At 60.7% G+C, this 57,671-nt stretch carries 51 protein-coding genes and 1 tRNA gene (2 of these 52 only partly in view); 30 read left to right on the top strand and 22 right to left on the bottom strand.

Translation table 11 applies throughout. The annotated features are described in order from the left end of the window. Positions 1–417: the 5' portion of a lipocalin family protein gene (locus ACXX9E_RS07445; RefSeq protein ID WP_123470680.1), read on the bottom strand. 153 nt of this gene lie to the left of the window's left edge; the window shows 417 of its 570 coding nt (coding positions 1–417); its start codon is at positions 415–417; the stop codon falls past the left edge of the window. 31 nt (positions 418–448) lie between these two features. Then, positions 449–703, bottom strand: coding sequence for a hypothetical protein (locus tag ACXX9E_RS07440; RefSeq protein WP_007952486.1), 255 nt, complete (start codon positions 701–703; stop codon positions 449–451). A 281-nt stretch (positions 704–984) separates the two neighbouring features. Between ACXX9E_RS07440 and ACXX9E_RS07435 the strand changes: the two genes are divergently transcribed. Continuing rightward, a complete protein-coding gene (locus tag ACXX9E_RS07435) occupies positions 985–2,877 on the top strand; it encodes a methyl-accepting chemotaxis protein (RefSeq protein ID WP_202894581.1) in 1,893 nt (630 codons plus the stop codon). 183 nt (positions 2,878–3,060) lie between these two features. On the opposite strand, the gene ACXX9E_RS07430 is transcribed toward ACXX9E_RS07435, so the two are convergent. From ACXX9E_RS07430 to ACXX9E_RS07410, 5 genes are all read right to left on the bottom strand, one after another. Next, positions 3,061–3,663, bottom strand: coding sequence for a DUF924 family protein (locus tag ACXX9E_RS07430; RefSeq protein ID WP_128616436.1), 603 nt, complete (start codon positions 3,661–3,663; stop codon positions 3,061–3,063). 3 nt (positions 3,664–3,666) lie between these two features. Beyond that, the gene (locus tag ACXX9E_RS07425; RefSeq protein ID WP_007909265.1) at positions 3,667–4,677 is read right to left on the bottom strand and encodes a class 1 fructose-bisphosphatase; all 1,011 of its coding nucleotides are present in this window, start codon (positions 4,675–4,677) and stop codon (positions 3,667–3,669) included. 339 nt (positions 4,678–5,016) lie between these two features. Then, positions 5,017–6,381 carry a DUF3999 domain-containing protein gene (locus ACXX9E_RS07420; RefSeq protein WP_186748501.1) on the bottom strand — a complete coding sequence of 455 codons (1,365 nt, stop codon included), beginning with the start codon at positions 6,379–6,381 and terminating at the stop codon, positions 5,017–5,019. Then, positions 6,378–9,971 (bottom strand): DUF2339 domain-containing protein, encoded by a 3,594-nt coding sequence (locus tag ACXX9E_RS07415; RefSeq protein ID WP_458555238.1) that lies wholly within the window; start codon positions 9,969–9,971, stop codon positions 6,378–6,380. The genes ACXX9E_RS07420 and ACXX9E_RS07415 overlap by 4 nt, the downstream gene beginning before the upstream one ends. A 168-nt stretch (positions 9,972–10,139) precedes the next feature. Further along, entirely contained in the window at positions 10,140–12,590 is a 2,451-nt protein-coding gene (locus ACXX9E_RS07410; RefSeq protein ID WP_123470669.1) for a glycogen/starch/alpha-glucan phosphorylase, read from the bottom strand. Between the two features lie 260 nt (positions 12,591–12,850). On the opposite strand from ACXX9E_RS07410, the gene ACXX9E_RS07405 reads away from it, so the two are divergent. Further along, complete coding sequence (locus ACXX9E_RS07405; RefSeq protein ID WP_007961740.1) at positions 12,851–13,288, top strand: YkgJ family cysteine cluster protein; 438 nt, start codon at positions 12,851–12,853, stop codon at positions 13,286–13,288. 440 nt (positions 13,289–13,728) lie between these two features. On the opposite strand, the gene typA is transcribed toward ACXX9E_RS07405, so the two are convergent. Continuing rightward, entirely contained in the window at positions 13,729–15,549 is a 1,821-nt protein-coding gene (typA, locus tag ACXX9E_RS07400; RefSeq protein ID WP_003220792.1) for a translational GTPase TypA, read from the bottom strand. A gap of 139 nt (positions 15,550–15,688) precedes the next feature. Further along, entirely contained in the window at positions 15,689–17,143 is a 1,455-nt protein-coding gene (gene thiI / locus ACXX9E_RS07395) for a tRNA uracil 4-sulfurtransferase ThiI (protein WP_128616286.1), read from the bottom strand. A gap of 328 nt (positions 17,144–17,471) precedes the next feature. Between thiI and glnA the strand changes: the two genes are divergently transcribed. From glnA to ntrC, 5 genes are all read left to right on the top strand, one after another. Next, the gene (gene glnA, locus ACXX9E_RS07390; RefSeq protein ID WP_007961736.1) at positions 17,472–18,878 is read left to right on the top strand and encodes a glutamate--ammonia ligase; all 1,407 of its coding nucleotides are present in this window, start codon (positions 17,472–17,474) and stop codon (positions 18,876–18,878) included. A gap of 284 nt (positions 18,879–19,162) precedes the next feature. After that, positions 19,163–19,675 carry a DUF4124 domain-containing protein gene (locus ACXX9E_RS07385; RefSeq protein WP_429541520.1) on the top strand — a complete coding sequence of 171 codons (513 nt, stop codon included), beginning with the start codon at positions 19,163–19,165 and terminating at the stop codon, positions 19,673–19,675. Then, entirely contained in the window at positions 19,672–20,289 is a 618-nt protein-coding gene (locus tag ACXX9E_RS07380) for a DUF4124 domain-containing protein (RefSeq protein ID WP_322375419.1), read from the top strand. Before ACXX9E_RS07385 ends, ACXX9E_RS07380 begins: the two co-directional genes overlap by 4 nt. Before the next feature lie 231 nt (positions 20,290–20,520). Beyond that, complete coding sequence (gene glnL / locus ACXX9E_RS07375) at positions 20,521–21,606, top strand: nitrogen regulation protein NR(II) (RefSeq protein WP_007909240.1); 1,086 nt, start codon at positions 20,521–20,523, stop codon at positions 21,604–21,606. Continuing rightward, a complete protein-coding gene (ntrC, locus tag ACXX9E_RS07370; protein ID WP_123470660.1) occupies positions 21,603–23,039 on the top strand; it encodes a nitrogen regulation protein NR(I) in 1,437 nt (478 codons plus the stop codon). Before glnL ends, ntrC begins: the two co-directional genes overlap by 4 nt. A gap of 762 nt (positions 23,040–23,801) precedes the next feature. Here ntrC and ACXX9E_RS07365 read toward each other — a convergent pair. Further along, positions 23,802–24,242 (bottom strand): hypothetical protein, encoded by a 441-nt coding sequence (locus ACXX9E_RS07365; protein ID WP_123470658.1) that lies wholly within the window; start codon positions 24,240–24,242, stop codon positions 23,802–23,804. On the opposite strand from ACXX9E_RS07365, the gene ACXX9E_RS07360 reads away from it, so the two are divergent. Then, positions 24,241–24,696 carry a tRNA (cytidine(34)-2'-O)-methyltransferase gene (locus ACXX9E_RS07360; protein WP_003220777.1) on the top strand — a complete coding sequence of 152 codons (456 nt, stop codon included), beginning with the start codon at positions 24,241–24,243 and terminating at the stop codon, positions 24,694–24,696. The two genes, ACXX9E_RS07365 and ACXX9E_RS07360, sit on opposite strands and share 2 nt — an antisense overlap. A 120-nt stretch (positions 24,697–24,816) precedes the next feature. Here the strand turns inward: ACXX9E_RS07360 and secB are convergent, their stop codons facing one another. Genes secB through ACXX9E_RS07345 form a run of 3 tightly spaced genes read right to left on the bottom strand, consistent with a single transcriptional unit; the run spans position 24,817 to position 26,029 of the window. Further along, on the bottom strand, positions 24,817–25,302 hold the full coding sequence (gene secB, locus ACXX9E_RS07355; protein WP_123470657.1) for a protein-export chaperone SecB: 486 nt from the start codon (positions 25,300–25,302) through the stop codon (positions 24,817–24,819). A 57-nt stretch (positions 25,303–25,359) separates the two neighbouring features. Next, positions 25,360–25,614 carry a glutaredoxin 3 gene (grxC, locus tag ACXX9E_RS07350; protein ID WP_123470655.1) on the bottom strand — a complete coding sequence of 85 codons (255 nt, stop codon included), beginning with the start codon at positions 25,612–25,614 and terminating at the stop codon, positions 25,360–25,362. Between the two features lies 1 nt (position 25,615). After that, positions 25,616–26,029, bottom strand: a complete 414-nt coding sequence (locus ACXX9E_RS07345) for a rhodanese-like domain-containing protein (protein WP_064585542.1) — start codon at positions 26,027–26,029, stop codon at positions 25,616–25,618. A gap of 154 nt (positions 26,030–26,183) precedes the next feature. Between ACXX9E_RS07345 and gpmI the strand changes: the two genes are divergently transcribed. The 5 genes from gpmI to ACXX9E_RS07320 all read left to right on the top strand — a co-directional run bounded on the left by gpmI (position 26,184) and on the right by ACXX9E_RS07320 (position 32,880). Continuing rightward, positions 26,184–27,713: a 2,3-bisphosphoglycerate-independent phosphoglycerate mutase gene (gene gpmI, locus ACXX9E_RS07340; protein WP_458555237.1), complete on the top strand. Its 1,530-nt coding sequence runs from the start codon at positions 26,184–26,186 to the stop codon at positions 27,711–27,713. A 253-nt stretch (positions 27,714–27,966) separates the two neighbouring features. After that, positions 27,967–29,253: a murein hydrolase activator EnvC family protein gene (locus tag ACXX9E_RS07335; protein WP_123470651.1), complete on the top strand. Its 1,287-nt coding sequence runs from the start codon at positions 27,967–27,969 to the stop codon at positions 29,251–29,253. Between the two features lie 31 nt (positions 29,254–29,284). After that, positions 29,285–30,604 (top strand): S41 family peptidase, encoded by a 1,320-nt coding sequence (locus ACXX9E_RS07330; RefSeq protein WP_123470649.1) that lies wholly within the window; start codon positions 29,285–29,287, stop codon positions 30,602–30,604. A gap of 2 nt (positions 30,605–30,606) precedes the next feature. Then, complete coding sequence (locus ACXX9E_RS07325) at positions 30,607–31,383, top strand: divergent polysaccharide deacetylase family protein (protein ID WP_128616281.1); 777 nt, start codon at positions 30,607–30,609, stop codon at positions 31,381–31,383. Positions 31,384–31,497: 114 nt separating this feature from the next. After that, entirely contained in the window at positions 31,498–32,880 is a 1,383-nt protein-coding gene (locus ACXX9E_RS07320) for a Vps62-related protein (RefSeq protein WP_458555236.1), read from the top strand. On the opposite strand, the gene ACXX9E_RS07315 is transcribed toward ACXX9E_RS07320, so the two are convergent. From ACXX9E_RS07315 to ACXX9E_RS07285, 7 genes are all read right to left on the bottom strand, one after another. After that, positions 32,861–33,616, bottom strand: a complete 756-nt coding sequence (locus ACXX9E_RS07315) for a substrate-binding periplasmic protein (protein ID WP_128616279.1) — start codon at positions 33,614–33,616, stop codon at positions 32,861–32,863. The genes ACXX9E_RS07320 and ACXX9E_RS07315 overlap by 20 nt on opposite strands. Before the next feature lie 73 nt (positions 33,617–33,689). Next, positions 33,690–34,460 (bottom strand): imidazole glycerol phosphate synthase subunit HisF, encoded by a 771-nt coding sequence (hisF, locus tag ACXX9E_RS07310; RefSeq protein WP_090452593.1) that lies wholly within the window; start codon positions 34,458–34,460, stop codon positions 33,690–33,692. Between the two features lie 93 nt (positions 34,461–34,553). After that, entirely contained in the window at positions 34,554–35,303 is a 750-nt protein-coding gene (gene hisA / locus ACXX9E_RS07305) for a 1-(5-phosphoribosyl)-5-[(5-phosphoribosylamino)methylideneamino]imidazole-4-carboxamide isomerase (protein ID WP_128616278.1), read from the bottom strand. 102 nt (positions 35,304–35,405) lie between these two features. Beyond that, positions 35,406–35,666, bottom strand: coding sequence for a DUF2164 domain-containing protein (locus ACXX9E_RS07300; RefSeq protein ID WP_003220751.1), 261 nt, complete (start codon positions 35,664–35,666; stop codon positions 35,406–35,408). Beyond that, entirely contained in the window at positions 35,667–36,305 is a 639-nt protein-coding gene (gene hisH / locus ACXX9E_RS07295; RefSeq protein ID WP_123470642.1) for an imidazole glycerol phosphate synthase subunit HisH, read from the bottom strand. After that, the gene (gene hisB / locus ACXX9E_RS07290; RefSeq protein WP_007909204.1) at positions 36,305–36,898 is read right to left on the bottom strand and encodes an imidazoleglycerol-phosphate dehydratase HisB; all 594 of its coding nucleotides are present in this window, start codon (positions 36,896–36,898) and stop codon (positions 36,305–36,307) included. The genes hisH and hisB overlap by 1 nt, the downstream gene beginning before the upstream one ends. Before the next feature lie 265 nt (positions 36,899–37,163). Continuing rightward, positions 37,164–38,828, bottom strand: a complete 1,665-nt coding sequence (locus tag ACXX9E_RS07285; RefSeq protein ID WP_123470640.1) for an OFA family MFS transporter — start codon at positions 38,826–38,828, stop codon at positions 37,164–37,166. A 320-nt stretch (positions 38,829–39,148) separates the two neighbouring features. On the opposite strand from ACXX9E_RS07285, the gene ACXX9E_RS07280 reads away from it, so the two are divergent. The 12 genes from ACXX9E_RS07280 to ACXX9E_RS07225 all read left to right on the top strand — a co-directional run bounded on the left by ACXX9E_RS07280 (position 39,149) and on the right by ACXX9E_RS07225 (position 51,594). Continuing rightward, positions 39,149–39,553: an acetyl-CoA sensor PanZ family protein gene (locus tag ACXX9E_RS07280; RefSeq protein ID WP_458555235.1), complete on the top strand. Its 405-nt coding sequence runs from the start codon at positions 39,149–39,151 to the stop codon at positions 39,551–39,553. Positions 39,554–39,631: 78 nt separating this feature from the next. Continuing rightward, positions 39,632–41,857: an AsmA family protein gene (locus ACXX9E_RS07275; RefSeq protein ID WP_458555234.1), complete on the top strand. Its 2,226-nt coding sequence runs from the start codon at positions 39,632–39,634 to the stop codon at positions 41,855–41,857. Next, positions 41,854–42,921 carry an A/G-specific adenine glycosylase gene (mutY, locus tag ACXX9E_RS07270; RefSeq protein WP_458555233.1) on the top strand — a complete coding sequence of 356 codons (1,068 nt, stop codon included), beginning with the start codon at positions 41,854–41,856 and terminating at the stop codon, positions 42,919–42,921. The genes ACXX9E_RS07275 and mutY overlap by 4 nt, the downstream gene beginning before the upstream one ends. After that, the gene (locus tag ACXX9E_RS07265; protein WP_008024947.1) at positions 42,918–43,190 is read left to right on the top strand and encodes an oxidative damage protection protein; all 273 of its coding nucleotides are present in this window, start codon (positions 42,918–42,920) and stop codon (positions 43,188–43,190) included. The genes mutY and ACXX9E_RS07265 overlap by 4 nt, the downstream gene beginning before the upstream one ends. Before the next feature lie 103 nt (positions 43,191–43,293). After that, positions 43,294–43,369: transfer RNA gene (locus ACXX9E_RS07260), tRNA-Phe, on the top strand. Between the two features lie 417 nt (positions 43,370–43,786). Further along, complete coding sequence (gene sbnA, locus ACXX9E_RS07255) at positions 43,787–44,761, top strand: 2,3-diaminopropionate biosynthesis protein SbnA (protein ID WP_409202046.1); 975 nt, start codon at positions 43,787–43,789, stop codon at positions 44,759–44,761. 6 nt (positions 44,762–44,767) lie between these two features. Continuing rightward, positions 44,768–45,799 (top strand): 2,3-diaminopropionate biosynthesis protein SbnB, encoded by a 1,032-nt coding sequence (gene sbnB, locus ACXX9E_RS07250; RefSeq protein WP_410055911.1) that lies wholly within the window; start codon positions 44,768–44,770, stop codon positions 45,797–45,799. Beyond that, entirely contained in the window at positions 45,793–47,583 is a 1,791-nt protein-coding gene (locus tag ACXX9E_RS07245) for an FAD/NAD(P)-binding protein (RefSeq protein ID WP_458555232.1), read from the top strand. The genes sbnB and ACXX9E_RS07245 overlap by 7 nt, the downstream gene beginning before the upstream one ends. After that, positions 47,580–48,194, top strand: coding sequence for a glutathione S-transferase family protein (locus tag ACXX9E_RS07240; protein ID WP_458555231.1), 615 nt, complete (start codon positions 47,580–47,582; stop codon positions 48,192–48,194). Before ACXX9E_RS07245 ends, ACXX9E_RS07240 begins: the two co-directional genes overlap by 4 nt. Positions 48,195–48,211: 17 nt before the next feature. Next, positions 48,212–49,636, top strand: a complete 1,425-nt coding sequence (locus ACXX9E_RS07235) for an L-lactate permease (protein ID WP_123470631.1) — start codon at positions 48,212–48,214, stop codon at positions 49,634–49,636. A 29-nt stretch (positions 49,637–49,665) separates the two neighbouring features. Further along, positions 49,666–51,144 (top strand): aminotransferase-like domain-containing protein, encoded by a 1,479-nt coding sequence (locus ACXX9E_RS07230; RefSeq protein ID WP_128614602.1) that lies wholly within the window; start codon positions 49,666–49,668, stop codon positions 51,142–51,144. Positions 51,145–51,246: 102 nt separating this feature from the next. After that, positions 51,247–51,594 carry a hypothetical protein gene (locus ACXX9E_RS07225; RefSeq protein ID WP_128614603.1) on the top strand — a complete coding sequence of 116 codons (348 nt, stop codon included), beginning with the start codon at positions 51,247–51,249 and terminating at the stop codon, positions 51,592–51,594. Here the strand turns inward: ACXX9E_RS07225 and ACXX9E_RS07220 are convergent. Continuing rightward, positions 51,591–52,040, bottom strand: coding sequence for a carboxypeptidase regulatory-like domain-containing protein (locus ACXX9E_RS07220; RefSeq protein ID WP_458555230.1), 450 nt, complete (start codon positions 52,038–52,040; stop codon positions 51,591–51,593). The genes ACXX9E_RS07225 and ACXX9E_RS07220 overlap by 4 nt on opposite strands. 260 nt (positions 52,041–52,300) lie before the next feature. Here ACXX9E_RS07220 and ACXX9E_RS07215 point away from each other — a divergent pair, with 260 nt between their 5' ends. From ACXX9E_RS07215 to ACXX9E_RS07200, 4 genes are read left to right on the top strand one after another with little or no spacing between them, the layout of a single operon-like run. Next, a complete protein-coding gene (locus ACXX9E_RS07215) occupies positions 52,301–53,359 on the top strand; it encodes a PDDEXK nuclease domain-containing protein (RefSeq protein ID WP_457236991.1) in 1,059 nt (352 codons plus the stop codon). 60 nt (positions 53,360–53,419) lie between these two features. Further along, complete coding sequence (locus ACXX9E_RS07210) at positions 53,420–54,394, top strand: alpha/beta hydrolase family protein (protein WP_458555229.1); 975 nt, start codon at positions 53,420–53,422, stop codon at positions 54,392–54,394. Between the two features lie 28 nt (positions 54,395–54,422). Further along, positions 54,423–54,836, top strand: a complete 414-nt coding sequence (locus ACXX9E_RS07205) for a hypothetical protein (protein WP_123470626.1) — start codon at positions 54,423–54,425, stop codon at positions 54,834–54,836. Positions 54,837–54,842: 6 nt separating this feature from the next. After that, the gene (locus ACXX9E_RS07200) at positions 54,843–55,295 is read left to right on the top strand and encodes a hypothetical protein (protein ID WP_186748398.1); all 453 of its coding nucleotides are present in this window, start codon (positions 54,843–54,845) and stop codon (positions 55,293–55,295) included. Positions 55,296–55,365: 70 nt separating this feature from the next. On the opposite strand, the gene gabP is transcribed toward ACXX9E_RS07200, so the two are convergent. After that, a complete protein-coding gene (gene gabP / locus ACXX9E_RS07195) occupies positions 55,366–56,757 on the bottom strand; it encodes a GABA permease (protein ID WP_458555228.1) in 1,392 nt (463 codons plus the stop codon). A 554-nt stretch (positions 56,758–57,311) separates the two neighbouring features. On the opposite strand from gabP, the gene ACXX9E_RS07190 reads away from it, so the two are divergent. Further along, positions 57,312–57,671, top strand: partial view of an ABC transporter ATP-binding protein gene (locus ACXX9E_RS07190; protein WP_128614608.1) — the 5' portion only. Its footprint extends 414 nt past the window's final position; the window shows 360 of its 774 coding nt (coding positions 1–360); the start codon lies at positions 57,312–57,314; its stop codon lies beyond the right edge, outside the window.

Genomic DNA, 57,671 nt, shown 5'->3' with positions numbered 1-57,671 from the left:
CGGATCGCCGACGATGGCAGTCTTGTAGTCATCGCTGACGTACAACACCCAGTATTCGCCTTTCGCCACACCCGGAATCAGCCGCGAGAACCAGGTATCGAACTCGACCCACAGCTTGTCGGTCTTGCCCGGCACCTGTGGATAAGCCTTGCCCTTGGCCTCTTCCCACTGCCACTGCGACGTCAGGCAGCGATTGAGCACCGCGACGTTACCGTCAGGCTGGAGGGTGTAATGGGCTTCGGATTGCGCGCAATTGCGCTGGAAGTACATTGGCAAGCGCGCCAGTTCGTACCAGGTGCCCTGGTAACGCTTGAGATTGACACTGTTGGCCGTCTTCGGCGCCAACGGGTCGACGCCTGAAGTGGCGCAGCCGGCCAACACCAGGCCGGCAAAAAGGATCAACAATAACCGCTTCATTTTTTCTTCTCCGTGGGCGCGAAGCCCCGGTTTACTTCAGGCCTTGGCCGGAAAACATCAGCACTTTGTCACCGGCGTACTGCACGCTGATAAAGCTGTTCTTGTCGCCCCAGGTGCAACTGGACATGCCGAGCGCGCCCGAGCAGTCGGTGGGTTTGCCGAGCAAGGTCTCAACCTCGGCCTTGGCCATGCCGGCCGAGAGCTTCGAGTAGTTTTCCTGGTTGACCTTGCTGCATGCGGCCAACAGCACGCAAAACGACAACAGGGCGATAGATCGCAGCGACATGGTGTAACTCCTGGAACGAGGGGGGATGGCAGGGTGCCAACCAGAAGCTTAGAAGAGAAAACCTTCTTCTGGTTCCCTGTACGGACGGCTATTTATTAGCCCGCCCGTCTGGCTTTTGCCGATAAATCAGACACCTTGTGGGCCTGGTGCGCATTTCGTCGCATTTCACGAAAACCGCCTAATCTTTGGCGCGCCGCGGTCGAAATAAGAGCAGCGCAAAGCCCCCGAGTGTGGCAAATTGCCGCCCTTTCTTGACCAGTCCCCTCGCGGTAGTTCATTCGATGACCAGAAACATGAAATTCAGCCACAAGATCTTGTTGGCTGCCGCCCTCGTGGTGGCCATTGCGTTCGCCTGTTTCATTTTGTTCAACGATTACCGACAACGCGAAGCCCTGAGCAGCAGCACCGAAGCGTCGATGCAGGAACTGGGCAGCTTGACCACCAGCAACATCCAGACCTGGCTGGAAAGCCGGATTCAGTTGCTGCAATCGCTGTCGCAGCAAGTGGCGGTTGACGGTAATGCACCCGCCAGCCTGAAACGCATCATCGACCTGCCCGCCTACACCGGCAATTTCCAGCTCAGCTACTTCGGTGGTGTCGACGGCGTGATGTTCTCGGTGCCCGCCGGCAACCGCGCGCCGGACTACGACCCGCGCGCCCGTGGCTGGTACAAGGCGGCCAACAGCGCGCAGCAGACCATCGTCACCGAACCGTACATCGCCGCTTCGTCGGGCAAACTGGTGATCACCGTCGCCACCCCGGTGCAGCGCCAGGGCCAGATGCTCGGCGTGGCCGGTGCAGACATCGACCTGAGCAGCGTCAGCGCGATCATCAACTCGCTGAACTTCGGCGGCCACGGCCACGCCTTCATCGTCAGCAGCGAGGGCAAGATCCTCATCCACCCGGACAGCAAACTGGTGCTCAAGACCCTCGCCGAGGCGTATCCGAACGGCGCGCCGAAGGTCAGCCCGGGCCTGAAAGAAGTCGAGTTCGACGGCAAGACTCAACTGATCTCCTTCACCCACGTCAACGGCGTGCCATCGGCCGACTGGTACGTGGCGCTGGTGCTGGACAAAGACACCGCGTTCTCGATGCTCAGTGAATTCCGCACTTCGGCGCTGATCGCCATGGTCATTGCCGTGGTGATCATCATCGCCTTGCTCGGCATGCTGATCCGCGTGCTGATGCAACCGCTGCTGACCATGGGCCGCGCCATGCACGATATCGCTGAAGGCGAGGGCGACCTGACCAAGCGTCTGGTGATCCACGGCCACGACGAGTTCGGCGCACTGGGCACCTCGTTCAACCGCTTCGTCGAGCGCATTCACACCTCGATCCGCGAAGTGTCCTCGGCCACCGGCCAGGTCAACGAAGTCGCCCTGCGCGTGGTCGCCGCATCGAACTCGTCGATGTACAACTCTGACCAGCAGGCCAGCCGCACCAACAGCGTGGCCGCCGCGATCAACCAGCTCGGTGCCGCCGCCCAGGAAATCGCGCAAAACGCCGCCCTCGCCTCGCAGCACTCCAGCGATGCGCGCAGCCTGGCGGTCGACGGCCAGCAGGTGGTAGATAAAACCATCCACGCCATGCAGCAACTGTCGGCAAAAATCAGCGACTCCTGCGGCAACATCGAAACTCTCAACAGCAACACGGTAAACATCGGCCAGATTCTGGAAGTGATCACCAGCATCTCGCAGCAGACCAACCTGCTGGCGCTCAACGCCGCGATCGAAGCGGCCCGTGCCGGTGAAGCCGGGCGTGGTTTCGCCGTGGTCGCGGACGAAGTGCGCAACCTCGCGCACCGTACCCAGGATTCGGCGCAACAAGTGCAGAAGATGATCGAAGAGCTGCAGGTCGGCGCACGCCAGGCGGTGAACATCATGACCGAGAGCCAGCGCGAGAGCGAAAGCAGCGTCGGCATCGCCAACCAGGCCGGCGAGCGGTTGGGCAGCGTGACCCAGCGCATCGGCGAGATCGACGGCATGAACCAGTCGGTGGCCACCGCGACCGAAGAGCAGACCGCAGTGGTCGAGTCGATCAATGTCGATATCAACGAGATCAACACGCTGAACCAGGAAGGTGTGGAGAACCTGCAGGCAACGCTGCGGGCGTGCTCGGATCTGGAGCAGCAGGCGGCGCGGTTGAAGCAGTTGGTGGGCAGTTTCAGGATCTGAAGGTCAAGGACTTTACCCCCTCACCCCAACCCTCTCCCCCAGGGGGGCGAGGGGGAAAGGGAGCCGATCTTCACACTGTTCAAAACCTGAGTTCGACTCGATATCTCAGGTCGATGTATCAAGCCCAGACACCTCGATCAGTCCCCTCTCCCTCCGGGAGAGGGCTAGGGTGAGGGAAAGCTCTTAAAATCTAGACCCAGGCTCAGAAAGAAACACCAACTCCTCAGCCGTAGACTCCCGCCCCAACACCGCATTGCGATGCGGAAACCGGCCAAACCGCGCAATCACTTTGCGGTGCCGCTCGGCGTAATCCAGATTATCGGCAAACACCGCCCGCTCGGCTTCCGGCTGTTCAGCCACCAGATCCATAAACCGTGAAACGGCTTCGTTCTGCACCGCGAGGTTTTCGCAGTGTTCGAACACCAGATAAATGAATACCCGCTGGATCGGCTTCAACTGCCGGTCAAAGTCCGCCGCAATGCCTTGGGCGACGAGTTTCTGCGCGCGCAGATCACCGGAAAACGCTTTGGGAGAGTCGCGAAAGATCATTCGCGGCAATTGATCGAGCAGCAGCACCACCGCCAGCCAACCTTCGGGACGTTGCGTCCACTCGGTCAATTCGCCGGCGAGGGCCTGATCGACAAAGACCCCGAAACGCGTCTGCGCTTCGAGGTCTTGGCTATCTTTCTTGCCGAACCACAACTTGCCTTTGTCAGCCGCAATCTCGTCAGGTGATTCGGCGTGTCCGAACCACCACTCGAGCAACGGCTGCCAAGGCGCGTGCATGGTTTATTCCTTGTGGTAGGCCGTGGCGCGGGCGACTTCTTCTTTCGAGCCAAGGAACACCGCTACGCGCTGGTGCAGGCCTTCGGGCTGAATGTCGAGGATGCGCTGGTGGCCGTCGGTGGACGCGCCGCCGGCCTGTTCCACCAGGAACGACATCGGGTTGGCTTCGTACATCAGACGCAGTTTGCCCGGCTTGGATGGCTCACGGCTGTCGCGTGGGTACATGAACAGACCGCCACGGGTCAGGATGCGGTGCACGTCGGCAACCATCGCGGCCACCCAACGCATGTTGTAGTTCTTCTTCAGCGGACCTTCTTCGCCGGCCAGCAGTTCGCCAACGTAGCGCTGTACCGGGGCTTCCCAGTGGCGCTGGTTGGACATGTTGATGGCGAATTCCTGGGTCGATTCAGGAATGGTGATGTCTTCGTGGGTCAGGACGAAGCTGCCCATTTCGCGGTCCAGGGTGAAGCCCTTGACGCCGTCGCCCAGGGTCAGCACCAGCATGGTCTGCGGGCCGTAGATGGCGTAACCGGCGGCAACCTGTTGGGTGCCTGGCTGCAGGAACGCTTTCTCGTTCAGTGGCTCGTTCTGGCTCAGGTATTCGTTCGGGCAACGCAGTACCGAGAAGATGGTGCCGACCGGGGCGTTGATGTCGATGTTCGACGAACCGTCCAGTGGGTCGAATACCAGCAGGTAGGCGCCTTTCGGGTATTTGCCCGGGATCTGGTAGGCATTGTCCATTTCTTCGGACGCCATGCCGGCCAGGTGACCGCCCCATTCGTTGGCTTCGAGCAGGATCTCGTTGGAGATCACGTCGAGCTTCTTCTGCACTTCGCCTTGGACGTTTTCAGTGCCCATGCTGCCCAGAACACCGCCCAGGGCGCCTTTGGACACGGCGTGGCTGATCTCCTTGCAGGCACGCGCCACCACTTCGATCAGGAAGCGCAGATCGGCAGGAGTGTTGTTGCTGCGGGTCTGCTCAATCAAATAGCGACTCAGGGTAACGCGGGACATGGACGGCTCCGGTGGAATGGGGGGCTAAAAACCCGCGCAGTTTACAGGGAGTCTGAAAACGTAGCGAGCGAAGACGCCCGGTAACGTGCGTTGGGGCGTAATTGCCTCTATGAGACGTGATTGTCAGTGGAGAGTTCAGGTAGCGGGTTTAGCGTAGACCGGTTCGGGACGGGTGGTGGTTGAGTGATAGCGGCAGTTTGAAGATTTTTGTTGATTGATCGGCCGTCATCGCTGGCAAGCCAGCTCCCACAAGGACTTCGGTCGTTCACCTGTTTTGTCTACACCCAATAACCTGTGGGAGCTGGCTTGCCAGCGAATGGCGCGTAGCGCCGGCCATTCTCAGGTGTTGGTCGGTGGCTTGCGCAACAAGCTGAACGCCATCGCGCCAAGAAAAACCACACTGAGCAACAACACCGCCCATAACCCGATTTTCTTCCAGTTGGTCTCGGCAGCGGCCGTCGTGGTTGCAGGCGAAGCCTGAGTGGTGAGCACTTCACCCGCCACCGTCGCCTTGCCCAGGGCTGCGAGTTTCTCCGGCTTGAAATCCGGAATCAGCGTGGCCAGCGGCAGGTTCGCCGGTTTCACACTCGGGTTACCCAATGCCAGGCTATACGGCCCCTCCCCACGTGCGAGGAAAATCACCTGCGTCGCCCGCACCGCATATTTCAGACTCGGTGCCTGCTCGCCCAAACCACCGCCGCGCTCGTCCACATTCAATTTCAACTGCTGCACGGTCTGCCCGTACAGCGGCAATTCGTTCTGCACCACGTCCTGACCGTTCTGCGTCAGGCGATACAGCAAACCGCTGCTCAATGTCTGCCACGGCAAACTGCTTTCGCGACGGCCGGCCAGCGTCACGGGCGCCAGGCTGTTCGGCTGTTTCAGTTCAACCTGCACCCGCTCGACATTCAGCCCCATCGGCAACTGCCAACTGTATTCACCGGCCTTGGTGCTATTGCCGGCCAATGACTGCGACCAGACCAACGGCAGCGGAACGTTGCGCGGATCACTGTTTTTCAGTTGTGCCGCCGTGAGGATCGGCGCCGAACTCGGCGACTCCCACAACAGCCGCAGGTAACGCGCCGATTGCCCCGGTAGCGTCACCTCATGCTGTTCGATACGCTCATCGGCAAAGGTCAGCCGCGCGACCTGACCTTCGCCCCAGGCTTGCCAGTGCTGCAAATCGTCGCTGGCCTCGATGCTGAAGCGCTGAAAGCCGTCGCGCTCACTGGTCCAGTCAAGGATCAATTGCTGCAACGGCGCTTTGATCGCGCTCGCATCCAACAGCCAGCCACGCAGCACTTCTTCGCCGGCCTCCAACTGGCTGGAGGGCTGCACTTCGACCAGCGTGCCGCTGGTGGTCGATTGCACCCGCACATTCGGTGCACGTTCGCTGGCATCGGCGGCGTTGTACAGGGGGAACCACTTCACTTCGTGCAACTGGCCGTTGTCGCGGGTCTGCGCCGATTCACGGGCCAAGGCGTAAGCCTGTGGCTCACCGGCAGCGTTGAACACCCGCAGGTCACTCAGGTCGGTCTGGCGTGCCTGCAACTGCGCGCTCAGGGGCAATTCGAGGCGGTACCACGGGCCGTTGCCACTGACGGTCAGCGGCACCTGCGTGGCGAAGTCCGCCGGTTTTTCCTGGGCGCCGGCAGCCATCACCACGCCCAGCGCCAACCACCCCAGATTCAGCATGCGACTCAAGATGAAACTCCTTCGGTTTCCGGGGCCGGTTTGTCCGCCGCCGGTTCAGCCTCGACGCGTTTGGGCGGCAGCGGCGCAAAGTAGCCCACCACCAGTAACAACACGCCGACACCGATAAACGAGACGATCCGGGCGAGGCCGCCACGGTTGCTCAATTCGACAAAAACCAGTTTGGCCACCACCAGCGCAATCAGCGCGGCGCCGACGAGCCAGACCTCGCGGCGATGACGCAGATGTCCGCCGATCATCAGTCCCAGCGCCATCAGTGTCCAGACGATGGACAAGCCGGCCTGCACCAGCATCGAGGCAAGCAGTTGATCGAGTTCGAACGGGATCCCCGCCCAATGGTGAGCGGCGCGGGTGACCAGCGCGGTGCAAAAGGCGAACAAGGAAATACCGGCGACCAGTTGCGTGGCGTACTCGGCGTAATCCTTGCGAATCGACAGTTGTGTCACGGCGCTGCGCGACCAGACGTACACCCCGAACAGTGCGAACAGCAACCCCAACTCCAGCGGGTTGAGCAGCGGCACATACGGCAGCGGTTCGGCGTTACCGTCACTGACACCATTGGCCAGCCAGAACCAGCCCAACATCAGCACCGCCAGCGGCGCGGCCGCGTACAAGCGGTATTCGCGGGGGAACGCCGCCACCGGCCACGGCCAGTTGCGCGGCGCGGCCATCAACAGCAGATACAGGCTCGGCAGAATCGCCCAGCCCAGCCAGCGCCAGGCGTTGTATTGCTCGGACAACAGCAGCAGGCCGTAGCGCAACTCCAGCGCCAGCACGCCGATCAGCAACCAGCAGCCGAGCACATGCGCAGTGCTCAAGGCCCGCGCCGGCAGCATCGGCGCCAACCGCCGCAAACTGAAGACATGCACGGCGAACACCAGCGCCCACGCCAGCCAGCCAAAGGTTGCCGCCGGGTGATAACGCGAATGCCAGGCGGCCAGCAGCACCAGTCCTGCCGCCGGAATCAGCAAGGTGCAGAGCAGGCCCAGTGCCGACCATTTCAGGCGCAGCGACAACCATGCCCACAACGCTACGCTGAGCGCCGCGATCAGCAGCAACAGCGTGGCTTGCAGATGCAGCGGCGCAAACCGCAGCACTTCACTGATCCACGCCAGCGCCCACCAACCGGCGCCCCACACCAGCAACACTTCAGACAAGCGCTGCAAACTCAGCCCATCGAAGGCCGAGGCGTGATTGCCCAGTTGCAGGCGCCACGCACCGATCATCGCGGCCAGCCCCAGCACCAGCGGTGTCCAGAAGCCGCCATGGGCCAGCGGCCGCAAGCCTTCGCTGGACAGCGGCCCGAGCAATTGCGGGCCGGCCAGCAAAAACGCCGCGCCACCGATCACCTGCAACAACAGCCCGAAGACAAAACTCACCCGCTGCTTGAGGTACAGGCTCAGCCAGATGATCAGCAAACCGCTGGCGGCCCACACCGCACTCGCGGTCTGCCACGGCAGCACGAACAGCACCGCCAGATTGATCAGCACCAGCCCCGCCAGCAGCACCACCGACAAACCGCGCAGCAGACGCACGTCACCGCGCACCATGTCATCGCGAGCCGCCAACAGCATGCCGGCGATCAACGCCAGACCGATCAGCGATGCACTGAGCAAGCCGCTCCAGCCAGCGCTGAACACGGCCGCCGAATCCTCGCCCGCGCCTTGCAGGCGCAACAGGAACAACGCGCCACCGAGCAACTGCACGGCAAACGCGGTGAACAGGAACGTGCGCGACTGCAGGCGCAGACCGACAAACAACGTCACCAACCCGGCCAGCGCCCAACTGATCGCCGTGGCCTGAACGAAGAAAAACAGCGGCGCCAGCAGATAAAGGAAGGTCAGCCCCAGGCACGCCAATACCGGCAAGCCTTGGCGCTCCCAAGGCGATGCCTGTTCCGGTGAAGCCTTGCGCAGTTGGTAGAAACTGAACAGCAACGCAATACCGAGCATCAATGCGCCCAACGGTGCACCGTCAAGCAGACTGCTTTCGCCGAGACGCAATTGACTGAGGAACGCCAGTGCCGAACCCAGTTGCAACAGCAGCGCAAAGGCCCGGGCGAACGGTCGATGTTGACGCAGGCCCAGCCAGAAAATCCCTGCACCTTCGACCGCCCACGCCGCCGAGGTCCAGCGCGCATCGAGTCCCAGCGGGATCGCCAGACTGGCAAAAATCACCCCGAGCGCCAGACAGGTTTCACCCAGCAACACCGCGCGACCGCCCATCAACACTCTGGCCAGCGCCATGTAGATCATGCCCAGCGCCAGCGCACTGAAAGCGGCCGCGAACTCCAGATGCTGGACCAGCGCGAACTGCAAACCGAAGCCAATGATCGGCGGGCCGAACAGCATCGTCCCGTCGACATAATCGCCTTTACGCGCTGACCAGTGCAGCAATGCCTCGCGGTCGCCATCTGCCGGCGCATCGGGCATGTCGCGCAACTTGCGACGGGCGAACAACAGGCCGATGGCCAGGTACATCAGGAAGAACAGAATCAGGAACGGCTCGGTACTCCACAACAACTCGGGCGCATACGAGCGCAGGCCCCAGGCGAAACCGATGCCGAAGGTGCCGACGAAACCGATCAGGTTGAGCAGCCGCCAGGCCTTGAACCAGGCAATGGCAAGGATGCCGGCGTTGAGCAACGCGAAATAGCTGAACAGCGCGACATGGTTGCCAGCCCCGGTCGAGGTCAGGATCGGCGCGGCGAAACCGCCGAGCGCTGCGGCGGCGGCCAGGCCCAGTGCATCTTGAGTAATCGCCAGAATCGCCGAAAACACCGTCACCGCGACCAGCAACCCCAACGCAGCCGACGGATCAAGCAGCGGGTGCAAACGCATCGCCGCAAACACCGTCAGATACAGCACCGCAATCCCGGTGCCCTGCAGCATCAACGCGTAATTGCTGTTGCGCCGGCGCAACCACCAACCCAGCGCGAGCAGTCCCAATGCCGCAGCCGCGACCCCGGCGTAGCGCAACTCGATCGGCACGACCATGCCTTCGGTGGCGTAACGCAACAGGAACGCCAGACCGAAAAACAGCAACACCACGCCGACTCGCAGCACCGTGTTGCCGCCAAACAGCCAGTTGCGCGCGGCACTGATGCCGCGCTCGATCAGGTTCGGGCCACGGGGTTCAGCAGGTTGTGCAGGGGCTGTTGGCTCGTCGGTGATGGCGTCCAGACGCCAGACATCGGCCGGTAGCGGCTGGCTGGTTTCACTGGCGACGGCGGAAAGCGGCTCAAGCTCGGGCGGTAACTCCCAGACCAGTTCCGGTGCGGCAGCGGGTGCCTGTTCGGCGACGAACACCGGTTCGACGGCTTCCGGAGCCGGCGCAACCCTCGGTGGTGCAGTGCTTACGCCGGCACCTTCGAGCAGAAACAGACGTTGCTCGACAGCCTGCAAGGCGACTTTTGCCTGTTCAAGTTGACGTTTGTGCTCGGCAGTCTGCGAGCCGAGTCGGGTAATACGGATCGTCTGACCGATGACCAGCCCCAGCAATGCACCCAACAGCGCATCACTGAACGACTCGTCGAGCAGCCAGCCGAGCAGCAGCCCGATCAACATGAACATCCATTGCATGGTCGATATCCCTAAGCGCAAAGGCCAATCCGGGAAGATTAGCGCAGCCTGATCCAAAAAGATCGCAGCCTTCGGCAGCGCCTGCAGGGTTATGTGAACACCTGTGCAGGAGCTGCCGAAGGCTGCGATCTTTTCCGGCGCGCCGATTATATCGAGCCGGGTGAAAAGTTACTCCAGCGCTTTCCAGATATCCGTGGCGTACTCGCGAATCGTCCGATCGGAAGAGAACCAGCCCATCCGCGCGGTGTTGAGCACCGCCGAACGCCACCAGTTGTTGCTGTCATGCCAGTGCGCTTCAACGCGTTTCTGCGCTTCCCAGTAGGAATCGAAGTCGGCACAGACCAGGAAGCGGTCGTAGTCCACCAGCGAGTCGATCAGCCCGGTGTAGCGTGAGGTGTCATCCGGCGAGAACACGCCGCTGCGGATCGCTTGCAGCACGTCGCTCAAACGATGCGACGCGGCAATGTCCGGCGCCGCACTGAACTCGTGGTTCTGTTTGCGCGCTTCAACCTGCTGCGCACTGAGGCCGAAGATGAACATGTGCTCGGCACCGATGCGTTCGCACATTTCCACGTTGGCGCCGTCGAGGGTGCCGATGGTCAGCGCGCCGTTGAGGCCGAACTTCATGTTGCTGGTGCCCGACGCTTCGAAACCGGCCGTGGAAATCTGCTCGGACAAGTCCGCCGCCGGAATGATGCTCTCGGCCAGGCTGACGTTGTAGTTGGGCAAAAACACCACTTTCAGCAAGCCGCGCACCGTCGGGTCATTGTTGACGACACGGGCGATGTCGTTGGTCAGCTTGATGATCAATTTGGCCTGGTGATAACTCGCGGCCGCCTTGCCGGCGAAGATCTTCACCCGCGGCACCCAATCGACTTCGGGCTCGGCACGAATCGCCTGATACAGCGCCACGGTGTGCATCAGGTTGAGCAACTGGCGCTTGTATTCGTGGATCCGTTTGACCTGCACGTCGAACATCGCTGCCGGATTGACCGCGATGCCCAACCGCTCGTGAATCAGATAGGCCAAGGCTTTCTTGCTGTGCAGGCGTTGCTCGGCGAAGGCTTTGCGGAACGCGGTTTTCTCGGCGAACGGTTCGAGGTCGAGCAGGCGCTCTTCGGGATTATCGAGAACCTCCGGACCGAGTGCGTCGACCAGCATCGAGGTCAGCTCGGAGTTGGCCTGGAACAACCAGCGGCGGAAGGTGATGCCGTTGGTTTTGTTGTTGATCCGCTCGGGATAAAGCTTGTGCAGTTCGGCGAATACGGTCTTGCGCATCAACTGCGTGTGCAGCCCGGACACGCCGTTGACGCTGTGCGAACCGAGAAACGCGAGGTTGCCCATGCGCACCCGGCGACCGTTGTCCTCTTCGATCAGCGATACTGCGCGCAGCACGTCGAAATCGTGAATGCCCTTGGCTCGCAGTGAGTCGATGTGCTGGGCATTGATCAGGTAGATGATCTGCATGTGCCGCGGCAGCATGCGCTCCATCAGGCCGACCGGCCAGGTTTCCAGCGCTTCCGGCAGCAGTGTGTGGTTGGTGTACGACAGCGTGTCGACGGTGACTTGCCATGCTGCATCCCAGGCCACGTCGTAGACATCGACCAGTTGGCGCATCAGTTCGGCGACAGCAATCGAGGGGTGCGTGTCGTTGAGCTGAATCGCCGCGTGATCGCCCAGGGTCAGCACCGAGGTGTGCATGTTGCGATGACGACGCAGCAAGTCCTGCAGGGAGGCGGCGACAAAGAAGTATTCCTGACGCAGGCGCAGTTCCTGCCCGGCTTCGGTGCTGTCCGCCGGGTAGAGCACGCGGGAGATACTTTCCGCCCGGGCCACTTCGGCCACCGCGCCCAAATGGTCACCGGCGTTGAAGCGCTCCAGGTGCAGGTCTTCCATGGCGCGTGCGCGCCACAGGCGCAGGGTATTGACGCTCGCCCCGCGCCAGCCGACCACCGGTGTGTCGTAGGCAATCGCGCGTACCGTTTCCGCTGGTGACCAGACCTGCCTGGTCTTGCCGCTGGCATCGGTGACGGTTTCGACGCTGCCGCCGAAGCCGATGCTGTACACCACTTCCGGACGCTCGAACTCCCACGGGTTGCCGAAATCCAGCCAGTGTTCGGTCTGCTCCTGCTGCCAGCCATCGACGATGGCCTGACGGAACAAACCGTGTTCATAGCGAATCCCGTAACCATGCCCGGCGATGCCGAGGGTCGACATGCTTTCCATGAAGCACGCCGCCAGCCGGCCGAGGCCGCCGTTGCCGAGTGCCGCATCCGGCTCAAGCAGGCGAATCCGCTCCAGATCGACACCGAGCTCAGTCAGCGCTTCACGGGCGACATCGAGCAGGCCAAGGTTGCTCAGGCTGTCGTAGAGCAAACGGCCGATGAGAAATTCCAGCGAGAGGTAATACACCCGCTTCTGGCCTTTGCGGTAAATCTGCCGGGTGTGGTCCATCCAGTGTTCGACCATGTGGTCGCGGGCCGCCAGGGCAATGGCCTCGAACCAGTCATGGTCAAAGGCGTGATCCGGGTCTTTGCCCACTGCATAGGTGAGCTTGGTCAGGACGGCGTCGCGGAATGCGGCCACCTCTGCTTCGCGAACTAGTGGTTCTTGAGTCATCGATAGGACCTCGAGCGAGCGGGGAATTGTCTGAGCCTAGACGGTCTGACCGACGGTAGAGGCGCAGGTTCTGCAGTATTTCCGAAGACGGTGAGATAGCCCGACATAACCTTGGCGAGTGGGCTAATGAATGCAGGGGTTGTGCCGAATTGTCCGGCCGCCGGCCTGTCTGTAGAAAAAATCTGGCGAAAGGTTGTTCAAAAATCCACCAGTCCCGGTATGATCGCGCGCCCTGATGCATACACGCCTGGTAACTCCCGATGATGAAGCCCAACCTGATTGCCGCCGCCGAGATCGACCGTCTCGATACGTGGGCCAAATATTCGGCCCCGATGTGCGGCTCTTGTGTCTCCAGCTGCTGCACGCTGCCGGTCGAGGTCAAGATCAAGGACCTGGTGCGCATCGGCGTGGTCGACGAGTTCGAGCTGGGCGATCCACCGAAGAACATCGCCAAGCGCCTGCAAAAGGAAGGGCTGGTCGAGCGCTTCAACCAGAAGTCGGGGATCTTCACCCTGCAGCGCATGAGCAACAACGATTGCTACTACCTGGATCGTAAGAGCCGCCTGTGCACCATTTATGACAAGCGCCCGGACACCTGCCGCAACCACCCGAAAATCGGCCCGCGTCCGGGGTATTGCGCGTACAAGCCGAAAGAAGTCGAGCGGGTGCAGAATTCGCGGTCGATCGAGAAGTTCTAAAAGCCAACCCTCACCCCAGCCCTCTCCCGGAGGGAGAGGGGGCCAACCGAGGTGTCTGGCGCTATACGTCGACCTGAAAAATCCAGTCGATTATGGATTCATCGCAGCATTTTCAGGTCGGCGGACTTCTCAAGCATCCCAAATTCAGTCCCCTCTCCCGGAGGGAGAGGGGGCCGACCGAGGTGTCTGGCGCAATACATCGACCTGAAACACCCAGTCGATTGTCGACTCGATAAAGCCCGACCACATCGTTTATGGATTCAGCAGAATTCTTCCAAGTCGATGCATCTCATGAATATCCCCCATTTAGTCCCCTCTCCCTCCGGGAGAGGGCTAGGGTGAGGGGCTTTTGATCTTCAAGGCCCAATCTGCACTTCCCCCAGACAAACAAAAACGCCCCCGGTCTCGCGACCGGGGGCGTTTTTTATTCCAGGGCTAAATTACGCCTTGGCTTTCTTGGCAGCGCGGGTACGCTCGCTTTCGTCCAGGATCTTCTTGCGAAGACGGATGGACTTAGGCGTGACTTCGCACAGCTCGTCTTCCTGGATGTATTCCAGAGCCTGTTCCAAGGTGAAGCGAACAGGTGGTACCAGAGCGATGGTTTCGTCTTTACCCGAAGCACGCATGTTGTCGAGCTTCTTGCCTTTGGTAGGGTTTACACCCAGGTCGTTGTCGCGGCTGTTCTGACCAACGATTTGACCGTTGTAGATCTCCTGGCCGTGTTCTACGAACAGCTTGCCACGAGCCTGCAGGGTTTCCAGCGAGTAGGTCAGTGCCTTGCCGGTTTCAACCGAAACCAGAACGCCGTTCTGACGGCCGGACATGTGGCCCGACTTCACTGGAGCGTAACGGTCGAAGATCGAGGTCAGGATGCCAGCACCGTTGGTCAGGGTCAGGAACTGGTTACGGAAACCGATCAGACCGCGAGCAGGGATGTTGTATTCCAGACGAACACGGCCCTTGCCATCCGGCACCATGTTGCTCAGGTCGCCCTTACGCAGACCCATCTCTTCCATGACCTTGCCCTGCGACTCTTCAGGGATGTCGATGGTTACGTTTTCGAACGGTTCCTGCTTCACGCCGTCAACTTCACGGATGATCACTTCAGGACGGCCCAGGGCCAGCTCGAAGCCTTCGCGACGCATGGTTTCGATCAGTACCGAGAGGTGCAGCTCACCACGGCCGGAAACCTTGAACTTGTCAGCCGAGTCGCCTTCTTCAACGCGCAGTGCAACGTTGTACAGCAGCTCTTTGTCCAGACGATCCTTGATGTTACGGGAGGTCACGAACTTGCCTTCTTTACCGCAGAATGGCGAGTCGTTTACCTGGAAGGTCATGGAAACGGTTGGCTCGTCAACGGTCAGTGGCTTCATCGCCTCGACGGTGTTGATATCGCACAGAGTGTCGGAGATGAACAGCTCGTCGAAGCCGCTGATGCAGACGATGTCGCCGGCCGCTGCTTCTTCAACGTCAATGCGGTGCAGACCGTGGTGACCCATCAGCTTCAGGATACGACCGTTGCGGCGCTTGCCGTCGGCGCTGATAGCGACAACCGGGGTGTTCGGCTTGACGCGACCACGAGCGATACGGCCAACACCGATAACACCCAGGAAGCTGTTGTAGTCCAGTGCGGAGATCTGCATCTGGAACGGACCGTCACGGTCAACGGCCGGAGGCGGAACGTGATCGACGACCGCTTGGTACAGCGGAGTCATGTCTTCAGCCATGGCGGTGTGATCCAGACCGGCAATGCCGTTCAGGGCCGAGGCGTAAACCACCTGGAAGTCCAGTTGTTCTTCGGTCGCACCGAGGTTGTCGAACAGGTCGAAGATCTGGTCCAGAACCCAGTCCGGACGCGCGCCTGGACGGTCAACCTTGTTGATTACCACGATTGGACGCAGGCCGGCTTCGAACGCCTTCTTGGTCACGAAACGGGTTTGCGGCATAGGGCCGTCTTGAGCGTCAACCAGCAGCAGAACGGAGTCAACCATCGACATTACGCGTTCAACTTCGCCGCCGAAGTCGGCGTGGCCCGGGGTGTCCACGATGTTGATGTGGTAGCCGTTCCAGTTGATGGCGGTGTTTTTCGCCAGAATGGTAATACCGCGCTCTTTTTCCTGGTCGTTGGAGTCCATCACGCGCTCGTCGTTGAGCTCGTTGCGCTCCAGGGTGCCGGATTGACGCAGGAGTTTGTCTACCAGGGTGGTCTTACCATGGTCAACGTGGGCAATGATGGCGATGTTACGTAGATTTTCGATCACTTGTGTATCTCGATCAGAGGATTCGGTTTGCTGACAAGTCTTGGCAGCGATTAACAGTAGTGTCCGGCATGGCCGTTACAGCTTGACGGCGGTGTCGGGGGGCCGGTGACGCAGGCCACAGGCAAACAGCCCCGGGCACTTAGCTCGGTCGATAAACGCGCACATTGGCATGCCCCTCACTGAGCAAATGGTGAGCATGCAGGCGACTCATCACGCCTTTGTCGCAATACAGCAGGTACTGGCGAGTCGGATCCAGCTCCTTGAAACGAGCGTTCACTGCGTAGAACGGCATCGTCTGTACTTCTACGCCAGCGATTTCCAGCGGCTCATCCTCGGCGGCATCCGGGTGACGGATGTCGATGACGATCTGACCGGCCAGTGCTTCGCTGACTTCTTCAATCTGTACGTCCTGGCCCAATTCGTCGATCACCCGATCGATCGGCACCAGTTTGGCGTTTTCGAGCGCACGCTCGAGCACCGCCATGTCGAATTCTTTCTCTTCGTGCTCAACACGACCGCGTTTGGCGGCTGTCTTCGGATTGACCGAAATGACCCCGCAGTACTCCGGCATGTGCCGGGCGAAATCGGCGGTGCCGATCTCGTTGGCCGTGTCGATGATGTCCTGCTTGTGCGCCACGATCAGCGGACGCAGGACCAGCTTGTCGGTCACGCAGTCGATCACCGACAGATTCGGCAGCGTCTGGCTCGACACCTGGGAGATCGCTTCGCCGGTCACCAGGGCATCAATGTGCAGGCGGTCGGCAATGGCGGAGGACGCGCGCAACATCATACGCTTCAATACGACGCCCATATGACTGTTATCGACTTTGCCGAGAATTTCGCCCAACACTTCTTCGAACGGAACACTGACAAATAGCACGCGTTGCGAGCTGCCGTACTTCTTCCAGATGAAATGCGCGACTTCCATCACGCCCAATTCGTGGGCACGACCGCCCAGATTAAAGAAGCAGAAGTGCGCCATCAGGCCACGGCGCATGATCTGGTAGGCGGCAACGGTCGAGTCAAAGCCGCCGGACATCAATACCAGCGTCTGCTCCAACGCGCCGAGCGGGTAACCGCCGATGCCGTTGTGCTGACTGTGGATGACGAACAACCGTTTGTCGCGAACTTCGATGCGCACTTCGATTTGTGGCGCTTTCAGGTCGATACCGGCAGCACCGCACTCACGGCGCAGCTTGCTGCCGACGTATTTTTCGACGTCCATCGAGCTGAACGTGTGCTTGCCCGCGCGCTTGCAGCGCACCGAAAAAATCTTCCCGGCCAGTGCATCACCGTAGTGCTGTTTGCACTTTTCGGTGATGTCGTCGAAGTCGCCCAGCGGGTACTCGTCGATCTGCAACAGGTGGGCAATGCCCGGCATGCAGCTCAGACGCTCGACCATCTCTTTCTGGGCTTTGGCGTCGGCTACGCGGGTTTCCAGCTCGAGGTTGTCCCACACACCGTTCACCACCACAGCCGGGTCCAGATCGCGGAGCACGGCGCGGATGTTTTTGGCCAACTGGCGGATAAATTTCGTCCGGACAGGTCGACTCTTGATGGTGATCTCGGGGAAGACTTTTACGATTAGTTTCATGAAAACAGCGCGCGCAGGGCCAGCCGAAAAAGGGGGGCGCGGATTATAGCGGAAATTGCTCAAGGTTTAACCAGTTAATGTGCATAAGGTTTTGCGTGCACCAAAACAGGTCATTTTCAGAATCGAGCGCTACATTAAAGGGCGAGATTTTCGCCTTTCTGGCGATTTGCTCCATTAGAAGCGTGAATTTGGGGCAAAAAACCCATGCTGGGGCACTGGCATGCAATTTGCTCCCTTGTGAGGCAGGTTGCCTTGGCAGAGTATCTGCGCCGGCATCACCCATATTAAGGGCATCCACTACCAAGCCCTAAGCCACCCGGAGGACACTATGTCGAAGTCGGTTCAACTCATCAAAGATCATGACGTCAAGTGGATTGATCTGCGCTTCACGGACACCAAAGGCACTCAGCACCACGTGACCATGCCGGCTCGCGATGCGCTGGAAGACGACTTCTTCGAAGTCGGCAAGATGTTCGACGGTTCCTCCATCGCTGGCTGGAAAGGCATCGAAGCCTCCGACATGATCCTGCTGCCGGACGACGACACTGCCGTTCTCGACCCGTTCACCGAAGACGCCACCCTGATCCTGGTGTGCGACATCATCGAACCGTCGACCATGCAAGGTTACGATCGTGACCCGCGCGCCATTGCTCACCGCGCCGAGGAATACCTGAAGACCACCGGTATCGGTGACACCGTCTTCGCCGGTCCAGAACCGGAATTCTTCATCTTCGACGAAGTGAAGTTCAAGTCGGACATCTCCGGCTCGATGTTCAAGATCTACTCCGAACAAGGTTCGTGGATGTCCGACCAGGACATCGAAGGCGGCAACAAAGGTCACCGTCCTGGCGTCAAAGGTGGCTACTTCCCGGTTCCGCCGTTCGACCACGACCACGAAATCCGTACTGCCATGTGCAACGCACTGGAAGAGATGGGCCAGACCGTTGAAGTTCACCACCACGAAGTGGCGACTGCCGGCCAGAACGAAATTGGTGTCAAGTTCAACACCCTGGTGAAGAAAGCTGACGAAGTTCAGACTCTGAAATACGTTGTACACAACGTTGCCGACGCTTACGGCCGCACCGCGACCTTCATGCCGAAGCCACTGTACGGCGACAACGGCTCGGGCATGCACGTCCACATGTCCATCGCCAAAGACGGCAAGAACACCTTCGCTGGCGAAGGCTATGCCGGCCTGTCCGAAACCGCCCTGTACTTCATCGGCGGTATCATCAAGCACGGTAAAGCGCTGAACGGCTTCACCAACCCGGCCACCAACTCCTACAAGCGTCTGGTGCCAGGTTTCGAAGCCCCGGTAATGCTGGCCTACTCGGCGCGCAACCGTTCCGCCTCGATCCGTATTCCTTACGTCAACAGCCCACGCGGCCGTCGTATCGAAGCACGCTTCCCGGATCCGGCTGCCAACCCGTACCTGGCATTCGCAGCTCTGCTGATGGCCGGCCTGGACGGTATCCAGAACAAGATCCACCCAGGCGATGCCGCTGACAAAAACCTGTACGACCTGCCGCCTGAAGAGGCGAAAGAGATCCCACAAGTTTGCGGCAGCCTGAAAGAAGCCCTGGAAGAGCTGGACAAGGGCCGTGCGTTCCTGACCAAGGGCGGCGTGTTCTCCGACGACTTCATCGACGCTTACATCGCGCTGAAATCCGAAGAAGAAATCAAGGTTCGCACCTTCGTACACCCACTGGAATATGAGCTGTACTACAGCTGCTGATCCGGTAGCGCCGCGCTAAACGGCGTGACAAAAAGAGGCCTCCTTCGGGAGGCCTTTTTTATCGCCCGGATTTTATGGCCGCCCCATATTCCTGCAGGAGTGAGCCTGCGCGCGATAGCGGTGGGTCATTGCAAGTGAGAGTGACGGATACAACGTCATCGCGAGCAGGCTCACTCCTACAGGAAATTTTGGCGTCCGAATGATTTCCGGATCTGTCTCGGGTTGGGCCAACCGCCGCACCTCGCCTATGCTGCACCCCATCGCTTTCTTTCCCGGTCGATTTCATGGGTCGCACCTTTCTCTACATCCTGCTGCTGATCGCCCTGCCCGCCGCCGCGCAGATCTACAAGTACACCGACGCCAACGGCCACACGGTGTACAGCGATCACTCGCCGGACGGCGTACAGGCGCAGCCAGTGGAGCTGCCACCGCTCAACAGCGTCGAACCACAGGCACCGCGCGCCCCGGCGCCCGCCAGCACGGACAATCGCCCAGCGGCCCGCAACGCTTATGCAGTGCTGGAGCTGACCGGCCTGCCTACCGAAGAAGCCCTGCGCGCCAACAACGGCACCTTCACCGTCAACGTGCTGATCAAGCCGCGCCTGCAGTCGCCGCACCAACTCAGGCTGGTATTGGACGACGCGCCTTACGGCCAGTCGAGCAACGTGCCGATCCTGCAACTGGTGAATATTGATCGCGGGGAGCATCGTCTCGCGGTGCAGGTGATCGACGGCGAAACGATCATCCAGCAGAGCCCGGCGGTGACGTTCACCGTGCAGCGGGTGCACACGCCATGAGGATTTTCTGGCTGATCCTGTGCCTGTTCGCTCTGCCCGTTCACGCCGAGGTCTTCACCTATGTCGATGCCCAGGGCAATCGCGTCTACACCGACCAGCCGCGTGGCAACGCCAAGCGTGTGCCTATCGCGACCAGCAACCGCATGTCGGCCAATCCCACGGCGGCTGCGCCGCTGCGCGCGACACAAAAATCCCCGGAACCACCGCTGTTCCACTACGACATGCTGCGCATCCTGATCCCCGAGCCGGATGCGACCATTCGCAGCAGCGCGGGCGAGGTGATCGTCAGCGTCACCAGCGAACCGGGGCTGCAGCAAGGCCATCGCTACCGCCTGCTGCTCGACGGCCAGGCCACTGGCGAGCCAGGCCTGAGCCCGGTGTTCCCGTTGAGTAACATCGACCGTGGCAGCCACCACTTGTCGGTGGAAATCCTTGATGAACAGGGCCGCATCGTCGAACGCACCGCCAACCAGCCGTTCCACATGCTGCGCATCTCGCTGGCGCAGAAACGTCAAGTCAAACCCTGCGTCAGCGAAGACTACGGCGTACGCCCGGAATGTCCGCTGAAAGACAAACCGCCCGAGCCGAAAAACCCCTTCCTGCGTTTCTTCTAACGCCGTTCAGCTTTGCGCACTATATTGGTGCAATAGACTGCACCGTACCCACATTCCAACCCATTTTGGTTCGAAACTTCCCGTTCCAGCCGCAATGGCGCCACGCAAACGAGCGTCAAACGCCCGTTTCAGGGGTTGAACGCTTCTTTTCGGAGCCTTGGTTTGGTTTTTGCATTTTCCGTTTAACGACGCCTGCTTCTTGCGCACGCTCCGCCCCCAAAAGAGGCTCCGATGACTATTAGCGACGCAATCCACCGTTTGCTGCTCGACAACCTGACCACCGCCACCATTCTGCTCGACGCCGAATTGCGCCTCGAATATATGAACCCGGCGGCGGAAATGCTGCTGGCCATCAGCGGCCAGCGCAGCCATGGGCAGTTCATCAGCGAGCTGTTCACCGAGTCCACCGAAGCGCTCAACTCGCTGCGCCAGGCGGTTGAGCAGGCGCACCCGTTCACCAAACGCGAAGCCATGCTCACCGCCCTCACCGGCCAGACCCTGACCGTGGACTACGCGGTGACGCCAATCCTCAGCAACGGCGCAACCATGCTTCTGCTGGAAGTGCACCCGCGTGACCGGCTGCTGCGGATCACCAAGGAAGAGGCGCAACTGTCCAAACAGGAGACCAGCAAGATGCTGGTGCGCGGCCTCGCCCATGAGATCAAGAATCCCCTCGGCGGCATCCGCGGCGCGGCGCAGTTGCTGGCCCGCGAACTGCCGGAAGACAGTCTGCGCGACTACACCAACGTGATCATTGAAGAGGCCGACCGCCTGCGCAATCTGGTTGATCGCATGCTCGGCTCGAACAAGCTGCCGTCGCTGGCCATGTGCAACGTCCACGAAGTGCTGGAGCGTGTCTGCCAATTGGTCGAGGCGGAGAGTCAGGGCTGCATCACGCTGGTGCGCGATTACGACCCGAGCATTCCCGACGTGTTGATCGACCGCGAGCAAATGATTCAGGCCGTGCTGAACATCGTGCGCAACGCCATGCAAGCGATCAGCAGCCAGAACGAGCTGCGCCTGGGTCGCATCAGCCTGCGCACGCGAACGATGCGCCAGTTCACCATCGGCCACGTCCGCCATCGTCTGGTGACCAAGATCGAGATCATCGACAACGGCCCGGGGATCCCGGCGGAACTTCAGGAAACCATTTTCTTTCCCATGGTCAGTGGTCGTCCGGACGGTACCGGACTGGGCCTGGCCATTACCCAGAACATCATCAGCCAGCACCAGGGCCTGATCGAGTGTGACAGCCATCCAGGCCACACCACGTTCTCGATCTTTCTGCCACTGGAACAAGGAGCCACATCGACATGAGCCGTAGTGAAACTGTGTGGATCGTCGATGACGACCGTTCTATCCGTTGGGTTCTGGAAAAGGCCTTGCAGCAGGAAGGCATGACCACCCAGAGCTTCGACAGCGCCGATGGCGTGATGAGTCGCCTGGCCCGCCAGCAGCCTGACGTGATCATTTCCGACATCCGCATGCCCGGCGCCAGCGGCCTCGACCTGCTCGCACGGATTCGCGAACAACATCCACGGTTGCCGGTCATCATCATGACCGCTCACTCCGACCTGGACAGCGCCGTCGCCTCCTATCAGGGCGGCGCATTCGAATACCTGCCCAAGCCGTTCGACGTGGATGAAGCGGTATCGCTGGTCAAACGCGCCAACCAGCACGCGCAGGAACAACAAGGCCTGGAAGTCGTGCCCGCGCTGACCCGCACCCCGGAAATCATCGGCGAAGCGCCGGCGATGCAGGAAGTGTTTCGCGCCATCGGCCGCTTGAGCCACTCCAACATCACCGTGCTGATCAACGGCGAATCCGGCACCGGTAAAGAACTGGTGGCCCACGCCCTGCACCGCCACAGCCCGCGCGCGGCCTCGCCGTTCATCGCACTGAACATGGCGGCGATCCCCAAGGACCTGATGGAGTCAGAGCTGTTCGGCCACGAAAAAGGCGCGTTCACCGGCGCGGCCAACCTGCGTCGCGGCCGCTTCGAACAGGCTGACGGCGGGACGCTGTTCCTCGATGAAATCGGCGACATGCCCGCCGATACCCAGACGCGTCTGTTGCGGGTTCTCGCGGACGGCGAGTTCTATCGCGTTGGCGGGCATGTGCCGGTCAAAGTCGATGTGCGGATCATCGCCGCGACGCACCAGAATCTGGAAACCCTGGTACACGCCGGGAAATTCCGTGAGGACTTGTTCCACCGCCTCAACGTGATCCGCATCCACATCCCGCGTCTGTCGGATCGCCGTGAAGACATTCCGACCCTGGCCAAGCATTTCCTCAGCCGCGCCGCGCAAGAATTGGCGGTCGAGCCGAAGCTGCTGAAAAGCGAGACCGAGGAATACCTGAAAAACCTGCCGTGGCCGGGCAACGTGCGGCAGCTGGAGAACACGTGCCGCTGGATCACCGTAATGGCCTCCGGGCGCGAAGTGCATATCAGCGATCTGCCGCCAGAGTTGCTGAGCCTGCCGCAGGATTCGGCACCGGTGACCAACTGGGAGCAGGCGCTGCGCCAGTGGGCCGATCAGGCCTTGGCCCGTGGCCAGTCGAGTTTGCTCGACAGCGCGGTGCCGGCGTTTGAGCGGATCATGATCGAGACTGCACTCAAGCACACAGCCGGTCGGCGTCGTGATGCGGCGGTATTGCTCGGTTGGGGTCGCAACACCCTGACGCGCAAGATCAAGGAATTGGGGATGAAGGTTGATGGTGGCGATGATGAGGAGGGGGATGAGGGTTAAGGCGCCGTTCGCTAAAACCTTCTTCGCATTCGCCATCCAGCCCCTCACCCCAGCCCTCTCCCAATGGGAGAGGGGGCCGACCGAGTCGGTCATGCACTGTCCATCGACCTGACGCGTTGGGTCGACTTTGGATTCGGCAAAGCAATTTCACCTCGGCGTATCTCTTCGACATCCCTCGGTCAGTCCCCTCTCCCTCTGGGAGAGGGCGCCGACCGAGTCGGTCATGCACTGTCCATCGACCTGACGCGTTGGGTCGACTTTGGATTCGGCAAAGCAATTTCACCTCGGCGTATCACTTCGACATCCCCCGGTCAGTCCCCTCTCCCTCTGGGAGAGGGTTAGGGTGAGGGGCTTTCGTGCACCACCACAATGCACGTTGACCCGCGATTGCGCACAGCCCTCAGTAAAAAACCGCCCCTGGAATCACCGCAAAACTTAAATTTTAAAATCACGAAAGCCCCGGATTACGGGGCTTTCGGGTTTCTGAAAACTGCTTTAGTTTGAAAAACTGAAAACCTGGCACGCGCCCTGCAATAACCCTCACAGGTGATTCGATTCACCACCCGTTTCGGGGACCTTGGTACAGGCAGGCCGGGGAATCCCCTCTTTACACCGGGCGCACACCGCAACGCGATGCGCCCACCCTTTTGGGATCCTTGGTACAGGCAGGCCGGGGGTTCCCTCTTTACATCGGACCGACGCTTTCAGCGAAGTCCAACCATTTTGGGAACCCTGGTACAGGCAGGCCGGGGATTCCCGCTTTTATTGCTCCCGGAGATGGATCTCCAGCCGCCAGCGGTCATCGACCTGACTGCCGGCCCAGTCCCCCTGTAGCGGCCGTGCCGCCAGCACCGTCAGCAACAAACCACCATCACTCACACGCGTACGCCAGTTGACGTCCTTGCCGTTGAGCTTGAGCTGGCCCTTCTGCGCCTTGCCCTCAGCCTGGAACAGCAACGCCACCGCGCCGTCGACGATCTCGCCGTGCAGTTTGGGTTCATTGTTGAACCACACCACCAGGCCGCCGTCAGTCACCTCGACCTGCTGCAACACACTCGGATCCGGCGTGGTCAGGCGGCCGATCATCAGCCCGACCATCAGCCCGAAAATCGCCAGCGAACCGATCACCCGCGGGAATAGTTTCGAACGCGGGTCCGCTTGCGGCGTAGAATGCGCGTCATCTTTACCTTCGGAGCCGTGCATGTTTCACGTCATCCTTTTCCAACCAGAAATTCCGCCGAATACCGGCAACGTTATCAGGCTGTGCGCCAACAGCGGCTGCCACCTGCATTTGATCGAACCCTTGGGTTTCGAGATGGACGACAAGCGCCTGCGCCGCGCCGGTCTCGACTACCACGAATATGCCACCCTGCAGCGCCACGCCGATCTGGCCAGTTGCCTGGAAAGCCTGGGCAACCCGCGCTTGTTCGCGTTTACCACCAAGGGCTCGCGACCGTTTCATGATGCCGCGTTTGTCCCGGGCGATGCATTCATCTTCGGCCCGGAAAGCCGTGGCCTGCCGCCTGAGGTGCTGGACGCCCTACCGGCAGAACAGCGCCTGCGCCTGCCGATGCGCGAAGGCTGCCGCAGCCTGAACCTGTCCAACACCGTGGCGGTGGCCGTGTACGAAGCGTGGCGGCAGAACGACTTCAAATAAACACCCAAAACAACTGTGGGAGCGAGCCTGCTCGCGATTACGGCCTGTCAGCGACATTGACGTCTCTGACAAACCGCTTTCGCGAGCAGGCTCGCTCCCACAGGGGTAGAGCTGAACCGCTTATTGTACGGTTGGCGTCTCGCCGCTTTCCTGCATGCGCTGCAGCTCTTGCGCGTAGAGGGCGTCGAAGTTCACCGGGGCCAGCATCAGGGCCGGGAACGAACCACGGGTCACCAGGCTGTCCAGGGTTTCGCGCGCGTACGGGAACAGGATGTTCGGGCAGAACGCACCGAGGGTGTGGCTCATCGAAGCCGCGTCCAGGTTTTTGATCAGGAAGATACCGGCCTGTTGCACTTCAGCGATGAACGCCACTTCGTCACCGTTTTTCACGGTCACAGACAGGGTCAGCACGACTTCGTAGAAATCACCTTCCAGTTCTTTCTGGCGAGTGTTCAGATCCAGACCGACGCTCGGATCCCACTGCTGGCGGAAGATCGCCGGGCTTTTCGGGGCTTCGAACGACAGGTCGCGTACATAGATGCGCTGCAAGGAGAATTGCGGTGCGGTTTCTTCTTCGCTGGCTGCAGTGTTCTGTTGGTCAGTCATCTCAGATCCTTTCTGATCTTGGGTCTTTTAGGGATTGCTGTACGTGGGTGCAGCCGTTCAAGCCTTGAGCAGCGCGTCGAGCTTGCCGGCGCGCTCCAGGGCATACAAATCATCACAACCGCCGATGTGCTTGTCGCCGATCCAGATCTGCGGCACGGACGTGCGTCCGGCCTTCTGGGTCATGGCAGCACGAATCTGCGGCTTGCCATCGACCTTGATCTCTTCGAAGGCCACACCTTTGTTCGCGAGCAATTGCTTGGCTCGCATGCAATAAGGGCAGTAATCGCTGGAATAGACGATGACTTCGCTCATATCACTTCACCAGCGGCAGGTTGTCGCCTTTCCAGCTGGAGATCCCGCCGGACAGCTTGGCGGCGGTGAAGCCGGATTTCATCAGTTCGCGGGCATGGGTGCCGGCGGTCTGGCCCAGGGCGTCAACCAGAATGATGGTCTTGGCCTTGTGTTTTTCCAGCTCGCCGATGCGCGCAGCCAGTTTGTCCTGAGGAATGTTCACCGCGCCAACGATGTGGCCGGCAGCAAAATCCTTGGTTGGACGGATGTCCACCACCACGCCCGCATCTTTATTGACCAGCGCGGTCAGCTCACCGGTGCTCAGGCTTTTACCGCCGCCCTGCATCGTGTGCGCCAGCAGCAGAGCCAGCAGTACGACGAAGATACCGACAAGAATGTAGTGGTTAGTGGCAAATTCAATCAGGTGAGCAACCATCGAAGGAGGTTCCAGGGCGTTAAAATGTCGGCCAGTATACACAGCCCCCAAGGTGGGCCAAACCCCGTCCGGCGGTGACGTGGTCGGAACTAAGCATTAAACTCGCCACTCCCTTTTCCATCGCCCTCTTCTTTATTAGCCACGAGTGGATTCCATGACTACCACGCCTAAACCTTTGGTCCTGATGATTCTCGACGGCTTCGGTCACAGTGACAGCCACGAATCCAATGCCGTGTACGCGGCGAAGAAGCCGGTCCTTGATCGCCTCTGGGCCAGCGTGCCGAACGGCTTGATCTCGGGCAGCGGCATGGACGTCGGCCTGCCGGACGGCCAGATGGGCAACTCCGAAGTCGGCCACATGAACCTCGGCGCCGGCCGCGTGGTGTATCAGGACTTCACCCGAGTGACCAAAGCGATCCGCGACGGCGAGTTCTTCGACAACCCGACCCTCTGCGCCGCTGTGGATAACGCCGTGGCCGCCGGCAAAGCCGTGCACTTCATGGGCCTGCTGTCCGACGGCGGCGTGCACAGCCACCAGGATCACCTGATCGCCATGGCCGAACTGGCCTTCAAGCGCGGCGCCGAAAAAATCTACCTGCACGCCTTCCTCGATGGCCGCGACACGCCGCCGAAAAGCGCCACGTCGTCGATCGAACTGCTCGACGCGACCTTTCAGGCGCTCGGCAAGGGCCGCATCGCCAGCATCGTCGGTCGCTACTACGCGATGGACCGTGACAACCGTTGGGACCGCGTATCTCAGGCCTACAACCTGATCGTCGACGGCAACGCCGAATTCAACGCCGCCACTGCCCAGGAAGGCCTCGACGCCGCCTACGCCCGTGGCGAGAGCGACGAATTCGTCAAAGCCACCACCATCGGCGAGCCGGTCAAGGTCGAAGACGGCGACGCCGTGGTGTTCATGAACTTCCGCGCCGACCGCGCCCGCGAGCTGACCCGCGTCTTCGTCGAAGACGATTTCAAGGAGTTCGAGCGAGCGCGCCAGCCGAAACTGGCCGGTTTCGTCATGCTGACCCAATACGCCGCCAGCATCCCTGCGCCGTCGGCCTTCGCCCCCGGCAGCCTGGAAAACGTGCTCGGCGATTATCTGGCGAAGAACGGCAAGACCCAGCTGCGTATCGCTGAAACCGAGAAATATGCGCACGTGACCTTCTTCTTCTCCGGCGGTCGTGAAGAACCGTTTCCGGGCGAAGAGCGGATTCTGATCCCGTCGCCGAAAGTCGCCACCTACGACCTGCAGCCGGAAATGAGCGCGCCGGAAGTCACCGACCGCATCGTCGAGGCGATCGAGAATCAGCGTTACGACGTGATCGTGGTCAACTACGCCAACGGCGACATGGTCGGCCACAGCGGTGTGTTCGAAGCGGCGGTGAAGGCCGTTGAATGCCTCGACACCTGCGTCGGCCGTATCGTCGATGCGCTGGAAAAGGTGGGCGGCGAAGCGCTGATCACCGCTGACCACGGTAACGTCGAGCAGATGTCCGACGCTTCCACCGGCCAGGCGCACACCGCCCACACCACCGAGCCAGTGCCATTCATTTATGCCGGCAAGCGTGACCTCAAGGTCCGCGAAGGCGGCGTCCTGGCGGACGTGGCACCAACCATGCTGATGCTGCTGGGCCTGGAAAAACCGGCGGAAATGACCGGCACCTCGATTCTGGTCTGACCCGAATCGCCAAAACACCTTAAAACCCTGTGGGAGCTGGCTTGCCAGCGATAGCAATCTGACAGCCAACATCTATGTTGAATGCGCAGACGCCATCGCTGGCAAGCCAGCTCCCACAGTGGTTTATGGGGTTTTCGAAATGGAATTACGCCTGTCTGGCGCTCCAGTTATCACACAGCCCCAATTGGGCGTTTTTTTTGCAGCGTCGGGCGGGCATACTAGGCCGTCCCTTACCCTGGTGCCGCCCGCCCCTATGCTTCGCGTCCTGATCGCCCTTGCTCTGACATGCCTGCTCCAACCGGCCTTCGCTGACGAGCGCGCGCAAACCCAACAGCAGTTGGACGCCACGCGTCAGGACATTGCCGAGTTGAAAAAACTGCTGGGCAAACTGCAGGAAGAAAAATCCGGCGTGCAGAAAGAGCTCAAGGGCACCGAAACCGAGATGGGCAAGCTCGAGAAGCAGGTCGATGCCCTGCAAAAAGAGCTGAAGAAAAGCGAATCCGAGCTGCAGCGGCTCGATGCGGAGAAAAAAAAACTCCAGAGCGCGCGCACTGAACAACAGCGACTGATCGCCATCCAGGCCCGCGCGGCCTACCAGAACGGTCGTCAGGAATACCTCAAGCTGCTGCTCAACCAGCAGAATCCCGAGAAATTCGCCCGTACCCTCACCTATTACGATTACCTGAGCCAGGCCCGTCTGGAGCAGTTGAAAAGCTTCAACGAAACCCTGCGCCAGTTGGCCAATGTCGAAAAAGACATCGCTCTGCAGCAGGCGCAATTGCTGGTGCAGAAAAGCAGCCTCGACACCCAGCGCGACGAGCTGGAAAAGGTCCGCAAGGAACGCCAGCAAGTCCTCGCCAAGCTCAATGACGACGTGAAAGCCCGCGACCAGAAACTGGCCGCCCGCGAGCAGGATCAGGCAGACCTGTCTAAAGTCCTTAAAACCATTGAAGAAACCCTGGCCCGTCAGGCCCGTGAGGCAGAAGAAGCGCGGCAGAAAGCGCTGATCGCCCAGCAGGAAGCGGAAAAAAAGCGTTTGCGTGAGGCGCAGGCTGAAAACAGCGACGCCCCACGAAAACCCGCCAGATCCACCCCCGGCGCGCTGGTTTCCAGCAGCGGCGAGACCTTCGGTGGCCCTTTTGCTGCAACCCGGGGAAAACTTCCGTGGCCGGTTGATGGTCGACTGCTGGCACGCTTCGGCGAAAGCCGTGGCGACGATGCCCGTACCAAGTGGGACGGCGTAATGATCAGCGCTTCCGCCGGCAGTCAGGTGCACGCCGTACACGGCGGTCGTGTGGTATTCGCCGACTGGTTACGCGGTGCCGGGCTGCTGGTGATCCTCGATCACGGCAACGGTTTTCTGAGTCTTTACGGTCACAACCAGACGCTGCTCAAGTCGGCAGGTGACGTGGTAAAAGCCGGTGAATCCATCTCCACTGTCGGTAACAGTGGTGGCCAGGACACGCCTGCGCTGTATTTCGCAATTCGTCAGCAGGGTCACCCGAGTGATCCGGCGCAATGGTGTCGTGCGCAAGGATAAGCGCACCGCCTAATTAAGGAGTTCGTTCGACATGCTGCATTTGTCCCGTCTTACCTCGCTGGCCCTGACGATCGCTCTGGTGATCGGCGCGCCTCTGGCGTTCGCTGCTCAGCCAGCCCCGGCCGTCGCTCCGGCAGGCACTGCCGCGACCGCCAAGGCACCGTTGCCGCTGGAAGAGTTGCGCACCTTTGCCGAGGTCATGGACCGGATCAAGGCCGCCTACGTCGAGCCGGTGGACGACAAGACCCTGCTGGAAAACGCGATCAAGGGCATGCTCAGCAACCTCGATCCGCACTCCGCCTACCTGGGCCCTGAAGACTTCACCGAGTTGCAGGAAAGCACCAGCGGCGAATTCGGCGGGCTGGGCATCGAAGTCGGCTCCGAAGACGGCTTCATCAAGGTCGTCTCGCCAATCGACGACACGCCTGCATCGAAGGCCGGCATTCAGGCCGGTGACTTCATCGTCAAGATCAACGGCCAGCCGACTCGCGGCCAGACCATGACCGAAGCCGTCGACAAGATGCGCGGCAAGATCGGCCAGAAGATCACCCTGACCCTGGTCCGCGACGGCGGCACGCCGTTCGACGTGACCCTGGCCCGCGCCGTGATTCAGGTCAAGAGCGTCAAGTCGCAGCTGCTGGAATCGGGCTACGGCTACATCCGCATCACTCAGTTCCAGGTCAAGACCGGCGAAGAGGTCTCCAAGGCCCTGGCGAAGATGCGCAAGGACAACGGCAAGAAGCTCAAAGGCATCATTCTCGACCTGCGTAACAACCCGGGCGGTGTACTGCAGGCGGCGGTGGAAGTGGTCGACCACTTCATCACCAAAGGCCTGATCGTCTACACCAAGGGCCGGATCGCCAACTCCGAACTGCGCTTCTCTGCCACCGGCAAGGACGAAAGCGAAGCCGTGCCGATGGTCGTGCTGATCAACGGTGGCAGCGCCTCGGCCTCGGAAATCGTCGCCGGCGCCCTGCAGGATCAGAAACGCGCCGTGGTCATGGGCACCACCAGTTTCGGCAAGGGCTCGGTGCAAACCGTGCTGCCGCTGAACAACGACCGCGCACTGAAGATCACCACGGCGTTGTACTTCACGCCGAATGGCCGTTCGATCCAGGCTCAGGGCATCGTCCCGGACATCGAAGTGCGCAAGGCCAAGATCACCAACGAAGCGGACGGCGACTACTTCAAGGAAGCCGACCTGCAAGGTCACCTGGGCAACGGCAACGGCGGCGCGGACAAGCCGACCGGCTCCGGCGCCAAGCCTAAGGCAATGCCGCAGGATGACGATTACCAGTTGGCCCAGGCCCTGAGCCTGCTCAAAGGCCTGAGCATTACATCCGGCCGTTGAGGATGTCTTTGCGTTTCCTTTTCGTCCTGCTGTGCTGTCTGGCGGGTGCTGCTCATGCAGAGCCCGCCAGCCCCACGCCACACAAAGCCTACCTGACGCTGATCATCGACGACCTGGGGCAGAACCTGCCCCGGGATCGCCGCGTGCTGGCCCTGCCCGGCCCGGTGACCACGGCGATCATGCCAGACACGCCTCACGCCACCGAATTCGCCCGCGAGGCCCATCGCGCTGGCAAGATCGTCATCCTGCACATGCCGATGGATCCGGCCACTGGCCCGTACGCCTGGCACCCGGAATTGCCGATCGAAGAGCTTGAGAAGCGCCTCGACGCAGCGTTCAAAAAGGTGCCGTACACGGCGGGCATCAACAATCACATGGGTAGCCGCATGACTGCTCAGCCCGTGGCGATGGCCTGGCTGATGGGCGAGTTGCAGCGGCGGCACAAGTTCTTCGTCGACAGCCGCACCAGCGCGCAGACCGTCGCCGCGCAGCAAGCGCAGAAGATCAATCTGGCGAGCGTCTCGCGGGATGTGTTCCTGGATGACGAGCGCACCGAAGCGGCGATTTTCACCCAGTTGCAAACAGCGATCAGTCTCGCCCGTAAACAGGGCTCGGCGGTGATGATCGGCCACCCTTACCCGCAGACGCTGGCGGTGCTGGAGCGCGAGCTGCCCAAGCTGAAGGCCCAGGGCATCGACTGGATCGACATCAGGCAAATGATCAGCGTGCGCAGCAATCGCGCCATGAGCGGACATGGCAAAGACGGGATTTATCGGTAATACCGGGTAACGCTCTATACATAGTTACCGCCAGCAATCCTGCTGGCTTCCGGATAGTGAGACCTGCAACAGGTCGTGGCTCCCCCGAGCCACTTTCAACTATCAGGATTGACTATGACTCTCGAAGAAAACGCTGCCGCGCCACCCAGGCCAATGCAGCCCATCACGCACGACAACCTGCTGATCAACTTCACAACCGAGTTTCATCGGGTCTGGAGTATCAATGGTGCAAAGGCAAAACCTGGAACTTTCTGGCGCCCCACACCTGCTCCGGATGCATTGCCGGGTTACTTTCCACTGGGCGATCTGTTCATTCCCGGCAGTTTCAACATTAACGGCGACATGGTCTCGGCTGTCGTCTGCGAGAAGGACTTGAAAGGGGCGAAAAACAGTAAAGGCAACGCGCTGGCCAAGCCTGCCGATTTCGAACTGGTCTGGAATGAGTCCCCGTCACCCAGTGTTACGCGCACATCCATATGGCGCCCGATCCCCCCTGCAGGCTACGTCGCCTTGGGCCTGGTGTGCGCCAGTGACCACCGTAAGCCATCACCCAATACCGTCCGCTGCGTGAGGGCCGATCTGGTTGTAGAGGCAACTGTCGGGGATCTGCTGTGGAATGACAAAGGCACGGGCGCAAAACTCAGTTTCAGCGCCTGGACCATACAGCCACCCACTGCCGAGCCGGGCGAAATCTGTTTTGCTCCCGGCACCTTTGTGGGCGTAGAGACCTACAGCAAACCCACAGCGCCCGGCACTGCTTATGCGCTACGGATGCAGATCCCGATGCAAATCACCGCAGCACCCCAAGCTCCGACGCTCACCGGGTATGCGCACCCTCCGAGTAGCGAAGCCGTCAAAGTCACTCAGGTTGCCCGCCTGCCCTGGTTTGCGGTCAGAGACCACGCCGATCCCGCCGAGCAGTTTTTCAGCTCGCCCTATTACGAGCTGAAAAGAACAGACGAATATGTGTTGATTGGTCATGACCACAACACCTCGGACAACACCCGTGCAGCCAAATGGATCACCCACCGAACACAAAACCCGATAGGGCTACGCGTGTTCAGCGGCTTGACGTCGATTGAAATCGACAAGGCCTGGCCATCCGTGGCGTTGAGCGATAGACGGGTGACGAAACTTTCGGCCCGCCTGCCGGAACACTTCACTCATACCGAAAACTCTGCGAGCGGCTGGATGGAATCACGTCCTCAGGTCGTCATCGCCATGGTTGCGAAGCAGACTGCCGTCGCGGTCTACCAGATGGAAAGTCATTACAAACTCATACGTGAGGACGGCACTCAGGTGGCCGTCGAATTCCGCTATACCGACGACTCCAGCTTTCATCTGACGCAATTTCCGCCGGAACAAATCGAGATTGCCAACGCGTGCCCGCAACTGACCAGGAGCACACCGCCAGGCTCCGAGGACAGTGGTGGTGCGGTCGACATCATTGCACCGTCAGCGCTGGAACTACCGACTGCTACAGATAGCGCCCCATGATCTCGTCGACAACCCCATCCTTGCGCATTTGATCCAGTGCAGCCTGCAACTTGGCAACGACTGTATCTGACACATCCTTGTTCAGTGCCAGATACAGTTCTGCGCTGTTGAAGCGCAGCACAGTCTTGAGGCCGGTAACACCGTCCTGCCGCGCCAGATACCGTCCGGCAGGATCGCCTGTGGCCCACAAATCAATCTGCCCGCCGACCAGTTTTTTCGCATTGTCCTGATCACGCAGCACCACAATCGGCTTCAGCCCCTGCTTGGCCAGTGTCTCGGCAATGGCATCCCCTTTGTAGGCGCCGATCTTGTATTGGCGCGCATCCTCGAGGGTTTCGAGAGTGATCTTGCTGTCAGCCTTGGCCAACATGATCCAGTCGTCAGGGCCGATCGGGCCGACCCATTTGAAGAGTTTTTCCCGGTCCGGCAGACGCGCCATCACGAAGGCACCGTAACCGGGGTTTTCCAGGGCGAGTTTGTAGACGCGTTCCCAAGGAAAACGCAGAGTCAGGCTGTAAGTGATCCCGGCACGCTGGAACATTTCACGGACGATATCGGTGGCGATGCCATTGATGTTCTCGCCTTGGGCGAAATTTTTGCCGTTCTTCGCCATGTTATAGGGCGGGAAGTTTTCGGTGAGCAGCACCAGATCGGTGTCGGGACTGTTTTCGGCCCGGGCATTGTTAATCAACAACAAAGAGGCACTGGCGAGAACAAGGAGCAGGCGTTTGATCATGTCGGGCTACCGGAATCCATGGCGTGCCCAAGAGTGCCTTGGGTGCGCCATGGTGTCCACTGGCCCGTACGGTTTAGCGCATTACGATGCCGCGTTTGGCCATATACGCTTTTGCTTCCTGCACGGTGTATTCGCCGAAGTGGAAAATACTCGCCGCCAGCACTGCGCTGGCGTGGCCTTCAATGATGCCGTCAGCCAGATGCTGCAGGTTGCCGACGCCGCCGGAAGCGATGACCGGAATGCCCAGCGCATCGCTGATGGCGCGGGTCACGCCGAGGTCGAAGCCGTTTTTCATGCCGTCCTGATCCATGCTGGTCAGCAGGATCTCGCCGGCGCCAAGGCCTTCCATTTTCTTCGCCCACTCGACCGCGTCGAGGCCGGTCGGCTTGCGTCCGCCGTGGGTGAAGATTTCCCAGCGCGGGGTTTCGCCCGGGCCTGAGACTTTCTTCGCGTCGATGGCGACGACGATGCACTGCGAGCCGAAATGCTGTGCGGCTTCGCCGACAAACTCAGGGTTGAACACCGCTGCGGTGTTGATCGAGACCTTGTCCGCACCGGCATTGAGCAGGTTGCGAATGTCCTGCACGGTGCGCACGCCGCCGCCCACGGTCAGCGGGATGAACACCTGGCTGGCCATGCGCTCGACGGTATGCAGCGTAGTGTCGCGGCCATCGACGCTGGCGGTGATGTCGAGGAAGGTAATCTCGTCGGCACCCTGCTCGTCATAGCGCCGGGCGATTTCCACCGGGTCACCGGCGTCGCGGATGTTTTCGAACTTCACACCTTTGACGACCCGGCCGTTGTCCACGTCCAGGCAAGGGATGATGCGCTTGGCTAACGCCATGGGCTTAATCTCCGATTAAGAGTTGCAAGCTTCAAGCTACGAGCTGCAAGAAAGAGCCGATCGCGGTCGAGCTTCTAACTTGCAGCTTGCAGCTTACAACTTGGAGCTGGCCGCGTAGCCATCACAAAAAGCTTGAGCCTCTGCAACATCCAAAGTGCCCTCATAGATCGCGCGGCCCGTAATTGCACCGATGATGCCCGGCGCCTTGGCGTCGAGCAGCGACTTGATGTCACCCAGATTGTGGATGCCGCCGGAAGCGATTACCGGAATCTTCGTCGCCGCCGCCAGCGCAGCGGTGAACGGTACGTTGCAGCCCTGCATCATGCCGTCTTTGGCGATGTCGGTATAAACGATCGAGGACACGCCGTCGGCTTCAAACTGCTTGGCCAGATCAATGACCTGCACGGTGCTGATTTCAGCCCAGCCATCAGTCGCCACAAAACCGTCTTTGGCATCCAGACCGACAATGATCTTGCCCGGGAATGCGCGGCAGGCTTCAGCAACGAACGCCGGATCTTTAACGGCTTTGGTGCCGATGATCACGTAGCTCACGCCCGCCTTGACGTAGTGCTCGATGGTTTCCAGCGAACGGATGCCGCCACCGATCTGGATCGGCAAAGTCGGATAGCGCTTGGCGATCGCAGTGACCACTTCGCCGTTGACTGGCTGGCCTTCGAACGCGCCATTCAGATCGACCAGATGCAGACGGCGGCAACCGCCCTCCACCCACTTGGCAGCCATGCTCACCGGGTCATCGGAGAACACTGTGGAATCTTCCATGCGGCCCTGGCGCAGACGTACGCAGGCACCGTCTTTAAGATCGATAGCAGGAATAATCAGCATGCTTTTTCCTTCGTCAAAGAGCTGCAAGCTGCAAGCTTTAAGCTGCAAGCGCGCACGTGTGTCTGATTCTTGCAGCTGACAGCTTGAAGCTTGCCGCTGCTCCTAATTTTTTTCGAGCGCCCACAGGTCGCTTTCGATGCTTTCAAACCGCTCTTTGAGGTGGGTCTGCACATCGAAAATCGCCCTGTTGTAATAGTGCGGAGCAATTTCGCGGGTAAACAGCTCAAGAATTTCCGCCGCTTCGAACGAACCCAGGTCCAGTTCGAATCGGTCTTCCATGAACCGCTGGATCTTGCGATTGGCCTCGTTCTCCTGCTCGGGAGTGAGGGTCAGGATCGGCGGCTTGGACTTCTTGGCAGCCATTTACCAGCGACCGTCCCACGCGGCGAAGTTCTGCAGCAGTTGCAGGCCATGGGTATGGCTCTTCTCCGGGTGGAACTGCACGGCGAAACGCGAGCCATCGGCCAGTGCTGCGGCGAAATCGAGCCCGTAATGACCGCTGCCCACCACCTGCCGCGCGTTGGCGGCGGCGATGTAGTAGCTGTGCACGAAGTAGAAACGCGCCATGTCCGGAATATCGTGCCACAGCGGGTGACTGACCTTCTGCTTCACCTCGTTCCAGCCCATATGCGGGACTTTCAGGTGCTCGCCGTCTTCATGCAGGTCTTTGCCGAAGAACTTCACCGCCCCCGGGAACAGGCCGATGCAGTCAACGCCGTCGTTCTCTTCGCTGGTGTCGAGCAAGGCCTGCATGCCGACGCAGATGCCGAGGAACGGACGATCCTGGCTGACTTCACGCACCAGCGAGTCGAAACCGAGGCGACGAATTTCCGCCATGCAGTCGCGAATCGCGCCAACACCGGGGAAGACCACGCGGTCGGCTTCGCGGATCACGTCGGCATCGCTGGTGATCAGCACCTTGCCGGCACCGACGTGCTCGAGGGCCTTGGCCACCGAGTGCAGGTTGCCCATGCCGTAGTCGATAACTGCAACCGTCTGCATTACAGGACGCCTTTGGTCGATGGCATTTGCCCGGCCATGCGCTCGTCCAGCTCGACGGCCATGCGCAGGGCGCGGCCGAAAGCCTTGAACACGGTTTCGATCTGGTGGTGGGTGTTGGTGCCACGCAGGTTGTCGATGTGCAAGCTGACCAGTGCGTGGTTGACGAAGCCCTGGAAGAATTCCTGGAACAGGTCAACGTCGAAGCCGCCCACGGTGGCGCGGGTGTACGGCACGTGCATCTGCAGGCCCGGGCGGCCGGAGAAGTCGATCACCACACGCGACAGCGCTTCATCGAGCGGCACATAGGCGTGGCCGTAGCGACGGATGCCTTTCTTGTCGCCGATGGCTTTGGCGAAGGCCTGGCCGAGGGTGATACCGACGTCTTCCACGGTATGGTGGTCGTCGATATGCAGATCGCCCTTGCATTCAATATCCAGGTCGATCAACCCGTGACGGGCGATCTGATCCAGCATGTGCTCAAGAAAAGGAACACCGATATCGAATCGGGCCTTTCCGGTGCCATCAAGGTTGATCGAGGCTTTGATCTGGGTTTCCAGAGTGTCGCGCTCGACAGACGCCTTACGTTCGGCCATCACCAGCTCCGCAAAATCATTGGGCGAAAAAGGCAGCCATTATAGGCACGCGGGGCCGAAACAGAAACACGAGACGCAATATCGCTGACGGACAGAAGTCCCGGCTGTCGCGGGTAGACATGTCCATACAAGCCATTACAGGCACCCCAAAAACAACTGTAGGAGTGAGCCTGCTCGCGATGAGGACCTGGCAATCAACATTTCTGTGACTGTCGGACCGCTATCGCGAGCAGGGCTCACTCCTACAGGGGTACTGCTTTTTTACTTAGTGAAACAGTACCGCCGTTTTCTGCAGGGTCACCCACACACCCCACGCCAACGGAATCCCCACCACCAGCCATGCTGCGACGGCCAACGGCTTGCTGCCCGGCGCGGCTTTCCACTCCAGAACCGTAGTCGCGTCAGCACCTTTGTCGTGGCCCAGCGCCTGCTCGGCAGCCAGTTCAGCGTCGGTCATGAAGTACTTGTCAGCCACCGGACGAACCAGCAGGTTGCACAGGAAGCCCAGCACCAGCAGGCCGGCGAGGATGTACAGGGTGATGTCGTAGGCAGCCGCGCGGTCAACGCCGATGCTCAACTGGTACTCACGCAGGTAGTTCACCAACACCGGACCGAGCACACCGGCTGCCGCCCAGGCGGTCAGCAGACGACCGTGGATCGCACCCACCATCTGCGTACCGAACAGGTCGGCCAGATACGCCGGCACCGTGGCGAAACCACCGCCGTACATCGACAGAATGATGCAGAACGCCGCCACGAACAGCGCGACGTTGCCCAGGTGACCGAGGTTCGGGATCAATGCGTACAGGGCAAAACCCAGGGCGAAGAACACGAAGTAGGTGTTTTTGCGACCCAGGTAGTCGGAGAACGACGCCCAGAAGAACCGGCCACCGATGTTGAACAGGCTCAGCAGACCGGTGAAACCGGCAGCAATTGCGGCAATCGAAGCCAGTTGCCCGGCATCCAGTTGGCCGAACGGCACGTCAACCCCCAGCAGGCGGCCACCGAACACTTCCTGCAACAGCGGCGAGGCCATGCCCAGAATGCCGATACCGGCGGACACGTTCAGGCACAGCACCAGCCACACCAGACGGAATTGCGGGGTTTTCCACGCCACATTCACGTGCACGTGACGGTGGGTGATCATCGCGTTCGACGCTTTCTTCGCCGGCGCGGTCCAGCCTTCAGGCTTCCAGCCGGTTGGCGGCACGCGGTAGGCCAGGGCGCCACCGATCATGAACACAAAGTAGATCGCAGCCATGGCGACGAAGCTCTGCCAGACGCCGACACCGGCCGGCGAAGCGAAGTGGCTCATCAGCGCAGTCGCCAGCGGTGCACCGACCATCGCGCCACCACCGAAACCCATGATTGCCATGCCGGTGGCCATGCCGCGCTTGTCCGGGAACCACTTGATCAGGGTCGAGACCGGCGAGATGTAGCCCAGGCCCAGACCGATACCGCCGATCACGCCGGAGCCGATCCACATCAGCCAGATTTGATGGGTATAGATACCCAGCGCCGAAATCAGCAGACCGCCGCACCAGCACAGTGCCGATACCACACCGGCCTTGCGTGGGCCGGCGTGTTCCAGCCAGCCGCCCCAGATGGCTGCCGAGCAGCCGAGGAAGATGAAGAACAGGGTGTAGATCCAGCCGAGCATCGAGATCGGCCAGTCACATTGCGACGAAAACACTTGTGCGATGAAGCTCATGTCCGGTGCGCAAGCCACTGGAGCGGTGACGCCCAGCGCCTTGGACAGCGGCAGCCAGAACACCGAGAAACCGTAGGCCATGCCGATGCACAGGTGGATGGCCAGAGCGGCCGGTGGTACCAGCCAGCGGTTGAAACCGGGCTTGGCGATGATGCGTTCCTTGGACAGGAACGCAGGCTGGTCGGCGCGAAGGCCGTCCGCCGTGATGCTCGTGCTCATTGTGTATCCCCCAATTATTAGTATGGTTCGCCAGCCACTGCTCACCCCCGGCCTTTATGCACGCAGGCATGACCGTTTTTTTGGGTGAAGCTCCTTGAAGGCGCGACGTTAAGTCGCAGAAGGACGGACGAACGGGCGAAGGTTACCATTTGCACGTGACAGAAAAACCAAACTGATATCACCTTTTTTCATGTCACCTGATCTCCTTACCTGCAGGCACTGCACAACGCTGCGATCGTTTGATCATTCTTGAAATCACCAACGGCAACAGATCGCGGCCTGCTGCGGCTCCTGCATAGCGCTTCACAAACGGAAAAATCATGCCTGTCATCGTTCAAACGCTTGAAGACGCCAGTTCTCAGGATCAGCAGGATTTGCAGAAAATCTATCGCGATGCGCCGCAATGGCTGTTCGCACCGTTCACCGGCGCGGCCGATCTGATCGAAAACGCCCTCGCTGACGGCTGTTTGATTGCCGGACGTTTCAATGATCGCCTGCTCGGTGCCGGGCGCCTGACAAGGCACCACGGCGTTTGGCATCTGTCCCATTTATGTGTGCGAAAAATCACCCGGCGTCGCGGAGTTGCCGAGCGGCTGGTGAACCAAGCGCAAAAAATGGCGTCGCAAGCGGGGGCGGAACTGCGCCTGCTGGCACCCGCCGGACACCTTGAAGCGCAGGCGCTGGCGGCCAAATTGCACGTGCCACTGGAAGTAATAGCGACATGACGGCGCCCCGAACCGGGTGGATGCAGCGCTATACTCCCCGGCTAAATTACGAATTCGACTAACTACAAGGACTCGCCCATGAAAGCGTTCGGCAAAATCCTGGGTCTGGTACTTCTCGGGTTGTTGCTGATCATTGTGGCGGCAGGCTTTGCCCTGACCCACCTCTTCGATCCCAACGACTATAAAGACGAGATTCGCCAGATAGCCCGTGACAAGGCCCACATCGAGCTGACGCTCAATGGCGATATCGGCTGGAGCCTGTTCCCGTGGCTCGGCCTGGAACTGCACGAAGCCAGCGTCGCCACGCTGATCAATCCTGCCGAACCGTATGCCGATCTGCAGATGCTTGGCCTGTCCGTGCGCGTACTGCCCCTGTTGCGCCGTGAAGTGCAGATGAGCGATGTGCGGGTCGAAGGCCTGAACCTGCGCCTGAAACGCGACAAGAACGGCCACGGCAACTGGGAAGACATCGGCAAATTGCCGACTCCCGCCGCACCTGCCGGCAGCCCTGCTCCCGCCAGCGCACCGACTGCCGAGGCCCCCGCGCAGCCGGAAAAACCACCGCAGCCGATCCGCCTCGACATCGACAGCCTGACCGTCAACAACGCCCGCGTTGAATACAACGACGAGCAGACCGGCAAGCAATTCAGCGCCGAGAGCATCCAGCTGAGCACCGGCGCGGTACATGATTCGACCAACATTCCGCTCAAAGCCACAGCGTTCCTCAGCACCAATCAGCCTGTGCTGCGGGTGCGCACCGAGCTCAATGGCGAACTGCGCATCGAGCGCGCCCTGCAACGCTACAAGTTCGAGGACATGAAACTGTCCGGCGAACTGACCGGCGATCCGCTGCAAGGCAAGACCATGACCTTCTCCGCTCAAGGCCAGGTGCTGCTGGATAAAGCGGCGAACGTCGCCGAATGGACCGGGATCAAGATCTCCGCCAACCAGTTGCGCGCACTGGGCGAACTGAAGGCCAATGACCTCGACAAGACGCCGCAGATCACCGGCGGCCTGTCGATCGCCCAGTTCGATCTGGCGAAGTTCGTCGACAGCATCGGTCAGAAACTGCCGGCGATGGCCGAAGGCAGCCTGAGCAAGGTCGAACTGGTCAGCCGCGTGGCGGCCACTCCGACCAGCGTCGCCCTCGACAACATCAACCTCAAACTCGACGACAGCAGCTTCAGCGGTCGCATCGCCGTCGAGGACTTCGCCAGGCAGTCGCTACGCGCGACCCTCAAAGCCGACACCTTTAACGTCGACCGTTACCTGCCGCCGAAGTCGGACCAGGCGAAAAACGCCACGCAAGTGCGTCAGGCCGAAGTCGCCAGCACCGAAGCCGATGCCATGGCCGGTGCCGGTTCCACGCCGCTGCCGGAAAAACCGAGCAAGAGCGCCTGGAGCACCGAGCGCCTGCTGCCGGTCGAGCGTCTGGCCAAACTGGATGTGGATGCCGATCTGACGTTCGGCCAACTGACCCTCGACAAACTGCCGATCCAGAACGCCGCACTCAAGGCCAGCGGCCAGGGCGGTCTGTTGACCCTGAGCAACCTCAGCGGTGAGTTGTATAACGGCGGTTTCGAGGCCAGCGGCACCCTCGATGTGCGCCCGAGTGCACCGGTGTTGAACCTGACGACCAAAATCAACCGTGTGCCCGTCGAGAAAATCCTCGAAAGCCAGGGCAAGAACCCGCCCGTCAAAGGTCTGGTGACCCTCACCAGCAATCTCACCGGCAGCGGCAACAGCCAGCAGGCACTGATCGAAACCCTGAACGGCAACGCCAGTTTCGTGATCAACAACGGCGTGCTGCTCAACGCCAACCTTGAACAGCAGCTGTGCAAAGGCATCGCCACCCTCAACCGCAAAACCCTCAGCGGCGAGCCACGGGGCAAGGACACGCCGTTCCAGGAGCTCAAGGGCAACCTGACGTTCCGCAACGGCATCGCCAGCAACCCGGACCTGAAGGTGCGCATCCCGGGCATGGCGGTTAACGGTGACGGCGATATCGACCTGCGCGTACTCGGCATGGACTACCGCGTCGGCATCATCGTCGAAGGCGACACCAGTGCCATGCCGGACCCGGCCTGCCAGGTCGGCGAGAAATTCGTCGGCATCGAATGGCCGCTGCGCTGCCGTGGTCCGCTGGAACTGGGCGCCAAGGCCTGCCGCGTGGACAACGAACGCCTGGGCCAGGTCGCGACAAAAGTGGCCGGCGACAAGCTCAGCGAGAAGCTCGACGAGAAACTGGGCGACAAAGTCAGCCCGGAACTGAAAAACGCATTGAAGGGGCTGTTCAAGCGATGAGAGCGGAGCAGTTTTCCACGGCGGTGCTGGACTGGTTCGACCGCCACGGCCGCCACGATTTGCCTTGGCAGCAAGGCATCAACCCATATCGGGTGTGGGTGTCGGAGATCATGTTGCAGCAGACTCAGGTCAGCACCGTGCTCAATTACTTCGACCGCTTCATGGCCGCGCTGCCGACGGTTCAAGCGCTGGCTGAAGCGCCCGAAGACGAAGTGCTGCACCTGTGGACCGGGCTGGGTTATTACACCCGCGCGCGCAATTTGCAGAAGACCGCGAAGATCGTTGTCAGCCAGTACGGGGGCGAGTTTCCCCGTGACGTCGAAAAGCTCACGGAGCTGCCGGGCATCGGCCTGTCCACCGCAGGCGCCATCGCCAGCATCAGCATGGGCCTGCGCGCGCCGATCCTCGACGGCAACGTCAAACGCGTTTTGGCGCGGTTTACCGCGCAAGAGGGTTACCCCGGCGAGCCGAAGGTTGCCAAACAGTTGTGGGCGACTGCCGAGCGCTTCACGCCGCACGACCGGGTCAACGCCTATACGCAGGCGATGATGGATCTGGGTGCGACGCTGTGCACCCGCAGCAAACCGAGCTGCCTGTTGTGTCCGCTGGAACGCGGCTGCGAAGCGCACATGCTCGGCCTCGAAACCCGCTACCCGATCCCCAAGCCGCGCAAGGCCATCCCGCAGAAGCGCACGCTGATGCCGATGCTCGCCAACGGCGACGGCGCGATTCTGCTTTACCGGCGCCCGTCCAGCGGTCTGTGGGGCGGTTTGTGGAGCCTGCCGGAACTCGATGATCTCGACGACCTGCAACATCTCGCCGATCAGCACGCGCTGACCATGGGCGAGCAGCAGGCGCTGCCGAGCCTTGTCCACACATTCAGCCATTTCCAGCTGGCCATCGACCCCTGGCTGGTCCAGGTGCAGGAGGCCAGCCACCACGTGGCCGAGGCCGACTGGCTCTGGTATAACCTCGCCACCCCGCCGCGCCTGGGCCTTGCCGCCCCGGTCAAAACCTTGCTCGAGCGCGCGGCCGCCGTATTGAACGCAGGAGAGTCGTCATGACCCGCACCATCATGTGCCGCAAGTACAAAGAAGAATTGCCCGCCCTGGAGCGCGCTCCGTTCCCGGGCGCCAAAGGCCAGGACATTTTTGATCACGTCTCGGCCAAGGCCTGGGCCGACTGGCAAAAACACCAGACCCTGCTGATCAACGAAAAACGCCTGAACATGATGAACGCCGAAGATCGCAAATATCTTCAGGGCGAAATGGACAAGTACTTCTCCGGCGAGGAATACGCCAAGGCTGAAGGCTACGTTCCGCCTGCTGAGTAACCCCGCAAAATCGGGGGTCGGATCGTAAGCGACGGAATTAATTTAAGAAATTTTAAAAAAGTCGTTGACGTAAATCCGAAAAACCCTTTTAATGCGCCCCGTTGCCCAGATAGCTCAGTCGGTAGAGCAGGGGATTGAAAATCCCCGTGTCGGCGGTTCGATTCCGTCTCTGGGCACCAAATACCGAAAACCCTGAATCGCAAGATTCAGGGTTTTTTTATGCCTGCGATTCAGCCACACCCCCCTCTTCGCCCCGTCAGCCCTCCGCTCTCGATACACCTCCCTTCCAGGCTGTACTGAAAAATACCCAAAATCTGTATCTCTCCCTGCATAGACCATTTCGCCACTATGGCGCCAAGCCTTGGCGAGCCAATGACTGGCTCTACTGTGCGCCCCGCAACACTCTGGGCTCCTGCGGCCCTCAGAGCGCAAAACCTGATTTTTTGAATAGATCGGCGTCCACCGAAAGGTCACTTCCTGTCCAGCTAAAAAATCTAAAAACACTCAACAGGCGAACGGCAATTACTGCTTTTCAAACATTCCAGGATGAATGCCGGGCCCCTGCGCGCCCGGCGAAAGAGCGAAACGGACGACGTATGATCAAGCAACTTATCAACGAAGAGAGTTACGTACAGATTGGCGATCTGTGCAGTGCAACGATCCAGCTGAAAATCGAAGGACTGAATCCTGCCGGCTCGATCAAGCTGAAAACCGCGCACGCACTGATTACCGACCTGGAAGTCAGGGGCCTGATCACCCATAAAACCCGTCTGGTCGAGTCGTCTTCAGGGAATCTGGGGGTCGCGCTGGCGATGGTTTGCGCGGCCAAGGGTTACAAGTTTGTCTGCGTGATCGACCCGAACATTTCCGCGCCGAACCGGAAACTGATCCATGCCCTCGGCGCCGAGATGATCATGGTCGATCAGCGCGACGAAAACGGCGGTTTCCTGAATTCGCGCATTCGCCTGATCGAGCAACTGGTGGCCGACAACGCCGACTACATCTGGCTCAATCAGTACAAGAACCCGACCAACCCCCTCGCCCACTATCAAGCGACGGCCCGGTCGATCGCGCGCAGGTTTCCACAAGTGGATTACCTGTTCGTCGGCGCCGGTACCACCGGCACGCTGATGGGCTGCAAAAACTACTTCGCCGAACACCACCCGCACACCAAGGTCATCGCCGTCGATACCGTCGGCTCGGTCACCTTCGGCCTGCCGGGTGGCCCGCGTCATATCCCGGGGCTCGGCACCAGCCGTCGCCCGGAGATTTTCGAACCGGCCGGCATCCACGACTTTCTGTCCATCCCTGAAGAACAGACGATCAAGGTCTGCCGCTGGCTGGCGCAGCGCTACGGCCTGCTCTTCGGCGGCTCCACCGGCACCGTCCTCGCCGGCGTGCAGCAGTGGGCGCCGCACATCCGCCCCGACGACGTCGTCGTGGCGATCTCACCCGACATGGGCGAGCGATACCTCGAAACCATCTACTCCGACGACTGGGTGACCCAGCGTCTCGGCGCTGCGGCGCTGCAACCTCTCTTTCCAGAACCCGCTCTGGCACTTTCGGCGTAAAACACAATGACGACTCAAACCTCGATTCAACCCTTCCATGTGGTGCCCGGCGCTGCGGTCAAGAACATCCTCAACGGCCTGCGCCAGGACGCTATCGAGCTGGTGGCGCAAACCTACCTGACCCATGAGCGTGGCGAGACGGTCAACCCCGACAGTTACTTCCTGCGCTTCCCCGAGCAGCCGGCGAACCGGATCATTGCCTTGCCGGCGGCGATCGTCGACAGCGAGGGCGATCAATCGGTCTCCGGGATCAAATGGATTGCCAGTTACCCCGACAACATCAAATCGGGGATTCCCCGCGCCTCTGCGGTGCTGATCCTCAACGACCCGGACACCGGCTATCCCTACGCCCTTCTTGAAGGCGCACTGATCAGCGCCGTGCGTACAGCAGCGTCGGCGGTGCTCGGCGCCTGGTGGCTCAATGGCCAGAACAAGCGTGCGCCAAGGCTGTCGATCGTGGGTGGCGGGGTGATTGCGCGCAACATCCTCGAAACATTCATCAGCGACGACTGGTCGTTCGACCGTGTCGAAATTCACGACCTCAATACTGAATCGGCCGAAGCGCTGGCAGCGTTCGCTGAGCAGCTCGCGGTGCCGCAAGTGCAGATCGTGCCGCTGGCCGACGCCCTGAGCGCCGACATCGTGGTGTTCGCGACCAGTGCCGGTGAGCCTTACGTCAAAGGCAACGGCACATTCCGTCCGGGGCAGATCGTGCTGAATATCTCGCTGCGGGATATCGGTGCGGAAATCATCGAAGAAAGTTACAACTACTTCGATGACGTGACCCACTGCCTGAAAGCCAATACCTCGCCACATCTGGCCGAGCAGAAGTACGGCCATCGCGACTTCGTCACCGGCACCGTGGCGCAGCTGATTCGCGGCGACCTGCAGGTAAGCCGGGACAAACCGCTGATCTATTCGCCGTTCGGCATGGGCATTCTCGACCTGGCGATCGGCCGTATGGTCCACGACATCGCGGTCAAGGAAGGCCAGGCCGTTGCCATCCCGTCGTTTTTCGGGGAGGAGCGCAGATGGTGAAGGCGCCCCTGCACATCGGCCTGGTGGGTTGCGGCTCGCGCGGCCTGTCGATCTTCGAACGGCTGCTGAGCCTCAGCGATACGCGCCCCGAGCAACCGGTGGTGCTCAATATCTTTGAGCCCAACGTGCACGGTTGCGGCGCGCACTGGCCCGATCAACCGGACTACCTGCTGCTCAACACCGTCGCCGGGCAACTGGGCGTGTTTCCCGATGCGGCAGCCTTCGGCGATCTGCCGCAGGCGCAAGCACGCTCGGGGCCGGACTTCCTGCAATGGTGCCGCGAGCAGAACCTCAAGGTCGATGCCGACAGCGGACTGCTGGCGAGTGAAGGCCGCGAGGTCCAGGCCCAGGACTTTCTGCCACGGCATCTGCTCGGCGCTTATCTGGCCGATGCCTTTACGCGCATTCTGGCGACCGCGCCGCAATGGGTCAGCGTGCGCCTGCATCACCAGGCCGTGACCGCCGTCGACTCGGTCGATGGCAAGCGCTACCGCCTGAAAACGCCAGCGGGGGCCGAAATCACGGTGGACCGACTGATCCTGACGGTCGGCCACACCGGTCGGGTGCAGGCCGCCGATCGCCAGCGCATCGGCAATATCTATCCGTTGCCGGGCAGCCTCGACCGCATCGAACCGGGCGAAAGCATTCTGCTCGAGGGCCTCGGGCTGGGCGCCATGGACACGCTGGCCGCCCTGACCGCCGGACGCGGCGGGCAATACACTCGCCGCGCCGACGCCAGCCACGTCTACCACCCTTCAGGCCAGGAGCCGGTGATCTACGTGCAGTCACGCGACGGCCTGCCCTTCCGCACGCGGCCCAATGGCCTGACCGACTGCCCACGCCATCAAGCCGTGCTCCTGACCCCGGCGCGCATCGACGCGCTGCGGGCCGACGCCAAGGACGGGCAACTGGACTTCGAGCAGGACATTCTGCCGCTCATGCTGGTGGAAATGCGTGCCGCCGCTGTCGCCGTGTTGCACGCTCAATCTGACACCGAGCGGCATCGCGAAGTGCTGAGCCGCCTCAGGACGGTGAGCACGGCCGGGACCGCCGGCGTTGTCGCTTGCGAAGCGTTGCTGCGCGAATACGAAGCCGCCAGTGGCTCGATAGATCCACTGGCGCTGATCTGCCATGCACTGCCCGCCAGTGTGACCGCGCACAACTATCACTCGTGGATCTATCACGCGCTCGAGGCCGACTTGCACGAGTCGCGAGTGGGACGCGGCGAATCGGCGATCAAGGCCGCCATCGAAGTCTGGCGCGATCTGCGTGACCGCTTGCGCCAGGCCGTCGATTTCGACGGCCTGACCGAGGCCTCGCATCGTCAGTTCTATGGCCGGTGGCACAAGGCGATCAACCGCCTCGTGGCCGGCCCGCAGAAGGAGCGCCACGCCGACCTGCTTGCCCTGTGCGATGCCGGTCTGCTGACCTTCCTCATGCCCGGCACCGCGCCAGCGACCGAGCATTACCGCCGCGTCGCCGGCTATGTGCAGGGCAGCGGCGTGATCAACAGCGACTGCGCACCGGTGCGCGATCTCGCGCGCCTGGGGCTGATCCGCCCACGCACCGAAGAGGCAGGCATCGACGGCATCGACGTCGACGCCGCTTGCCACCCCAAATCAATCCGCGGCGAAGCGGTTCGCAACCTCTGGGTACTCGGGCCACTCGCCGAGGGCTCCTGCTACTACAACCACTACGTCACTTCGGCGGGTGCGCCTTCGCGCCTGTTCATGGACGCCCATCGAGCGGCCGCGGCAATTCTTGAAGCAGGAACTCCAGCATGAAACTTTACTACCAGACGCATTCACCCTACGCCCGCAAAGTGCTGGTGCTTGCCCACGAAATGGGGATCGCTTCAAGCCTTGAGGTCATCCACCACGAGACCAGCCCGACCTCGCCGAACGCGACCATCTACAATGCCAACCCGTTGGGCAAGGTGCCAGTGCTGATGCTGCCGGACGACACGGCGCTGTTTGACTCCATCGTCATTTGCGAATACCTCGACGACCTGAGCGACGGGCCGAAACTCATCCCGCCGAGCGGCCCTGAGCGCTACAAGGCGCTGCGTCTGCAGGCCCTGGCGCAAGGCATGTGCGATGTCGGCATCAAGCTGCGCTGGGAAGTCGAGCGCCGTCCGCAGGCCTTGCGTTACCCGGCCTATGCCGACGGCCAGGCCTACAAGCTCAAGGAGGCCTATCGCTTCATCGAGGAGCACATCGACCTCAATGGCCCGATCACCCTCGGCCACATCGCCCTGGCGACCGCCCTCGACTGGATCGCCTTTCGCGAGCTGTCGGACTTTAGCGCGCACCCGCGCCTGAACGAGTGGTATCAGACTTTTTGTGAGCGGACGTCGATGCGGGCGACCGAGTACAGCGGGCAGACTCACGATTAAGTTAAGGAAAACTGTGTATGACTTCGCTCTTGTTGCAAATGTCGCCCATCGGCCTGGTAATCGCGCTGATTCTGGTGATCCGCCGGCCACCGGTGCAGGCCGCGCTGGCAGGCGCTGCGCTGGTGTTCGTGTTGTGGGGGCTGGGCGCTGCCGGGCCGTTTTCCTCGGCCATCACCTCGGCGATCTTTCAGGACACCGCCATTCTGTTTCTCAGCACCGCGTGCGTGATCGTGCCGGGGCTGGCGTTCGTCATTCTGGTCGAGCGCGGCGGTGCACCTCAGGCCATCGGCGCCTGGGTCAAGGAACTGGGCTGGACACCACCGGCGCAGGTCATTTTCATCGTCCTCGGCCTGGCACCGCTGCTTGAAGCCATGACCGGTTTCGGCGTTTCGCTGATCGCCACCGTGCCGTTGCTGATGGGCCTGTTCAGCCGCCAGGCGGGGATGAAAATCGCCCTGGCCGGGATGGTCATCATGCCGTGGGGAACCCTCGGCCTGGCGACGGTGATCGGTGGACTGCTGGCGCACTTGCCCGCGGAAACGCTCGGCAGCCACTCGGCCCTGATCAGTGCGCCGGTGTTCCTCTGCCTCGCCGCCATCGCCCTGTGGCAGGCCGGCATCCGCAGCGTGGCACCGTGGCTCGGGTTACTGCTGGTGACGGCGCTGTTCATCGCCGTGCTGTACTCGATCAACCTGTGGGTCGGCCCGGAAGTCTCCGGCGTGCTGGCAGGGCTGACGGTCGCGTGCGTCGGCCTCGGCATCTCGTTCTCGCAGCGCGGCAAACTGGTGCGCTGGCCGAGTGCGGCCTGGCCGTATCTGGCCCTGCTCGGCGTCATCGTCGCGTCCCGTGCGGTGTTCGTGCTGTCCGGTTGGGATGCGCTGTGGATCATCAAGGGCGAGCACGTGTCGTGGAAACCCTTGGCATCGCCAGGACTGGCGCTGCTGATCGTCACCTTGTTGATGGCCAGCAAACAAAGCGCTGCTAACGGTTTCCCGTGGCGTGCTCTGTTCAACCGGGCGAAATTTCCGGTGACGACGATTTTCCTGTTCCTGCTACTTTCCCAGGTGATGGTCAACGCCGGGTTTCTGGTCGAGGCGCAGCGCACCTTGCAATCGCTGTCGGGGATTTCCCTGGCACCGACCATAGCCTTGCTCGCGGGGATTGCCGGCTACGTCACCGGCTCCAACGTCGGTGGCAACACCCTCGTAATGCCTTCCATCGCGGCATTGACCAGTGAACACGGAGCGTGGCTCGCGGCGATGGTCAACAGCGCCGCCGGCCATGGTGCGCTGGGCTCGCTTTCGATTCTGTCGCTGATCACCGGGCTGGCAGGCGCCAACCGCCAGGAGGAACACAGCCTGATCCGCTTCGCCTTCGGACTGGTTGTGCTGAACATCGTCATTGTTGCTGCAACGGGGGTCGTTTTACTTTACTTTCTGTGAAGTGTTTCCAGAAATGACCAAGAGAACTTATGGACAGGTTTGATTTACCGGACAAGCGCTGGCGAATAGTCAAGGACTGGATCATTCGCCAGATCGACAGTGGTGACTGGGCAGCCGAATCGAAACTGCCGTCAATCCGCACCCTGGCGCGGATGTTTGAAACCAGTATCACCACCGTTCAACGCGCGCTGGCCGATCTGGAGGCCGATGCCTATGTGACAACGGTTGCGCGTGTCGGCTATTTCGTCTCGGCGTCCGGGCAGGCCAAACCGGCTGCCGGTTTCGATTTCTCCAGCGTCACCGTCAACGTCAACCATGCAGTCGTCGCGATGCTGTCCCAAGCGGCCTCGCGCACCACCGCATCGTTGAGCTCCGCGGTCCTGCACAGCGACCTCACGCCTCATGTACTGCTGAACAAGTGCCTCTCCGTGCTGGCCGCCAAGGCTGACAACTCGCTGACCGGGCTGGTTGCACCTCCCGGCCTGCCTGCATTACGTCGACGCATCGCCGGACTGATGCTGACCCGTGGCGTCGTCTGCGGGCCGGACGATGTGCTCGTGACTTCCGGCGACACCATTGCCCTGGAACTGGCACTCGAAGCCGTCGCATCGCGAGGCGCGACGGTCGCCATCGAAACCCCGACCTATTACGGCATTCTGCAAACCATCGAGCGTCTGGGCATGCGCGCCTTGCCGATTCGCACCCACGGCCAGTCGGGCATCGATGTCGATCACCTCGAAGAAGCGCTGAAACAGAAAAAGGTGTCGGTGATCTTTCTCAACCCGACCCTGCAAAATCCACGCGGTTTCATCATGCCCGACGAGACCCGTGCCCGATTGTCACAAGTCGCTCGCGAAGCCGATGTGCCGATTATCGAAGACGATATCTTTTTCGATCTGGTGCCCGAAGCAGAGCGCCCGCGCGCGATCAAGAGCTACGACAGCAGCGGCCAGACGATTTACTGCTCGTCCTTTTCGAAGACCATCGCCCCGGGTTATCGCGTCGGCTGGTGTGTGGCGGGCAAGTATCGGGAGGCCATCCTCGCGCAGATGTTTTCGCGCAATCTGGCGGTGTCCAGCCTTGCGCAAAATGTCCTCAATGAATTTATCGGCCGCGGCTACATGGAAGAACATTGCGCGCGGCTGCGGTCGCAACTGTCCTCACTGGCCAACCATGTCGAAGGGCTGGTGCGCAGCGACTTTCCTGCGGGAACCGTCTACGTGCCGCCGCGTGGCGGGTTCATTCACTGGATCAAGCTGCCCGGGCACACCGACATGGCGGCACTGGAGCGGCTGGCCAGCGAGCGCGGTTGTCACGTTGCCGGCAGCGGGATCTTTTTCGCCGACGGGCATCCTTCCACAGGGCTGCGCATTTGCCTGGGCACCACGCTGTCGCCGGGGGTGATGCAGATTCTCGCGGTGATCGCCGAATGCGCGCATCTTGCCGGCGAGCAGCCGAGCGGGCGTCTGCCACTGGCTCAGGCACGCGAGGACACTGCGCTCTCCTGAGCCTGAGCGGCGGCACGTGTGATCTCGTCAATCTCAGTACCTTTCGATCAAACGCGATCCGCGCTACCTTGGCCGCCCCTTACGGAAGAGGGTCATCTGCTGATGAACCAGAAACGACGCCGCGTAGTCCTGCCTCACCCGCCACCCTATCGCGAAAGCCACCTGTCGAAGTGCCTGACGATCCTGTTCAGCGTGTTTCTGACAGGTCTCGGCGGGCTGCTGGCTTATCTGGTTATCGAGGGGCTGGTGCAAGGCTCCATCACCCTGATCAACCGCGGCGGGCCGGCCATGACCTACACCCTCGCAACCCAACCGCGCCTGTATTGGTTTCACATGGTCTGGCAGGGACTCTTCGCCCTGCTGCTTCTGGCCGCAGGGCCGGGATGGTACTGGATCACACGGCTATCCCGGCCTGCAGCCCCGGCAAAGCGCAAGGTCAAAACGCACTAGCTGTTGTCGTTCCAGTGGAACACCAGATTGCGCGCAGCAGCGCCGCCGACATCGGTGACATCGCGCCGGGTCTCGCCCTTACGCGTGGCCACCACGGTGTATTTGCCGGGTGGCAATTGCACATACACCAGCGGGCCGGTCTGACTGAGGGTCAGTACGGTTTGCCCCGGCGCCTTTTGAATCGTGACATCGACGTCGGCGGTGTACTCGTCCTGCGCACCGACGGCAAAGGTCATGTGCAGGTTGTAGCCTTGGGTCTGCTGTATGGCCTTCGCCTCACCTTCACCGATGCCGCCGGCCAGATAATGGATACCACTCTGTTGTTGCTGCTGAACCTGCACACCCGCGCTGTCGATGGGCTCGAGACTGGCGGCCTGCAACATCACCGGAAACAAAAGTGCAGCCAGCGCGGCGATGGGCAGCATGAATGAAAGAACGCGTTTCATGATGACGACTCCCGGGTTCCTGTAGAACCCAACCGTTACGCCTTTTAGATTTTGTGTATTCGTGGCTGTTTTAGATTGATTGGCACTTGGCGCATGTACGAAAAGGACTACAGACCATTGCCATTCGACGAGGCTTTCAACTGCAACGTCCTGCAACAGCCGTCCCGTCTTCCTTCCGAGATCACCCGTGTTGCCCGACATACCTGCGCGGCGACGCTTGGCATCCTTTTGCGTCTGTTTTCAACAATGCGGAAGATCCGATGAGCCAGCTGAAACCTGCTGACACGCAAGACCCGAAAATCGATTCGTTGCTGGGGGAGTTGGGCGAACTGATTCGCCAGGCGCGGCAAAAAGTGCTGCGTGCCGTCGACACGATTCAAGTCCAGACCTGCTGGCAGATTGGCCGGCATATCGTCGAATTCGAACAGCAGGGCGCGCAGCGGGCAGGCTATGGCAAGCAGTTGCTGGCCCTGTTGGCGAAGGATCTGACGGCGCAGTTCGGGAAGGGCTTTGATGATCGAAATCTGCGCTATATGCGCAGCTTTTATCAGTTGTTTCCAATTTGGAACACAGTGCGTTCCGAATTGAGCTGGAGCCACTATCGGCGGCTGTTACGGGTTGCAAATGAAAAAGCGCGCCATTGGTACATGGAAGAATGCGCCAACCTCAACTGGTCCAGCCGCGCCCTCGATCGCCAGATCCTCACGCTCTACTACGAGCGGCTTCTCATGAGTCCGGACAAGGCCGATGTGATTGAGGAAGCCAGCACCCACATCGCAGCAATGAAATGCACACCACGGGAATTCATTCGTGATCCGGTCATGCTCGAGTTTCTCGGTCTGCCCTCGGCGGGCAAGGTCAGGGAAAGTGGTCTTGAACAAGCCTTGATCGACCACCTGCAAGGCTTTCTTCTGGAGCTGGGCAAAGGCTTTTCCTTTGTCGCTCGCCAGCAACGCATCAGTACCGATGGCGTCGATCTGTATATCGACCTGGTGTTCTACAACTACCTGCTCAAATGCTTTGTGATCATCGACCTCAAACGCGGCAAGCTCAGCGCCCGCGATGTCGGACAGATGGACATGTATGTGCGCATGTACGACGAGCTCAAGCGCAGCGAGGGTGACAAACCGACCGTCGGGATTATTCTGTGTGCCGAAAGCAGCGACTCCGTGGCGCGCTATTCAATGCTCAAGGGCAATGAGCAACTGTTCGCCAGCAGTTACAAGACGATACTGCCGAGTGAGGAAGAGTTACGCGCCGAACTCAATCGCGAACAGGCTTTGATCGAAGAACGCATGCTCACTCAATCCACTGAATAGAATTGTTCCCGCACGCTGTGCGGACTATCGTTGGCAACTTACCCGCCAAGGTCGAGCGTCATGAGCTGTCAGGACACGCCCGCGATGCACCACAGTCAGTCAACGTCGCCGACTTCGACGGCAGTGCAAGGTGAGCCCTTCAAGGAACCCGCCGCCGACGGCTTTGTACTTGGCGGTTTCACATGGCGTCAGGCGTTGCCTGATATCCAGCGCCCGGCGGTCATCATCAACGCGGCCACTTCGGTGCGCTGTCGCCACTACTCACGCTTCGCAGCCTATTTGTTCGGCAATGGGTTCGACGTGATCACCTACGACTACCGTGGCATCGGCGAATCACGGCCCGATTCGCTAAAAGGGCTGCAGGCGTCGTGGACCGATTGGGGCGCACTGGATTTCGAAGCGATGCTCATGCGTGCGCAACGGGAATTCCCCGGGCAGCCAATCGACGTGGTCGGCCACAGTTTTGGCGGTTGCGCGGCGGGGCTGGGCGAATCCGGGCAGGTCATTCGTCGGTTGGTGACGGTCGGTGCGCAGTTCGCTTACTGGCGTGACTATGCGCCCGAGCAGCGTTGGCGGATGTTCGGCAAATGGCATCTGTTGATGCCGCTGATGACGCGGCTCTGTGGTTACTTTCCCGGCAAACGCCTCGGCTGGCTGGAAGACACGCCCGCCGGTGTCGTGCGCGACTGGAGCACGCCCACCGCACAATATGAGCGGCGTCCAAGCGGCCGGGCGCTGATGAAGAAAGCCGGCAGCCTGCCCTTCGCCAACGTTCGCGCCCAGACCCTGGCAATCAGCATCAGCGATGATCCTTACGGCACCATTGCAGCCATCGAACGCCTGCTCGCCTGCTTCAGCAACGCACCGAAAACCCACCTGCGCATCGAGCCGCAGGACATCGGCGAACAACAAGTCGGACATTTCGCCTTTTTTCGCAGCGCATACCAAGCCACACTATGGCCCATCGCTCTGACCTGGCTGCACACCGGCGCACTGGCCCCCGACACACCCGGGCGGACTGTGCCGCGCAGCTGAGCCCTTTCAACGCACGACGGAACACACCATGGCCTCCGCCAACAAACAGCAAAAACGCGCCGCCCGGGCCAAGACCAAGGCCAAGCAGAACCGCACCAAACGCGCCGAAGCGCCGGTGGAACTGGACCCGAACGACGATCGCATCGACTTCGAATCGGTGGACCTGACCGAGCTGTTCAAGAAAATGATCGACGCCGAGAAGATCAGCCAGCAAGCCCTGTGCACCGCGTTCCTCGAAGACCCGTTGCTGGAGCTGGTCTTTGAGCAGGAAGGCGAAGAAGGCGCGATGGACTTCATCCTCGCCGCGCTGATCGAGTACCGCCAGTGGTCGCAAGAAACCGATGAAGCCGGCGCGCTGGCGTGGATCGAATCCCCGGCCTTCCAGGCCGACTATGTGGCGGCGTCCGACGCGATCGCCGCGCAAACCCAACAGAAGAACTGAGTTCCCATGGCATCCCTGAACAAGCAACAGAAACGCGCCAAACGCGCCAAGGCCAAAGCCAAGCACATCCGCATGGTCGGGCGTAAGCCACTGGAGCAGGACGACGATCTCGGCCACCTCGCCGAGCCGATCCCGGATTACACCCTGGCAATGTTCAGCAAAATGCGCGACGCCGAAGCCGTCAGCCGCAACGAGATGCTGCTGACGCTGCTGCGTGAACTGGCGTTCATCATCGTTGACCATCCAGAACTGCTGGACATGGAAAACGCTGAAAACGAAGGCATGGCCGCCACCCACCTGGCCGCCGACATGCTGATCGACTACCGCATGTGGGCCGACGGCATGGACATCGAAACCGCCCAGGCCTGGCTGAGCGAGCCGCAGTTCATCACCGATTTCGGGGTTGCGCTGGATACTTATGGAAAGTCGATGGACACGCAGGAAGACAAGAGCGAATAAACCCCGCTGCCAAACAAAAACGGCCGCTCGTCATCACTGACAGCGGCCGTTTTGCATTACGTGCTACGGATCAGTTGAGCACCACCGCACCACGTTTTTCCAGCTTGCGACGGCGGGCTACCAGCAGGCCGGCAGCCACCACCAACAGGCTCAGCAGGCCGGTCGCGAGGATTTCCACGCGGTGCGCTTCCTGGAACAGCATGATGCTCAGGGCCGCGACGATGAAGATGATCACCGCGTAGGTCAGGCCTGGGAACAGCCACATGCTGAAAACGATTTTCTCGCCACGGGCCATGCGCTGTTTGCGCATACGCAGTTGCGAGAACGCGATCACCAGGTACACCAGCAGCGCAATGGCGCCGGAACTGGCCAACAGGAACTCGAACACCGCAGCCGGTGCCACATAGTTGGCGAAGGTGCAGAGGAACGCTGCGCCAGTGGACAGCATGACCGCCCAGTAAGGCGTACCGCTTTTATTGGTGCGGGTCGACATGGCCGGGGCGTCGCCACGCTTGCCGAGGGAGAACAGCATCCGCGACGAGGTGTACAGCGCCGAGTTCAGGCAACTGGTTACAGCAACCAGCACCACGATGTCGACGATCATCTTGGCGTTCGGGATGCCCATGCGCTCAAGCACGGTCTGGTAGGAGCCCAGGTTAGCCAGCGTAGGATCGTTCCACGGCACCAGGGCCACGACGATGAAGATCGACACGAGGTAGAACAGACCGATCCGCCAGATCACCGAGTTGGTGGCCTTGGAGATCTGCTTGCCCGGGTTCTTCGACTCTGCGGCCGCGATGGTCACGATTTCGGTACCCATGAACGAGAACATGGTAGTCAGGATCGCGCCCAGTACCGCGCCCATGCCGTTGGGCAGGAAGCCGCCGGAGTCGAACAGATGCGAAACACCGCTGACCTGGCTGTTCGGCAGAAAGCCGAAGATCGCCGCAAGGCCGAGGATGATGAAGCCGATGATTGCCAGCACTTTGATCAGTGCGAACCAGAATTCGAACTCGCCGTAATTCTTTACGCTGAACAGGTTGGTGACGGTCAACAACAGGGTAATGACCAGCGCGAACGCCCAGATGCCGACATCAGGGAACCACGCGTGCAGGATGGTTGCGGCGGCGTTGGCTTCCAGTGGAATCACCAAGACCCAGAACCACCAGTACAGCCAGCCGATGGTGAAACCGGCCCAGTGCCCGATGGCACGGTCGGCGTACGTCGAGAAGGAGCCAGTGTCCGGCGAGGCAACGGCCATTTCGCCGAGCATGCGCATCACTAAAACCACCAGGGTGCCGGCGGCGGCGTAGGCCAGCAGCACGGCAGGGCCGGCGGCAGCGATGGCGTGGCCGGAGCCAACGAACAGACCGGCGCCGATTACACCGGCGATCGACAACATGGTCACATGACGCGGTTTGAGCCCCTGTTCGAGGCCATTGGAGCTTGGGGTACTGCTCATCGAAACTACCTTTGCAAGGAAAGCGATTGCGTCCGGCCCGTCTGGCATTTTCTTTCTCGTAAAAAGAAACCAACGGGGCGTTCCTTATTCTGCACGCAAGTTTTGCGCCAAAATGTTTCAAACTCTTCTGTGCCGCGGCTTTGCGCGCGACCGGACAGTCATCGCAAGTCCTTGGATTTAATGGCAATCCGCCAGAGCGTTACCCTGCGACTCACTTTTCAAACGAAACAGCGCACCAGAAACACACTGAAAAAGTGTGGGATGCACAATAAAAGGGCAATTGAGGAACGTTCGGCCGGATAGCGCTTCCAACACCCCGCCAAAGCTGGCAACATCGCGCCTTTTTTTACGCGACGCCCAAAGGTTTGCACGATCAAACACCCGTTCGGTTGTTGATGGGGCGACAGTCTGCTGTGCCGATGCGACAACCTGCCACACGCCATCCGCTTACCGCTCGTAGCGCTGTTGGCTGCCATTGAAACGCTATGCTAGCTTGGCCGCCTCGCCAGGAAGGCCCGCCAACAGCAGGAGCGCAACATATATGAGGAACGCACATGGCTGAGGCCACGCCCGCGCTTGAAATCCGCAACTTGCACAAACGCTACGGACAGCTTGAGGTGCTCAAAGGCATCTCGCTGACCGCCCGCGACGGCGATGTGATCTCGATCCTCGGTTCCTCCGGTTCCGGCAAGTCCACGTTCCTGCGTTGCATCAACCTGTTGGAAAACCCGCACCAGGGCCAGATTCTGGTGGCGGGTGAAGAACTCAAGCTCAAGCCCGCCAAGAATGGCGAACTGGTTGCCGCTGATGGCAAGCAGATCAATCGCCTGCGTTCCGAGATTGGTTTTGTGTTTCAAAACTTTAATCTGTGGCCGCACATGAGCGTGCTCGACAACATCATCGAAGCCCCGCGC

Source organism: Pseudomonas sp. GNP014 (assembly GCF_054344005.1).
Note: the sequence above shows the minus strand (reverse complement) of the source record. Positions and strands in the feature narration are given on the sequence as shown.

Bases quoted from the DNA above. Each gene is read 5' to 3' on its own strand.
- ACXX9E_RS07210 (WP_458555229.1), top strand. From the start codon at position 53,420: ATGAGCTGTCAGGACACGCCCGCGATGCACCACAGTCAGTCAACGTCG.
- ACXX9E_RS07205 (WP_123470626.1), top strand. From the start codon at position 54,423: ATGGCCTCCGCCAACAAACAGCAAAAACGCGCCGCCCGGGCCAAGACC.
- ACXX9E_RS07235 (WP_123470631.1), top strand. From the start codon at position 48,212: ATGACTTCGCTCTTGTTGCAAATGTCGCCCATCGGCCTGGTAATCGCG.
- ACXX9E_RS07200 (WP_186748398.1), top strand. From the start codon at position 54,843: ATGGCATCCCTGAACAAGCAACAGAAACGCGCCAAACGCGCCAAGGCC.
- ACXX9E_RS07335 (WP_123470651.1), top strand. From the start codon at position 27,967: ATGCTTCGCGTCCTGATCGCCCTTGCTCTGACATGCCTGCTCCAACCG.
- ACXX9E_RS07245 (WP_458555232.1), top strand. From the start codon at position 45,793: ATGGTGAAGGCGCCCCTGCACATCGGCCTGGTGGGTTGCGGCTCGCGC.
- secB (WP_123470657.1), bottom strand. From the start codon at position 25,302: ATGACTGACCAACAGAACACTGCAGCCAGCGAAGAAGAAACCGCACCG.
- ACXX9E_RS07225 (WP_128614603.1), top strand. From the start codon at position 51,247: ATGAACCAGAAACGACGCCGCGTAGTCCTGCCTCACCCGCCACCCTAT.
- ACXX9E_RS07415 (WP_458555238.1), bottom strand. From the start codon at position 9,971: ATGCAATGGATGTTCATGTTGATCGGGCTGCTGCTCGGCTGGCTGCTC.
- ACXX9E_RS07430 (WP_128616436.1), bottom strand. From the start codon at position 3,663: ATGCACGCGCCTTGGCAGCCGTTGCTCGAGTGGTGGTTCGGACACGCC.
- ACXX9E_RS07330 (WP_123470649.1), top strand. From the start codon at position 29,285: ATGCTGCATTTGTCCCGTCTTACCTCGCTGGCCCTGACGATCGCTCTG.
- ACXX9E_RS07365 (WP_123470658.1), bottom strand. From the start codon at position 24,242: ATGCACGGCTCCGAAGGTAAAGATGACGCGCATTCTACGCCGCAAGCG.
- ACXX9E_RS07435 (WP_202894581.1), top strand. From the start codon at position 985: ATGACCAGAAACATGAAATTCAGCCACAAGATCTTGTTGGCTGCCGCC.
- grxC (WP_123470655.1), bottom strand. From the start codon at position 25,614: ATGAGCGAAGTCATCGTCTATTCCAGCGATTACTGCCCTTATTGCATG.
- sbnA (WP_409202046.1), top strand. From the start codon at position 43,787: ATGATCAAGCAACTTATCAACGAAGAGAGTTACGTACAGATTGGCGAT.
- ACXX9E_RS07315 (WP_128616279.1), bottom strand. From the start codon at position 33,616: ATGATCAAACGCCTGCTCCTTGTTCTCGCCAGTGCCTCTTTGTTGTTG.
- mutY (WP_458555233.1), top strand. From the start codon at position 41,854: ATGAGAGCGGAGCAGTTTTCCACGGCGGTGCTGGACTGGTTCGACCGC.
- ACXX9E_RS07215 (WP_457236991.1), top strand. From the start codon at position 52,301: ATGAGCCAGCTGAAACCTGCTGACACGCAAGACCCGAAAATCGATTCG.
- ACXX9E_RS07325 (WP_128616281.1), top strand. From the start codon at position 30,607: ATGTCTTTGCGTTTCCTTTTCGTCCTGCTGTGCTGTCTGGCGGGTGCT.
- ACXX9E_RS07280 (WP_458555235.1), top strand. From the start codon at position 39,149: ATGCCTGTCATCGTTCAAACGCTTGAAGACGCCAGTTCTCAGGATCAG.
- gpmI (WP_458555237.1), top strand. From the start codon at position 26,184: ATGACTACCACGCCTAAACCTTTGGTCCTGATGATTCTCGACGGCTTC.
- ACXX9E_RS07220 (WP_458555230.1), bottom strand. From the start codon at position 52,040: ATGAAACGCGTTCTTTCATTCATGCTGCCCATCGCCGCGCTGGCTGCA.
- ACXX9E_RS07425 (WP_007909265.1), bottom strand. From the start codon at position 4,677: ATGTCCCGCGTTACCCTGAGTCGCTATTTGATTGAGCAGACCCGCAGC.
- ACXX9E_RS07230 (WP_128614602.1), top strand. From the start codon at position 49,666: ATGGACAGGTTTGATTTACCGGACAAGCGCTGGCGAATAGTCAAGGAC.
- hisB (WP_007909204.1), bottom strand. From the start codon at position 36,898: ATGGCCGAACGTAAGGCGTCTGTCGAGCGCGACACTCTGGAAACCCAG.
- ACXX9E_RS07265 (WP_008024947.1), top strand. From the start codon at position 42,918: ATGACCCGCACCATCATGTGCCGCAAGTACAAAGAAGAATTGCCCGCC.
- ACXX9E_RS07285 (WP_123470640.1), bottom strand. From the start codon at position 38,828: ATGAGCACGAGCATCACGGCGGACGGCCTTCGCGCCGACCAGCCTGCG.
- ACXX9E_RS07360 (WP_003220777.1), top strand. From the start codon at position 24,241: ATGTTTCACGTCATCCTTTTCCAACCAGAAATTCCGCCGAATACCGGC.
- ACXX9E_RS07440 (WP_007952486.1), bottom strand. From the start codon at position 703: ATGTCGCTGCGATCTATCGCCCTGTTGTCGTTTTGCGTGCTGTTGGCC.
- ntrC (WP_123470660.1), top strand. From the start codon at position 21,603: ATGAGCCGTAGTGAAACTGTGTGGATCGTCGATGACGACCGTTCTATC.
- ACXX9E_RS07385 (WP_429541520.1), top strand. From the start codon at position 19,163: ATGGGTCGCACCTTTCTCTACATCCTGCTGCTGATCGCCCTGCCCGCC.
- hisH (WP_123470642.1), bottom strand. From the start codon at position 36,305: ATGCAGACGGTTGCAGTTATCGACTACGGCATGGGCAACCTGCACTCG.
- glnL (WP_007909240.1), top strand. From the start codon at position 20,521: ATGACTATTAGCGACGCAATCCACCGTTTGCTGCTCGACAACCTGACC.
- ACXX9E_RS07345 (WP_064585542.1), bottom strand. From the start codon at position 26,029: ATGGTTGCTCACCTGATTGAATTTGCCACTAACCACTACATTCTTGTC.
- ACXX9E_RS07405 (WP_007961740.1), top strand. From the start codon at position 12,851: ATGATGAAGCCCAACCTGATTGCCGCCGCCGAGATCGACCGTCTCGAT.
- ACXX9E_RS07300 (WP_003220751.1), bottom strand. From the start codon at position 35,666: ATGGCTGCCAAGAAGTCCAAGCCGCCGATCCTGACCCTCACTCCCGAG.
- ACXX9E_RS07410 (WP_123470669.1), bottom strand. From the start codon at position 12,590: ATGACTCAAGAACCACTAGTTCGCGAAGCAGAGGTGGCCGCATTCCGC.
- glnA (WP_007961736.1), top strand. From the start codon at position 17,472: ATGTCGAAGTCGGTTCAACTCATCAAAGATCATGACGTCAAGTGGATT.
- ACXX9E_RS07275 (WP_458555234.1), top strand. From the start codon at position 39,632: ATGAAAGCGTTCGGCAAAATCCTGGGTCTGGTACTTCTCGGGTTGTTG.
- ACXX9E_RS07240 (WP_458555231.1), top strand. From the start codon at position 47,580: ATGAAACTTTACTACCAGACGCATTCACCCTACGCCCGCAAAGTGCTG.
- ACXX9E_RS07380 (WP_322375419.1), top strand. From the start codon at position 19,672: ATGAGGATTTTCTGGCTGATCCTGTGCCTGTTCGCTCTGCCCGTTCAC.
- sbnB (WP_410055911.1), top strand. From the start codon at position 44,768: ATGACGACTCAAACCTCGATTCAACCCTTCCATGTGGTGCCCGGCGCT.
- hisA (WP_128616278.1), bottom strand. From the start codon at position 35,303: ATGCTGATTATTCCTGCTATCGATCTTAAAGACGGTGCCTGCGTACGT.
- hisF (WP_090452593.1), bottom strand. From the start codon at position 34,460: ATGGCGTTAGCCAAGCGCATCATCCCTTGCCTGGACGTGGACAACGGC.
- ACXX9E_RS07320 (WP_458555236.1), top strand. From the start codon at position 31,498: ATGACTCTCGAAGAAAACGCTGCCGCGCCACCCAGGCCAATGCAGCCC.
- gabP (WP_458555228.1), bottom strand. From the start codon at position 56,757: ATGAGCAGTACCCCAAGCTCCAATGGCCTCGAACAGGGGCTCAAACCG.
- thiI (WP_128616286.1), bottom strand. From the start codon at position 17,143: ATGAAACTAATCGTAAAAGTCTTCCCCGAGATCACCATCAAGAGTCGA.